Origin of the sequence: Sporosarcina sp. D27 (assembly GCF_000586555.1) — a bacterium.
Classification (GTDB): domain Bacteria; phylum Bacillota; class Bacilli; order Bacillales_A; family Planococcaceae; genus Sporosarcina.
In genome coordinates this window covers 1-57,671 of record NZ_AZUC01000052.1, presented here as the reverse complement: position 1 = coordinate 57,671, position 57,671 = coordinate 1, and the positions used below count along the sequence as shown (strand labels likewise).

Sequence of the window (57,671 nt, the reverse complement as noted above, 5' to 3'; positions counted from 1 at the left end):
AAACAGAACAAAAATTGTGACCAACAAGAAATTCAAATACGCGATGGAGACACTACTGATAGACAGGCCTTTATCCAAAACTAACAACAGATCCGTTACTAGGAGTGATCCTAAAAATAAGGCAATCCAACTTTTCCGATCCGCAATATAGGCGAGTATCATCAGGATTTCCCCTGTAGAGTAACCGCCATATAGCCCATCCCTTTTTTGGTCACAATCGCTTCTTCCAATCCTAAATCACTTAACTTTTGGCGTAAACGCGTCACGTTAACAGTCAGCGTATTGTCGTTGACAAAGCGTTCATCGTCCCATAACTTTCGGATCAGTTCATCCCGAGAGACAATTTTATCGTTTGACTCAACGAGAATAGAGAGGATGAAAAACTCATTTTTTGTGAGCTCGATTTCTTGGTGATTCCCTTTGATTACACACCGTTTTAAATCGATGGTCATCCCATTCCAATTCAATTCATCGCTAGTTTCATCAGTCTCTGTATACGAGTAGGCTCGTCGTAACGTCGCCTGTATTTTAGCAAGTAAGACATCCGTGTGAAACGGTTTTTGTATGTAATCATCTCCACCCATATTCATCGCCATGACTATGTCCATCGGATGATCTCTTGAAGAAAGAAAGATGATGGGTACATTGGACACTGCCCTGATTTCCCGACACCAGTGGAAGCCATCATACGCGGGGAGTTGAATGTCCATAATGACGAGTTGCGGATTTTCTTTTATGAATGGAGTCATGATGTCTTGAAAGTTTTCTGGCCCAACTACGTGAAATGACCACTGTTCCAAATGCTCTTTCAAGGAAGAAAAGATTGCTCCATCGTCTTCTACGATAAAAATAGTTTGGTCCATGTCTTCATCCCCTCCTCAGTGTTGCATACGACTCAACACATGCAACGTATCCAAAACATGCTCTAAAAAGAGCGAGAGTTCAGTCATATGGTCCTCTGTAAGCCTTGGTTTAAATGCAGCTTCAATGGAGTTCGTCAACTTGGGATTTTCTTTACCATACACGTAACGAATCGTTTGCGTGAGTTCAACATCTTGCTCCCAAATCGACGCCATTATTTGTTCAATCCCTGCACACTCTGCGTCAGGATTGACAACACTTTTTTGAAAACAAAGAGACAACGAGCAAGCGGGATTCGCGTTGGGGTCTTCCAAGATTTCACCCGCTAGATCACGTACACCCGCGCGTAATATGACTTCTGCTTCGATTTCAGGGTGGTTGCGAAGGACGAACCGCAAAGCAAAATCGCGAGAAAATACAGCAAAGTCCATCACGTCCCGGCGATTTCTTATTTCGATTTGTTCTTCTATTGTATCCAGGTCATATAAGTGATTTTCTAGAGCAACTTTCAAGTTATCAAATATCGTCGGATCGTACATGTACAATATGCCTCCAGTGATTAACAAGTGTTATTTGAAGTAGTCTATCGATGAATCCAAAATCGTCTTACGACGGTACCATCGTCCTCGGTAAAGCTTTCATCTTCTACTCCGCCATTATTTTGAATCGTTTTTGCAGATCCAATATTCTCTTCGTTGCATGTAATGAGCACGGAATTTATCCCCAACGTATCCGTCACTTTCAATGCTTCCGCTAGCATCCATGTTGCATACCCTGTACGTCGCTCTGATGGACGAATGCCATAGCCGATGTGTCCACCTACTTGGTGCAAATACTCGTTTAAGTCATGACGGATATCAATCATTCCGACGACACGTTCGGTATCGTCTACGAGAAAGTAGTTTGTGCATGGCAGCCATTTATCATGACCAGCTTCTCGCTTTGCTAATTCTTTTAAATAGTCTTCATAAGGGATGCCTTCTTTTAAATGAAAACTACTCGGAGTCATCCGTTCCTCATCCCATTCCTTCATATATGCTTCGTGTTCCTCTTTCCACTCAAGAGACGGTCTTACAAGTCGCATTACACCTCCTCCATTTCCTTTGTTTTAATGTCGGTGATCAACAATTCAAATGTTGGCTCTTCTTGCTGTGTATCCTCAAACCATTGCACACCTTTAAAACGAAATCCAAGCTTTTCTAAAATGCGAATAGATGCAGCGTTACGGGAATCCGCAGATGAGGTAATTCGTACAAGCGAAGAATGGTTTTTCGCAACATCTAAACAAAGTAGGGCGGCTTCGAATGCAAATCCAAGTCCCCATGATTTCTTTCGGTAGTGGTAGATGAGCTCAGTTTCCGCAGTGTCCCCGTACCAGTTAAATCCAGAAACCCCTACTAACTCCTCGACTTTCTTATCAATTACGCCATATACAGATAATCCGTAATTCATCTGTTGGTCACTATAAGCACGGATAATTTTGTGGAACTTCGAAAAATCTGTAGCGCCTCCGCACAGATTCATGACAGATTCATCACCCCAAATCTGTTTCAATGATTCTACATGACATTCCTCAAGACTTACCAAACGGATTCGTGTAGTTTCTGCAATTACTGTGAGTTCGTTTGATTTCTTACACATATCTTAAATCTCCTTCTCATCCAGCAAAAAAGCGACCTGATTGTAAAAATTGTGCCGTTAATACAGCTGTTTCTCGTTGATAGTGAATGTCCTTATGCCCATAAGGAAGTGTTGCAAAGTCTGTAAGGTCAGCGTAATGTACAGAGGAAACTTCTACGCGGCCGTCATTTTGTCCTTTAATCAGTTGTCCTAACCATAAATTACTGTTTGTACCGGCAATTGCACCAACTTCCGCTCCAACTACATTCCTAAGATCTAGCTGTCGAATATAGGAAGCATGTAGTGATTTTACTGTACGAAAGAAAGAGTTATATCCTTTTAAAGCCCCTGCAAGTGCTGCAAGTTGACTTCCTTGGTTTGGAGTCGCAATTTGTACACAGCGCCCGATTCGTTCAGGAGTATCAGAATGACTGAGAACCTTACGAATGAGCAACCCACCTGTACTATGACCTACAAGGTGGATTCTGTCGGGACGACTTTTCTCAATATCCTTTAATTTGTCCAGTACAAAATGGACCGAATAATCGAACTCGTGGCGAGTCAACGGCAATGTAATGGAATGACAATGAAATCCTATCTTCTCTAAATGATTAGCTAGTACCTTCATGTCTTTGGCAGTCTTATTGAATCCATGTATCAGTAAAACCTCATCCATTTCGTTCCCTCACATTCACCGTCTTATTACTTCGGACGATTATTTCCCTAGTTGGTTCTCCAGTCTTCAAGATACCATTTTCTTAACACGCCCCTTCACAAACAGACAGCCGCTAATATCTTTTGAATGTCGTAAATGCTGGCATCTTTTTTAAATTGCTTGTTTACAAGTGGTTCTGTCGCACTCGATATCCAAATTTTTAGTTCGGCATCCATATCAAACGTTCCAGCGGTTTCGATACTGAAATGGGATATGCTTTTATAAGGAATGGAATGATACTCTGTCTTCTTCCCAGTCATGCCTTGTTTATCAACCAATATCAAACGCTTTTCCGTAAATACCATCATGTCCCGAAATAACTTGAACGCTGCTTCCACAGTCTCTTCTGCAACTAAAATAGGTGCTAAGTCTTTTTCAACATCAGCTGTGTCCACTGTTGATGCATTGCCTAAAAACGAATCTAAAAACCCCATTATAATTCCTCCTATTTTTCTCTATTTTCATTAACTAATTTTTCACTTACTTATATTATATCATGTCATTAAATAACCACTCTGAAAAATATCCAAACAAATTTAGCTTACTTTTTCCAGCCAACTTTTCTTCAACACATGCTATACTCTAATTACTGATAGAGGAGGTGAAACAATGAGTGAGGTATTGCTGCAGCAGATTCTTTCTGAATTACAAGAAGTGAAAACAGAGCAACATAAAATGGAAAAACGCTTTGACAAAATCGATCAGAAGTTTGTCGCGATTGATGAACGCTTTGATAAGATGCAAAGTCAATTGGACGGTATACAAGGTCAAATGGATGGCATGCAAGGGCAAATCGGTGGTATGCAAGGGCAAATGGATGGCATGCAAGGGCAAATGGATGGCATGCAAGGGCAAATCGGTGGTATGCAAGGGCAATTAGATCGTATTGAAAATCGACAAGATGCTATATTCGAACATACTGGACAGTTAACGGAATTTCGTCAAGAGACGCTAGCTAAATTTGATGAAGTCGTCAAAAAAGAGGACATACATTATTTTGAAGCCAAAGTCCTGGAACACGACCGTGAATTATTTAACTTAAAGAAGCGGGCATAGCTGACTCCCCTATCACAGCTTGGATAAGCCCGCCACACCTCTCCTTTATTTCTCAACGATGTATGAATTCCCTTTTTCCCAGGCATCTTACCTATAGGAGGTGAGCCTGCATGGGAAACAAAAACAACCCAAAAACGATGAACGAGCGGACGCATAATCCGCTTGATACGTATCAAAACAAAGACCGTGATGCGAGTAGCAGCAACAGCAATAATCCACTAGATAACGCGGATACGGAATTTGCTCCTGAATTTGATGCGAAAGTGAAAAACAAGAACAATAAGACCAATCACGACAAGAATCAGCAATCGAATAAGAAGAAGTAACTCTAAAAGCCGCAGATCTCTTCAAAGAGAAATGCGGCTTTTGCTTTTGCTTTTGCTTTTGCGTTCACTTTACTTCACCTCGACTTTCACATCTCCTTCGATGTAAGTCGGATATGCATGCAATTCAAGACGAATTGGATTTGTGTAGGATGTCGTTTCGAACGCAGGACCCCAGTGAGTCGCGTCTCCTTCCCCATATAGGCTGAATGAAGAAATTGTAATTTCTTTTCCTTTAGCATCAATAGCAGTAGTAAATGGATCATGGTGAAAATCTTTTACTGTAAGCAACAGATCGATTCCATTTCGGCTCGCATCTACTAGTTGTAATTGAGGACCATCAGGATACGAAAGCAACTCTTTTGTATCCGTATTCACTTCCAGAAATGCTTGTTCCTGTTTGACTGCTTGTGCTTTATTGATTTGCAGGTAGAGTTTTTTAGGTTTTGAGAAGTAGTTGCTCTGCAGAAAGAATGTGTGCGTCGTCTTTCCTCTTTCATTGCCAAAAGCCGAGACTCCGTTGGCAATTTCACTCCATACTTCTCCTTTTTCATCTACCAGTCGCATATCTTCAAATGACAAGATTTTTTTCGTATTGTTTGGATTAAATGTAATTTGCACCCCTACTCGTAAGAGAGAAATCACTACTTCATCGATGATGAAGTGCTGTCCGTCCATTTCCATTACTTTGTTCAATACATAGGGCTTACTTGGTTTCGTTTGTTCAGGTACTTCAAACGGAATTGAAAACACGACCTCACTGCTATCTATATCCATTTCCGCTTCAACTGTAAAATTCAGATCAGCAAATACATTTCGTTTAGAGAATGTGATTTCCATAACTTCCTGGTAGGTAAATACATCATTCGCACTCATACCACCATACGAAATCCCCGCCTCTGGCATAGGTCTTGAATTGGAGATTTCAATCGTATTGACACTCGCTGTTTTCATTTTTTTTGTCGATTCAATCGTATAGTAGACATTCATGCCGGTTTCATCCAAAATAACACCGTCAATTGTCATCGTGAAATCCCTAACAGTTTGTGAGGCTCCTATTTTCTGATAGTAATCCTCTTTAAAAATCGCCTGCAGTCCTTTGTCCTGCTGAATCATGGCAACAAAAGGTTCCATTCCCGGAATAGACGCGACTGTGTTAGCAAACGCTGTTGACACTCGAATTGAAGTTACGAAAGTCAGTACCAGTATCGCTGACAAAGCAGCTGACCACATGATTCGCTTTCTACGTCGGTTCTTTTTGCTTCGATCAGCTTTAGCTTTTGCAATCCCTGCACGTATCATTTGATCGGCTTCATCTAAGGGCAGAGACTGCTGTTCCAGCTGGCTTTTCAATTGACGCAGTTTCTCCTCTTCTCGTTCATACATGCTCCCGTCCTCCTTCGTCTTCAAAATAGACTCGAAGTGTCCGCAAGGTTTTGTGCAATCTGGACTTTACCGTGCCTTCCGGAATATTCTCGAGTTTTGCAATGTCTTTAATCTTTACATCCTGAAAGTATTTGAGGTAGATAAGTTGCTGTTCTTTTTCTGGTAGTGAAGCAAGGGCTTCTTTTAGTTCCAGCTGTGAGACGTCTTCCGTCCCCTGATGGTCAACCACAGTTTTCCAATGATGAATCCGTTTTTGACGTTTCAACTGATCCTGGCAATAATTTATCATGATTCGAATGAGCCACGTCTTCGCATACTCAGGCTCTTTCACAGTGTGGATTTTATTGTAGGCTCGCACCGTCACTTCTTGAAGTGCTTCCAATGCATCCTGGTCGTTTTTTAAAAATGCGAGGGCTGTTCTTAGCAAATCTTCTTTATACGTTTGCAACAATGCTAAAAATGCGGCTTCATCACCAGCATTCGCTTTTCGACTAAGTTCCATCTCATCCATGCCTTTACCACCTCGATCCTGCTCTTGTTATTCATTAGACTCTGCTGCACTGAAATAGTTCATGTTGAACATCAATTTTTCGAAACTCTCTTTACGCACATAAAAAAAGCACTGAACCCTACGACAAGTTCAGTGCCTTTCCCATTATTTCTTCCACGCTTTTTCATAATGAGCAATATAATCTTCAACTGTAATTTTTCTACATAACTCAGCTATCAACTCATAAGGGATGTTTTCCATCTTTTTTAATCGAATACAGCTTTTTCCCATATCCAGTTTTGTTTTCACGTGTTTTGGATATTCGGCAACGAACCAATCATGCACTTCAGGAAATGCGTATATTCCCATATGATAGAGACCAATGAAATTTTTTTGAGAGCCAATGCTTAGAAATGGCAGCGGTTCTTCCGGTTTGCAGTGGTACCCATCCGGATAAATACTATGCGGGATTACATATCCAATCATTCCATAGGAGAGCGTTTCTTCAAATCCACTCGGCAGATTTTCTTTTATCGTCAATCGCAGCTTTTCAATTGCTTGCTGTCGGTCTTCTGGTAGCTGCTGAACGTACTCTTCAATTGTACCCGCTTCAATTCTCATAGCGATCCTCATTTCTTTTTTCTAATTGTTTATAGCTACTGTACCATATCTTCATTAAGTTTTTCAGCCTTGCATTTTAGTTAAAATTACTAAAATGTGAATCTTTCTACAACCCTCTGTAGTACAGTAGAGAGTAGAGTTTTACAGAGAGGAGTTTTCCATTGAAACCGTTTTTATCCATTTGGGCTCGTCCTACAGAAACAATCCAGTACGTACTCGATCATAAGACATTGTCGTATAGCTATCTCATTCTCGTTATGGCTGCACTTGCGATTGCACCGCTCACCATCACGCAGATGCTTTTCATTGAAGAGATTCCACTTTTAGTAATCCTGCCTATCGCGTTTTTCGGTTTGTTTATCCTCACAACTGCTGGTTGGTTTTTAAATAGTGCTCTCTATACGTGGATTGGGAAGTGGCTAGGGGGAACAGGGACTTATAAAAAAATGCTCGCGGTTGTTCCCTTAGGTTCACTAACAGCGATCTACATTCTACCTTTCTCATGGGCCACGATGTTTGCTTTAATCATACTCAGATACGTAGAGTCAGATGCAGCTGCTACCGTGTTTGTAATCCTTTTCGCATTGTCACCGATTCTATTTTTAGGATTAATGGGCCTATCCGTATATGGGACTGTGATCATGTCAAAAGCAATTGGGATTGTCCACAACTTTTCTGCATGGAAAGGATTCGGAACGATTGGAATCCTGATGGGCATCGCTTTCGCACTGAGTTTCGTCGGATGGATCACCTTGTTTTTCATCATCTTTATGTTAGCGTCCATATAACGAAAGATACGCATCTGTTAGTCGTTCAACAGATGCATATCTTTATGTATTCAGTCCCCGAACCCACCCTCGCAAGCGCTGTAAATTAGTGCATGGTAGTTACATTGACAATCTATTTGTACAGGTGTCACAGTACTGGGCATTATTTGTAGACGGTTATCAACCGCAAAGCAGACCCCACTACTTATTTTTAAATCCAACTATCCCTGTTGGCAGGTTTGCACTCACCTTCACAACGGCTCGCTACCGACTGTTATGCGTTAGTCTAGTAAATCAATATTCCAGTTCATACCTTGAATCTTCGTATCCATTTCCCGATATGCTTTTGATAATTGATCTACTTGTTTTTGAATCGACTTCACATCTACTGTGCTGACGATACGGATTTCTGATTGGCTATATCGACCGACTTGTTGGGATGCTTCATCCACTACTTTCGTCAGTAGCGATCGCTGATCGAACAACTGATCACGCTCGGTTAACGCATCCGCGAGTGTACGTTCCTCATCGAACTTTATCTCACAGTTCGTCCGGTTAACTTTTTTAATTAACGATGTTAACACTTGACGGATATCAGCAAGTTCCGAAAGCATCTCATTTGGATCTTCCGAAGGCTCATCACCTTCTTGGATTTTCAAGTTCATATGAATTCGTTTTTTCAACTGTTCAATGCGCTTTTGGTAATCTGCCCGCGCTATCAAAGCTTCTGCTAATTTCACCAAAATCCCTCCCTGCTTTTTCCAACCATTTAATAATCTATTCTACAATAAATTCTAAAACCCTTTTTAGTGTCGAATACGGGATACCTGTATGTTTAACTCCATTCACATGTACGCTCTCTTGAATATTACCCCTTATTAAGTTAGCCTTTATGTAACCAGACTTTTCTAACAATATGAAGGAGGACAAAAGTAATGAAGCAATTGTGGCTTCTGGCAGCAGGCGCTATCTCAACATGGCTAGTATTAGGACTTATCACAGGTGAATTTGCTACAGAGGTATTATTAATTTTAGGTATTGGTGTTGTTCTCGGTTATGAAGTGGGGAAGCGGAATGGGATTCAGGAAGCGGAAGACACCATGGAAGAGCGCGTTCTATAGTTACATTTAAAAACTGATACTCCTTCTCTTGAAGTACCAGTTTTATTTGTACATCTTACCAGTAGGGCTCATCTTTCGGATTATCTGTTTGTAATTCCACCAAAAACGGAATGACATAAATGGATAGAATGATTAGAAACCCCAGGTACACCAACATACCCAAAACCACATTGTCAAACATATTAGCGATGATAATCATGAAAGGCGTAAGCATTTGGAAGGCTAATGTTTTTTTAAGTGACTTCCTAGTTTGATAATTCACTGCGCCACATTGTGCACAGGATGATCCCTTTTTCCTTGAATATATTTTCAGTGCTACAGCACGTGAGCAAGCAGTTCCACAATTTGCACACATGGGAAATTCAGTGTTCTTCACTTTAAAACAAACCTTCAGTAATGCGTATGCAATTAAAAAAGCAATACCTAATAAGATTGTCTTCACCCAGTCGTACACAAATATGTCTGAAAAGGCGAGTGTCCCTGCATTTACTATTTGTGTGGTACTAAGCTGCTTTATGACATTTCCATTTAATAATGCCAATCCACATCCTAACAAAATAACCAGCGTCAAGATCGTCCGATATCTCCATACAAGTGCATGCTCGTTCTTCAGGTGTACTTTCTTGACATTGTGAACTACTTCTATCTTGCTCTGTTCAGTAAAGGCAATCGTTTGCAACTCTCTTTTTAATGAATCTTTAATCGATTCCATGCAAAAATCCCTCCTGTTCTTCCAGCCGTTCTTTCAATTGAACTCGTGCACGTTGCAGCCGAGTCCGCACGGTTGCTTCTGGGCAATTTAAGATATTCGCAATTTCCACTGTCGAGGATTCTTCATAATAGTACAAAACCAGAACTTCACGGTATTTGAGTTTCAGAGACAACAGAGCGGTTAACACAGTTTGCGAAGTCTCCTGTTCAATCATGTGTCTTTCCGGTGTTTTTCTTGTTTTATTTCCTACAATCTTTTCTTTCAATAAAATGCGTTTGTGCGCCCAACTACTTAAGTAATCATGACTTCGGTTGACCGTCATCTTAACCAAATACGTCTTTAACGAACTCTCGTCTCTGAATTGGTCTGACCGTTGATAGTACCGAATGAGTACATCCTGCACAATATCTTCTGCGGTACTCTGGTTTTTGACGTAGACATAAGCAACTCGCAGTAAATAATCACCATAGTCATCCATCACTTGTTCGAGATTCACGTGCGTTCCCACCTACCTTCCACTCTATAGACGGACGCCACTTCATTTCCGATTCATTTTCTGCAAAATATAAAAGCCTGTAGCATCCCCCTTCAGGAGGATACTACAGGCTACACTATTAAGAACAAGAAGCGACTGCCATATTGTGTTCCCGCTCCTGAATTAGAATATTCTTTTGTGCATCCAGTTTAAACTCGATGCCTCTATCGTCCAGACAATTTATTAAATAGTCCCTAGACGTCTCACTCATGTTTTCATGGTTTCCATAGATGATAAATTCGCTTGACTCATCTGCACGCGCCCCTAAAGACATCAGTGTCACTAGAGTGACCAAAGGAATAAAAAATAACTCCTTCTTTTTCATATCGTTCTTCTCCTTTCACTAGTTTTCACTGACTCTTCTAGTATGATATTGCAGAGCACATTCTACTAATTTCAGTATACGAACAAACTAGATTTATAGCTATCTAATTTTGAGCATTTTTGACATATTTCGTGTTTATGAAGTATTTATTGGACATGTTCTATCAAGTTAATACAAATCGTTTAGTACTTCTAGAATGGTCACGATTTCAACCGACAAATTCAATACACACATTTCTGTTTCATAAGAACACTTACTTATAGCCAAAAGAAAAGCGCGAATGGATTCCATTCACGCTTTTCTTAAAGATTCTTCTATTATTTTTGCAAGACTTCTAAGCTCTCTCGCATTTTGTTTGTGGCCGCCACCATATTTTTGAGTGCTGCAACCGTTTCTTCTTGCTTTCTTGTTTTCAATCCGCAATCGGGATTGATCCAGAATTGAGAAGGTTCCAGAACGCTTAGTCCTTGTTCGATGACATCGACCATTTCTTGCACTTCTGGTACTCGCGGACTGTGGATATCATAGACGCCAAGACCAATCCCTTTGTCATATGAAAAGTCATTGAAAGCAGACACTAGATCTCCGTGAGACCGTGACGTTTCAATAGAGATCACGTCAGCATCCAATCCGCTGATGGAATCGATGAAGTCGTTAAACTCGCAATAACACATATGCGTATGGATTTGAGTCGTATCTTCTACTGAACCAGTTGCGACCCTAAACGCAGTGATTGCCCAATCTAAGTAGTCATTCCATGCAGATTTCTTCAGTGGCAACCCTTCACGGAGTGCGGGTTCGTCTACTTGAATGATTGGAATCCCAGCTGTTTCTAATGCTTCGATTTCTTCACGCAATGCGAGAGCAATCTGATACGAGACATCTTTACGAGAAATGTCATCCCGGACAAATGACCAATTCAGGATAGTCACTGGACCTGTCAGCATCCCTTTCATCGGCTTATTCGTAAGTGATGCCGCATAGACAGATGCTTCAACTGTTATTGGATTTAGGAATGTCACATCTCCATAGATAATTGGTGGTTTTACACAACGTGAACCATAGGAAACAACCCATGCTTTTTCAGTGAATACAAAACCGCCTAGCTTTTCTCCGAAGTATTCCACCATATCCGTCCGCTCGAATTCCCCGTGGACAAATACGTCCAAACCGATTTCTTCTTGAATGTCGATCCACTTCGCGATTTCACTGTGCACGAAATTTTCGTATTGTTCGTCCGCCGATTCTCCCTTCCGCCATTTGTTGCGCGTACTGCGAACTTCCGGAGTCTGTGGAAAACTACCAATTGTTGTTGTGGGTAACAGCGGTAATCCTAACGCTTGTTGCTGTTTCTCGCGTCGTTCTGGAGCTGAGGACTTCCGTTTGCTGTCTTGTACACTAATGTTCTCCACTGCTTGACGTAGTTCAGGATGATCGCGTGCTGGTAATGCTGCAAGCTTTTCACGGGTAGCTGCACTTTCAGCGATTGTTTCTGCAATAGCTAGCTTCCCTTCGCGGACACCTTTTACAAGAGTTGTCACTTCCGCTAATTTTTCATCTGCAAACGCTAATGCACCTTTTATCGTAGCCTCCAGTTTCACTTCCGATTCCAATGTCACAGGAACGTGGAGTAAACTACTGGAAGGCTGTAGCCATACACTATCTTCTGAAAAAACCTCTAAGATTTCATCCACAAGTTCAGTTTTTGCTTGTAAGTCAGTACGCCAAATGTTGCGACCATCGATTACACCTGCAGCGAGGACCTTATCTTCTGGGAAACCATGCGTTTTCAATTGTTCTAGGGTTTTGTCTTTTCCTGCCACAAAATCTAAGCCAATTCCTGCAACTGGTAACGCAACAACCTCTTCATAATGTTCCACAGCGTCAAAGTAAGTTTGTACCAGGACATTCAATTCTGGTACTTCAGAGTTTAGTTGTTTATAGATTTCCGTCACTGCTTGCATTTCATCTTTTGTAATCGATGTGGATAAAATCGGTTCTTCCATCTGCACCCACTTCGCTCCCGCTTCAGATAACTCACGCAGAACTTGCGCGTATAGTGGTATCAACTGAAGTAGGAATGCTGGGACGTCCCATTCCGTGTATCCTTTGGAAAGCTTCAAAAACGTATACGGTCCGATTATGACAGGTTTTCCGTCTATCCCTAACTTTTCTTTCGCTTCCAAGTAAGCCGTCAACGGTTTGTTCTCTGTCAATTTCAGTTTTTGAGTACCGTATTCCGGAACAATGTAATGGTAGTTCGCATTAAACCATTTCGTCATTTCTGATGCAACTGCACCATCATTGCCTCGTGCCATGGAAAAATAAGTCGATAGTTCAACATTCGCGCCATCCCAATTGTAACGCTCAGGGATCATCCCAAACATGACTGCTGTATCGAGCATTCTGTCATACAACGTAAAATCTCCAACTGGTATAAGGTGAATCCCTGCATCTTTTTGCTTTTGCAGACGCTCCAACCGAATCTTTTCTACTGTTTCAAGGAATTCTGGCTCTTCAATCTTTCCTCCCCAAAACGCTTCAAGTGCTCGTTTCCATTCGCGATTTTCTCCGATATACGGATACCCGATCGAACTGCTGATAATTGACAAATGATTTCCTCTCCTCTTCTCATATGGTAAGCCGTGTTTTTTTGTACAAAAAAACACTTCTAACGAGGGGCAGAAATGTGAACGCAACGAAAAAAGTTGCGCGTGCGCATTCTAACACTCCCTATCGACCGTAGGGGATAGCGTCATAAGAACCTAGGCAGTTGTCTGGCTTCAGCAAATGCTGTCACAGTGGCGGGACCGCGCCGGAATGTATTCACCGGCTTCACTTTTAAGATTTAGTCTAACTTTCTACTAAATCACCTATTTCTCTTGCTTTACTATTAGGTTGTCGATTGAACAAACCTATCATAGTTAAATTTTTCTGTCAAATAGATTATTCGGTTGATTAAGAAAATCTTAAAGATGTAGGCATTTCCCCAATATGAAACCGGTTAAAGTTTCAGTAAGATTAGATATGAGAACGATTATCAATTAAACCAATAGGAGGAATTCCATTGTCACAAATTACGCTTGACCAACACGTCTCTGATATTGTCACGGCTATTCCCCAAAGTGCAGATTTGTTCCGTAACTTACGCATCGATTATTGCTGTGGAGGTAAAATTTCATTGCAAGAAGCGGCTGTTCAACGAGAACTAAATCCTGCTGACGTCTTAACACGTGTTCAAGAAATCGAAGAGAAACGAGAATTACGAGAACAGCTGGAGCCTTCCTCCTTTGGAGAAAAAACACTCATTGCTCATATTCAAGAAAAATACCATACAGGTTTGCGCGAAGAACTTCCATTGCTTGCTCCATATGTCACAAAAGTCGCGCGTGTGCATGGAGAAAACCATCCGCATTTGTTGCGTGTTCAAGAAATCTTTAAATTGCTGCGGGCTGAACTAATCGATCATACAGACGATGAAGACCAAAACGTCTTCCCTCTCATCCTTGAGTTTTTCGCAAACCCAACACCTGAACTGAAAAAGCAGCTAAAACCACATGTCGCGGAACTGGAACAAGAGCACGATAATGCAGGACGACTTCTTCATGAACTACGAGAAAGTACTAACAATTTCACACCTCCCAAGGAAGCATGCGGTACGTATCGACTTGTATACGCACGTCTTGAACAGTTCGAAAAAGACACGTTCCAGCATGTACATTTAGAGAATAATGTTCTGTTTGACCGTGTTCGAAAAGCAATTTAATGAAAAAAAGCCGCGCACCGCGCAGTATATAGCGCGGTGTCCGGCTTCTCTATTCCTTACTTTTTCCGTCCGACAAATTGGATGACATGAGACAACCCACTATGCCCCGCGCCTTCTTCGCGAACCACTTCTTTCTTTTCAAAGTGTAATTGCTCCCAATCAGAGAACACTGCAAAGTCCTCCATGTCATACAAATACGTTACATCTTTCGGTCCACCTGTCCCGTAGTCAATTTGCTCTTTCGCATAGACTTCCGTTACAAACAGACCACCTGGTTTAACAGCTTCACGAATCCCTTTCAGTGTCTGCAACCGTAACTCCGGATTAAAATGACCAAACACACAAATGATTGCATCGTACTCATCAGTTGGCCAGTCCGCTTCCTGTAAATCTTGAACCTTGGTCTTCAGCTGAACACCCTTTTCTTCTGCAAGTGCCTGAGCTTTGTCTAATCCGGATTGGGCAAAATCCCAAATCGTGACGTCACAGCCTTGCTCCGCTAAATAGACTGCATTTCTTCCTTCACCTTCAGCAACCGCGAGAACATCAGGTCCGATTGTAAATCGCTCCGTTGCTTCTTGGATGAATGCATTCGCCTCTTTACCGAAAACATACTCCGTCTGATTAAAACGCTCTTGCCATTTATTCATCATGACTCTTCCTTTCTATCGTCCCGTTAATTCCTTCAATATACAAAAACAACTTCGCATAATATGCCTCAACCTTAGCCACTTCAATCCCCGACTGTTTAATTAAGTCTAGCGTATCTCGATTTAACTGGCACCCATCGCAAATCTTTTCCCATAACGGATTCAAGAGATCTTGTGTTTTACTGAGCAAAACTGGCTCCATCCGGACATGTTCAAAAAATAAAAGCCGTGCTCCTGGTTTACTCACGCGTCGAATTTCCGCAAGTGCTTTCATCGGCTCTGGGATTGTACAAAATACAAGCGTGGCGACGACAGTGTTGAACGTATCATCTGCAAACGGCAATGACTCTGCACCGGATTCATGTACCTGAATTGGGATTTTTGCGCTTCGCAGCCGTTCTTCCGCCCGCTTGCTCATTGAGGGATTGGGTTCAATCGCATCTACATGCGTCCCATTCTTATAGTAGGGGAAGTTAATCCCTGTACCTGATCCTATTTCTAATACCCGTCCTTCTGCCTTCTTAACGAGGTCCATTCTAATTTTTTTAAACGAGATCGCTTCCAACGGTTTCATAACTACATCGTATACTTTTGGAAACCAGGCTCCCATTGACTGAACCTCCTTCTTTTATTGAAAACATTTCACAGGTACCTTAGTCCGATTCTACACGTTTATGGAAGCAAGAACTCCTTTCCATGCTCATTTCCATCATTTCTTCAGCTCTAACTTGGCAACGTCAAATTGGGAATGATAGACTATTAAATAGAGCGATTGGAGGAGAAGACATGAATACACGTCAAACGATGTCCATTCACCGGGCACTATCTGAACTCAAAACATTGAACGATCGAATAGCTAAATCGATCCTAGAAGCAGACTTTATCGCAACGGATCGAAAATCCGCACAAAAAATAAATGGCCTTTCCATTGAGGTTTATGAGAAAACAATTCAAGCAGGTTTTGATAAATCCATATCACTTATTGAACGACGCAATCTGATTAAAGAGGCTGTAGTACAGTCCAATGCTGTGACACACGTAACCGTAGCTGGAGAAACGATGACAGTCGCTAAAGCAATCGAACGAAAAACGTCTATACAGCATGAAGAAAGTTTACTTGCTGCGATGGTATCTGCACGCAGGAAAGCCATTAATCGACTTTCTGTGGAGAATGACACATTGACGCAGCGATTAGAAGCGTACTTGACCGAAATCTTAGGTAAGAAAGAGAACGCTAAAAAAGAAGAAGTTGAACTCCACACAAAATCCTTCATGGAACGCAATGAGTTTGTCCTTATTGACCCACTGCACCTTAACAAACGAATTGACGAATTGGAAGAAAGCATCTCCAATTTTAAAACGGATGTAGATGCAGTCCTTTCTGAATCAAACGCAGTAACACAAATTTCAATTTAAATTTCTGGATTGCATGGATAATCGAAAACGAACTCCACAAGACCCTTCTTTTCCCTGGATTTCTTTGGGACAATAAGTAAAACCGGACAAACTACTTCAATTACTTTAATCACAAAATAGTAGTCGTACCCTAAAAGCTTAACGTTTAGCGCTCAAAGCTTTAAAACTTATACATTAAAGTTCTTACCATTTAAATCTTAAAAGTTAACAGTTAAGGCTCTTTAAAATCTTGGGTGTTCAGTTACGGGATTCTTGTGTGGCCCTTCGTTATCTGCCAAGCTGATTATGCTGTGCAATCCAGAAAAAAACGTTGAGGGAGGCCAAGGCCCCCTCAACGTTTTTCTTTTTTCCCTATCAGCTGAATATGGTCTCCGTAACTCTTTGCATAATGCATCCCTTCAATCAAAAGTGTATTCGGCATTTCATCGGTATTAAAGAGCAGAACTCGCTCGTTATATGTTTCTCCATTTTCACCATCTAGAAGGTCCGCCCTTAGTGTGGTGTGAAGAGGTGTCGATTTCCCTTTTGACTGGATGGAGACACCGTCTAATAAGATATCTGGTTCAGTTGCAATCGTTACTTGAATACCTTCCGTAGTTTTTTCGATTTTACGGATGATCAGCTCCTTACCATGAATCTCTTCAGATTGTTCGTTATCACCTTTTAGAGCAATCGCTTCGTTTAGTGTTTGATAGCCCACAAATTTGTCCACAACTAACTCTAATGTGTCGATTTCCTTCGGTAAACGGTCATAGTAAATTTCAATATCTGATCCAAAAATTGCTGACTTGGAGCTAGATCCGGTCAAGTCAATCGGTTCCCCATTCGCAAGCAATTGAACTCCTCCTGCCCCTAACTGAATACGGTCAAAGTTATCCACTTTCACTTTCCCTTTAATAGTTGTACGACTTGGTGTCGCAGTTATCGAGTCAAAGCGGATGGTCCCTTGGTCGACGTGTACCTTTTTACGTATCGATTGTTTTAGCTCAGTTTGCATTGCTTGCTTGGGATCATAAGGAAAAGTGATCTCTCCTTGCTCAGTGCCTTCGTTGGTCATATATTCTAACGTAAGTTTTTTCGCAAACGGACTAATCGATTCAAACCCTTGTATTCCCTTCATTTCTGTTCCTTCTTCATTCAATGAGTACGTACCGTGAGTCGGGTACGCTTTTGTCCATAGTCCTTGGATTACTGAAAACTGCGGCTCTGCTGCAACTCCTTTAGAATTCTTAATGGTGTAGTACAGAATGGATTGATTTTCATCTGTCAGCAATCCATCCAAGTAAAGCTCGGATCCATCTGAAAGTATGATCTTTTTCTCTATTGATTGGCCGTTGCCTTCTTCATTCAATTGAGCCAACGTATCTGTCATTAGTTCATCATACCCAAGCAATTTCTTTCCGTAGTAAGCGAACGCATTGTAGTTATAGCTAACAAAAGAAAGAAATAATATCGCTACTGCGACAGCTATCCATTTGGGAGTTTTGTTTACACGTCTTGAAGGCGTTCGCTCTAATGCTAGCCGTAAACGTTCGTTTAGTTCTTCAGGAGCCTTATTATTTTCTAACCGACTCTTTTCTCTTTCTAAATGCTGCTCCAGTTCATTCATTCCATTCACCTCCGAATTGATCACGCATTTTCTTTAACCCTTGGAAAACACGGGATTTCACGGTTCCAATTGATACGCCTGTCATGTTGGCAATTGTTTGAAGGTCCAAATCATGTAAATACTTCAATTCTATCGCTTCTTGCTGGTTCGCATTAAGCGTACTCAACATGTCTTTCAAATCCATACGCTGCTCGGTCTGTGTAAAAGAGTTAGTCGCATCAACAGTTATGATAGGTTTTTCTAAACTTTCATCACTGTTCTCCATCGGAACAATCTTATTTTTCTGCAGCAACAGTTTTTTACATCGATTTACAAGAATTGTTTTGCTCCAACTATAAAATGCTTCTTCCTTTTTAAGTTGAGGAATCGAATGATACAGACTCACAATCATATCTTCCATAGCATCCATGGCGTCATGAGAGTTCCCCATATACGTTAAGGCTAGTCGATAGTAAGCATCTTGTTGCTCACTAATGAGCTGCAGCAGAGCTTCCTTATTCCCCATTTTCGCCTTCTTGACCAACCTGACAATCCTCATTTCCTCACCTCTCCCTTATAAGAGTTTCCAGACAGATAAAAAGTTCATTTTATACTTATGTAGTTTCACTTTAGATTGAAGTTACCTTGCTCACGTGCTAATCGTTATTTTTTGGTTGTCAGACGTCTTACCCTTGCCACCGTTCAATTTTCATGATAAATTTATGAGAAGAAAAAATTTCATACTAAAAAAATCTGTATAACCTCGATAATATGGTTCGAGGGTCTCTACCAGGATCCGTTAAGTCCTGACTACAAAAGAATTTTTGTAGTCGGGACTTTTTTTATATTCAAATTCGATAAAGAATAATAGCAGGAGGAGATTAGTTGGACATTCGTGTATTTTTATTAGCCATTTCGGCAATTACAGTAGGCTTAGTCGAATTGGTTGTAGGCGGTATTTTGCCAGTAGTCGCTGAAGACTTGCAAGTTTCGATCGCAACGGCTGGGCAACTCATTACAATATTTGCATTGGTCTTTGCAATCGCTGGACCTGTGTTGCTGTCACTAACGGCTAAAATAGAACGGAAGAAGTTATATTTACTAACATTATCGGTATTTTTCTTAGGAAACGTATTCACATATTTCAGCACAACCTTTGCAATGATGATGACCGCTAGGGTTCTAACTGCAGCAAGTGCAGCGTTAGTCATCGTCCTATCCTTAACCATCACCGCCCGCATTTCAAAACCACATGTACGTGCGAAAGCATTAGGATATATCTATATGGGAATCAGTTCTTCACTTGTACTCGGCGTACCGATTGGAATCGTCATTACAAATGCATTCGGATGGCGCACAGTTTTCCTCGGAATCGCAATCTTAACAATTGGTAGTATTCTATTGATCAGTAAGTTTTTCGATGAAATTCCTACAGGTGACGTGCAGCCACTTCGTGAACAGTTGAAAGCATTAGCTAATAAAAAGATCGTCTTTGCCCATTTAGCAACGATGTTTATGCTCGCAGGTCATTATACTGTGTACGCGTATTTCACACCCTTTCTTGAAACTACGATGAATCTCAGCTCTTCATCGGTCAGTATCTTTTATTTCTTGTTCGGGATTGCAGCCGTTGTTGGTGGCGGTTTCGGTGGAGGACTTGCATCACGCATTGGCTCTCAAAAGAGTATTTTAATCATTTTAGGAACGTTTTCACTTAGTCTGTTCGTGCTGCCTTACTCTACGTTTTCTATGCCAGTTTTCATCATCGTTATGATGATTTGGGGTGCGCTCAGCTGGGCACTTGCACCAGCGCAGCAAGATTATATTATTCAAACAGACCCTGTATCATCAGATATCCACCAGAGCTTTAACAATTCTGCGCTTCAAGTCGGGATTGCTCTTGGTTCAGGTGTTGGTGGTATAGCGTTCAGTCATACAGGTAGCGTGACCAGCATGCCCGCTGTCGGTGGTTTCATCGTCATTATTGCCTTTGTTTGTGCAACGATATCTCTATCGATGGCTGTGAAGAAGAAAAAATCGCTCAGCAAAACGACTTCGCAGGTCTCTGAAAAAACACATTAAACCATAGAAAAGTAACTGTCCTCAAGAAAATGGACAGTTACTTTTTTAATATTCATTAAGAGCATTTAGTTTCCGATTCTAATCGAATGATGCTTATTTTTCAACGCGTCTAAAATACTCAGAGCAGCAAGATAGCTAGTCTTTGGATTCTTTGGCATAGGATTATTTTCGACTTGTAACTTCATATTCCCAAAATCACCTTCTGCCTCTATTACATGGGTATTCCGCTTGACTGCAGGATCTACTATGACTTGAACTCTCGTTTTCTCAATACCAATTCCTGCGAGGGCTAGCACCAAAGCCACATTCATATTCCGAGGAAACTTTAGAATTGCTTCCTTTGCAGATCCTTCGAAAAGCAGTTCTTCTCTATGATCCGCTTGAAGCCCAAGTGAAACAGGAGATTTCCTAGTTGTAATTTGCACATGTTTTAATCCGTTAACAGCATTCGCAGATTTCAACAAATCCAACCCACCAATTGCACCTGAAGGAAGTGACACTTGCACCCCTTTCGATTCTGCGAGTTCTTTCAGTTCATCGAGCAACTGGATGTTGTTAAACACACCAATACTACTTAAAATCATATTTTTCTTGCTAGTAACCACAGCTTTCATATAGCTATTCGCGGCTTCTATCGTTGCGGCTTCCACTACCATAGTAATAGGTGCATCTAGAAAATCTTGAAACTCAGTATGGAAATCGATTCCATAGCGCGTTGCAAGGTCCTCTCCTACTTCTCGATTGCGACCAAATAGCGCTATGACCTCCCCGTTTAACCAATTTTCTTCATTGATTTTCTCCAATAGATAAGTTGCGATATTTCCTGTACCAATGATTCCTATTTGCATGCAATTCCTCCTGTTCGTCTGTTTTACCCAGTAAAGATAGATACTCTCATCATACCTACTTTCACCAGTAATCCCAAAACTTTTCATCTACAAATTGAATTTTTACAAATAATCTATATAATAGAGGTCAAAAAGATATTGAGGTTTTAAAAATGAAAAACTATTTGTCGTTAACAGATCATGTCTACAATTACATCGTCGAGCAAATCAATAACGGAACGCTCACAGCTAGTAATAAAGTAAATGAGAACGCTATTTGTGATGCTTTGAAAGTAAGTCGAACGCCCGTGCGAGAAGCACTGATTCAACTATCGTCAGAAGGTTTGTTAGAAAATATCCCTCGAAAAGGATTTATCATCAAGAGCTTGACTACTGAGGAAGCTAAAGAAACGTATTTGATCATCGGCGCATTAGATGGTCTAGCTGCTTCCTTGACAACACATTTGTTAACAGACAAACACCTGAAGGAAATGGAGTTCTATATTGAAAGTATTGATTTGGCTATTAATACCGGAAATTTCTCCATGTATCACAAAATGCAGGAATCGTTTCATAATGTCTATTTGTCCATTTGCCCGAATAAGAGTCTTGTCACTTTGTTATTACAGTTAGAAAAGAAGTTTTTAAAGACGTTTGATTGGATGGAAGACCCGATATGGACAGCCAACAAGTTGAGAGAAACAAATCATGAACATCGTAAAATGCTTGAATTATTCAGAGAAGGCAAATCGACTGAATTAGAAAGTTACTTGAAGGAAGTTCATTGGAATGCTGAAAAAGCTGAGCTTATTCCCCTATAACTAAAAAACAGCCTGTTAAAAAAATCTGCATCTCTATGCGGATTTTTTTTATTGTAAAAAATAAAATATAATGTACAATATACAATATAATTAATTAACTAACAGTTCAGACTCACGAACCAATTGTTAGGAAATTGAAAACCGCTAGGAGGCACACAAATAATGAATAGTCATAATTTTGAATTAGCAAAGCAACTGCGTCATGATTTGCACCAACATCCTGAACTCTCGAACGAAGAAGTATGGACCAAACAATACTTAATGGATTTTTTGAAAACGCATACAACTCACTTTGAGATAGTAGATAAAGGGACTTGGTTCTACGCTATTTATCGTGCAGGAGTGGGTAAACCATCCATTGCCTTCCGAGCCGATTTTGATGCCCTACCAATGGACGAAGTCATCGATATCCCCTGGGCATCTCAATATCCTGGAAAAGCGCATAAGTGCGGACATGATGGACATTCAGCAACACTGGCAGCGTTTGCGCTCGAAGTTGATCAAAACGGGGCAGACCAAAATATTTTCTGTCTCTTCCAACCTGCTGAGGAAACTGGGGATGGAGCCAAACAATGTGTAGAATTCATCGACGAGCACCAGATTGATGAAATTTACGCCTATCACAATATGAGTGGTCTTCCATTTAAAACAGTTGCTGTTAAAGATGGCACGATGTTGTGTGCTTCTAAAGGAATGACGATTCAATTAACGGGTTCTCCCGCTCACGCAAGTCAACCCGAAAATGGTAAGAACCCTGCACTTGCAATCTCATATATCGTACAAGAGATTCCGAAATTCATTTCACCAGAACTTAATGAGGGACTAGTTCTTTGTACGGTTGTCCAAATCGATTTAGGCGAAAAAGCTTTTGGAATGTCCGCATCGAAAGGTACGATTCGCTTGACCATTCGCGCCCTACATGAAAAAGAGATGGACCGACTTCAAAAAAACCTAGAAAACTTTGCAACAGCGCAAGCAAAAGAATATGGTTTGCAAGTTGCATTCGAGTACCAAGATGAGTTCCCTGAAACAGCGAACGCTAAAGAGTGTTCCGATGAAATCCGTCGTAGCGCAAAAGATAATGAGATGGAAATCATCGAATTAGAAGATGCATTCCGTGGTTCTGAAGACTTCGGACATTTTACAAAGTTGACAAAAGGAGCCTATTGCTTCGTGGGAAATGGTGAAAATTATCCAAATCTTCATACGAGCGAGTATGATTTCAGGGATGAATTGATCGAAACTGGGGTTGCACTTTTTAAAGGAATCGCAAGAATCTAAAGTTCATCGATATGGGGAATTGGGGGAAATTGAATGTCACAGAAGGATAAGCGCAAGGGGTTTAACTTTCCACACGTATACATCATGTTTTTACTCGTTATGCTGCTAGTAGTAGCTTTGTCATGGATTGTACCTAGTGGACAATATGAACGCGTGGTCGACCCTGAAACGGGAATTGAGCAACTGAACACAGATGTTTTCAATTATGTCGAACAAGAAAATGCAATTGGATTTATGGATTTCTTTTCGGCTCTCCACAATGGGGTTGTGCAATCTGCCGACATCATTGTTATGTTGCTTTTTGCCAGTGGTGCTCTCTATCTTCTTGAAAAGTCTGGTGCGATTGCGGCTGGGATTCACAAACTACTGCGAGTTGCTGCTGGAAAAGAAAAACTAATTATTTTTGTTTTACTCACTGTATTCGCGATTATGGGAACAATCGGTTTCGGTGAAGGTGGAATTCCGTTCATCCCACTGGCAATGGCTGTTGTCATGGGAATGGGGTATGACCGAATCACGGCATTTGCTACATCCACAATGGGACTAGCGATCGGATTCACTGCAGGTGCGGTGAACTTCTATACGACAGGTGTCAGTCAATCGATAGTGGGCTTGCCTATCTATTCCGGTCTTACGTTCCGGATTTCCTCTCTTGTAATCTTCATTGCGATCACCATAGTGTACATTCTTCGATATGCGAACAAAACGAAGGCAGACCCAATGAAAAGTATTGTCGCAGACGAATATTTAGCACACTTGGAAGATGCAAAAACAGCTACTTATGAAGAAGAACCATTAACATGGCCTCGAAAAATTGCGTTACTTGGATTAGTTGCTGTGTTAGTTGGTAGTGCATATGGTGCGATTCAACTCGGTTGGGGAATGCCTCAATTGTCAGCAGTCTATGCGATTTATGCAGTATTTTTAGTCCTCATCTTGCGTTTGTCACCGAGTGAAGCAGCAGCGGATTTTGGTATTGGCGCTTCAAGACTTCTGCCAACAGCTCTCGCTATCGGATTTGCACGCTCTGTAATGATCCTGATGACACAAGCTGAAATTATAGATTCAGCAGTACACGCATTGGCTGGACTTTTAAACAACACCGGATCCGTTGTAACATTGTTTGTACTGTTCCTGGTTGTTATCTTCTTCAACTTCTTTGTTGTTTCTGGAAGTGGAAAGGCATTAATTTTGATGCCAATCATGGGACCTTTAGGAAAGATACTTGGCATTAACCAGCAAGTAATGGTTGTTGTCTACCAATTCGGTGATGGGTTCACGAATTACTTGTGGCCAACTTCGGGTGGATTAATGGCTGCACTCGGAATGTCGAATGTGAATTATGCGGATTGGGTGAAGTTCTCGTGGAAGTTATTCATGATTCTCCATTTCGTAGCGTTCATTTTAATAGTTATTGCTCAGTATATCGGACTTGGACCAAGCTAACATTGGAATCATTAGTACGTAAACAAAGGAGATGTTTTCATGACGAGTACTGTAGAAAATTCGATGACGTTAGAAGAACAGATAATCCAAGATCGTCGGTATTTGCATCAAAATCCGGAACTTGGATTTGACTTACCTAATACGCAGCGCTTCATACAACGGCGGTTGGACGAAATTGGGATTGACCACAGGCCATGTGGAAAAGTTCCCGATGAAGTTCGGAAAAAGTATGCACGTGCTGGTTTTGCTGAGCAAGCGAATTGTACAGGAGTGATTGCAACGATTGGTTCAGGATCGCCTTGTATTCTATTACGTGCAGACATGGATGCCCTACCTATTGAAGAAGAGGTAGAATCGGAGTTCAAGTCAACAAAACCAGGCCATATGCATGCATGTGGACACGATTCGCACGTTGCCATGCTGCTTGGCGCTGCTCAGATTTTGAAAGACCAGGAAGCTGAACTTCAAGGGACTGTGAAATTATTCTTCCAGCCTGGTGAAGAATGGGGATATGGTTCGAAGCTGATGATTGACGACGGCGCTCTTGAAAATCCGAAAGTGGATGCAGCGTTCGGGATTCACATCATGCCTGACCAGGAAGCTGGCACCCTCTCTGTTACGAAGGGGACCATCACCCAAGCCATGGATTCGTATATTGTCGATATTAAAGGGTACGGCGGTCATAGTTCTCAGCCGCATAAGACGATTGACGCCAATATGATTATGAACCAGCTGTATACAAGCCTGAATCTGCTCATGACACGCGAATCGGATCCGAAACAGAATGTGACGTTTTCCGTTGGTTCAATGAGTGGGGGTACCGTAACCAATGTCATTCCTGAAAGAGCTGTATTAAGTGGAAACATGCGTAGTTTCGACCAAGCAACACGTGATCATTTGTGCGAAAGGATTCCAGAGATGATTGACCACGTCGTGAAAGCATGGCGCGGAGAATATACAATCACAGAATTCCATACACCTACAACATATAACGATCCTACCTTTGTCGATCAAATCAGTGGTTCACTTGCAACCGTAATGGGATCTGAAAACATAGTGGACTTGGGAGCCATCAATGGTTCTGAAGACTTTTCATATATATCTCAAAGTGTTCCCTCTGCATTTGTCATTTTGGGTACAGGTAAAGAAGGAGAAGCACCCGTTCACAATCCACGAATGATCCAAGATGAAAGCATCTTCAAGTACGGAGCGGAACTGCATGCAAAAGTTGCAATGGATTGGTTGAAGAGTCAACATAAGTGAGTCCCATCTGATTGTAAAAAAGCAACCGCTACTGGATTCCAGGGGCAGTTGCTTTTTGTATATTTCCTTACAGAAATCTCTTTTGTTTTTGGGGAATTCTTAATGCGGGATGACGGGCAAGATGATATGAGTTGGATACTCTGCACCATGATGAATGACTTGATTAGCCTTCACCATTTCCACCGTATCTTTTGTCGTGTTTCCGGTATTCGGATTGACCTCATATCGCGGGAAATTACTCGATGCAATTTCGAGTCGGATAGAGTGTCCCGGTAAAAACACATTACTGGTAGCCCATAAATCAATCTCGTATTCTACTACTTCCCCTGAAAGTGGGGATGCTTCAATCCCCTTTTTTCTGTACTTCGCCCGAACAATTCCATCTGCCAGGTTATATGCAGTGCCGTCCGGCAAAACGTCTACTAATTTTGCAGTGAAATCTGTATCTACTGCATCTGATGACGCCCATAATACCACTTTAATCCACCCCGTCACTTCTAAAGGTTCTGATAATGGTTTGGTTGTGAAAACAGCTACATCACTTCGAGACTCAATCTCTTTCTGATCTCGCGGACCTGAATTTCTTCCTTTGTAGAATAACGTCCCCCCGCCGTGGCTTGATATAGGATTTTCCGGATCATGTACATACTGATTTTCACTTGCTTCTGCAGGTTTTGTCCACGTTAAACGCCCGGAAGAATTGTCCGTGTTCGCAAGCCTATCACTTTCTGTATACAATGGGGTATACTCCGTCCTCTTCAATGGCCATTCTTTTTCAGAGCGCCATTCGTTGATTCCCATAACAAATAGCTTAACAGGGTCTTCAGACTCAGGAATACTGACATGCTCTTCCTTCAACCAATAATTGAACCAATCAATGTGAAGCGAGGTAATATCATCTTTACCTTCAATCGAATGGCCAGAAGCGTATGTTCCAAAAGCACGTTCTCCAATATCTGAATCCACGTATCCATGAGACCACGGTCCAATGATTAGTTTTTGGTTGTGCTGTGGATTTTGCATATCTTCAAAGTTTTTTAAAGTTGGAGCTAAATGGCTGTCATACCAACCACCTAGATGATACGCAGGGAGTTGAACCGTACCGTTTTCCTCCAGTCGCTTCGCTGTTTCTAGTTGCATCTCTTGTTGGAATTCACCCAGGAAATACTTATTAAAGAACGGAACTAATTCAGGATGTTTTTGAATAGGTTCCCAATTATTATAAGGAACCGTTTTGTGATGCTCTTCGATATGCTCCAAATCATATGCAATTTCTTTCAACGACGCTTCGTAATTTTCAGTCCCTATTCGCTTCAAATAATCATAACTAATTGAATCCAACATCCATGTTTGAGCCGAAGCTAATTCAACGATTCCATTCCGTGAGAACATTTCACTTTCAGATACATTCCCCGTCATCGCAGGGAACAGTACTTTAAGAGAAGGAGGACGTTCCAGAGCTGCATACAGTTGTGTAAATCCATAATATGAAAGTCCGAACATGCCAACTTTCCCATTGGAATACGGTAATTTCGCAGCCCATTCCACTGTGTCATAACCATCCTCAAACTCTTGAATGAACGGTGCAAACTCGCCTTCTGATGCAAAGCGGCCCCTAACATCTTGAATGATAACGACGTATCCGGCTAGCGCAATCCGGATGGGGTCAATATATCGATGCGAAAAATCAGGCAAATTCTTATTGTACGGCAATCGAGTCAAAACTACTGGATATTCCCCATCATCTGCTGGACGATAAATATTCGCATATAACGTCACACCATCTCGCATTTTACTAGGCACTTCGCGGTCCAATATCACCTGTTCAGTTGTTACCATGTCAAAACATCCTTTCGTTTTTGATAAAGGAAAGTCCTGCATGAAGGTGATAACTCTCTCTTCACACAGGACCTAACCATTACTTACCTAACATTTCATCCACTTTGTCTTGGTTGTTGTCGATCCATTCTTGAGCCACGACTTCTGGGTCTGTTCCTTCATTTTCAATTGTTTCAATCATATTTTCCACATCATCAATTGAGATATTCCAATTGCTTAAGAAGTCATAGACGTCGGTGTTGTTCTTTTTCAACTCTTTGTTTGTAATCACTTTAACTGAGGCAGTCTCGAAGAAATTTTGTTCGTCGTCGAGCACTTTTAGGTCAAACTTATTGAACATAGTATGTGGACGCCATCCGAAGAACACGACAGGTTGTTTGCTCGACATATTGCGTTGTGCTTGTGCTAGCATGCCACCCTCAGATGAGTTCACTTGCTTTAAATCCAATTCATACCCTTTAATCATGTCGTTAATAATTCCTGTTGCGCTTGCCCCATCTTCAATTCCGTACATTTCGTTATTGAATTGTTTTTCTTTTCCCTTAATGTCACTCACGCTATTAATGTCTTTCATATAAGTCGGGACCACCATACCCGTTGGGACATCGTCATAACTTACAGCAGTTACATCAATATTATCTTTATACTTTTCAATATGCTGTTCGTGTGCTGGTAACCACGCATCCATGAATACGTCAATGTCACCACGTGAAAGTCCGATGTAGACGTTTCCAGCATCTGCTTTAATTTCTTTCACTTCATATCCCATATCCTCGATGATCAGCTTAGCAATCTTTGTTGGTGGAACTGTACTCGTCCAAGGTGTCACACCAAAGGTAATAGTTTTGTCTTCACTTGCATTAGCAGCAGAACCATCTTTACTATCGTCCGATCCACAGGCACCTAGTACTAACATCGACGCTGCTAATAAACTTCCTAACACTTTTTTCTTCAATACAATCTCTCCTCTTTAAATTTAAGATTTCGTTCCTATACTTTGTGTTATTCGGTCCAAGATAATCGCGAGTACAACGATTGCCAATCCACCTGTCAATCCAAGTCCAACGTTTACCGTTGAAATACCCGTCAATACCGTATCTCCGAGTCCAGGTGCACCGATCATAGACGCGATAACCGCCATGGAAAGGGATAACATCATTGTCTGGTTTACACCTGCCATGATCGTCGGAACTGCTAAAGGCAACTGCACTTTCAACAACAATTGCCATTTAGTAGAACCGAATGCTTTGGATGCTTCAATCACTTCTTCTGGTGCTTGTCTAATACCGAGACTTGTCATTCGAACTGCTGGTGGAGTAGCGAATACGAATGTTGCAATAATAGCTGGGACACTCCCAAGCCCGAATAATAAAATCGCCGGAATGAGGTAGACAAAACTTGGTAACGTTTGCATGAAATCCAATATTGGGCGGACAATTCGATCCGCTGTCTTGTTCAATGCCGTCAAGATCCCGACTGGAATTCCAATCCCCACTGAAATAATTGTAGAGACGATGACAATAGACACCGTTTGTATAGACTCCGACCACAAATCTACGGCTCCGATGTAAAATCCGCCAATTAAAGCGAATAGGGCAAGCCCTTTTCCTGAAGCCTTCCAAGCGACGAGTACAATTAAAACGACGAGTACCTCAGCAGGGATAAAAAGTAAAAACGATGTGACAATTTCGATGAATGCGCGTAAAATGTCACTGATTTTGTCGAAGAAACCGGCAGTATTTGGGAGGAGCCAGTTGTCCACAAAATTATTTGTATAATCTTCTATAGGTAATTCGAAGTATTTCATCGTGACGTCACCTCACTCGTTTCAGTCTCCAGGTCATTCTCCACTTCCTTCCCAAGTACAAGACCTGACAGGATTGATACACGAGAAATGATTCCTAATAGCTTGTTGTCTTCCACAACAGTAATTGGATATTTGGAGTCTACAGCGATTTCAATGAGTTCACTCAGTGGAGTAGTAGGAGGTACGGATAGTACGTCTTGAATCAAGATGTCTTTTAGTGGAATATCTTCTTTATATGCTTTAATTGTGTCGTCAATCGTCAGCAATCCCTTGAACTCATCGTCTTTACCGACAACAAAAATACTGGATGCTCCAACCTCTTCCATCTTTCGAATCGCCATCCGATGTCCGTCTTTATGCGTCATGACAACCTCAGGACGCTTCATCACATGAGAGGCTTCTAAAATCTTTGAACGATCGACGTCTCTTACAAAATCTGCTACATAGTTATCTGCCGGGTTTTCTAGAATTTGCTCAGCAGATCCCATTTGAACAATAGCGCCATCTTTCATAATTGCAATTCGATCTCCTAGTTTCAGAGCTTCGTCCAAATCATGGGTAATAAACAAGATTGTCTTGCCAAGCTTACTTTGCAAACTGATCAGTTCGTTTTGCATTTCTTTTCGGATAATAGGATCGAGTGCACTGAAGGCTTCATCCATCAACAGAATATCTGCATCATTCGCCAATGCGCGAGCGATACCGACCCGTTGCTGCATACCACCACTTAGTTCTGTAGGATAACTAGCCTCATAGCCTTTCAAACCCACATCTTCTAGCGTTTTGCGTGCCTTTGCTTCTCGTTCTTCTTTTTTCATACCTTGGATTTCTAATCCATATGCAACATTACTCAGGATGGTACGGTGCGGCAGAAGTCCGAAATTCTGAAACACCATGCCTAGCTTCTTCCGTCGAGTATTCAATAAATCAGCCGTATTCATTTTCGTCAAATTTTCGCCATCAATCAGAATTTCTCCACTCGTCGGTTCGATTAACCGATTGACTAAACGAATCAGGGTGGATTTCCCACTTCCGGATAGTCCCATAATGACGAAAAACTCTCCTTCTTCAACGCTGAATGTCGCTTTATTAACTCCGACTGTCATTCCTGTTTTCTTCAGGATTTCAGACTTTTCACGACCCTCTTCTAATAACTTCATTCCTTGTAAAGGATGTGAACCAAATATTTTAGTTAAATCTTTCACTTCAATTTTACTCATTATATTTCCCCTTTAGCAGTAGCCAGCGAAAAGAAGAACTTGCGTTGAACGCGAAGTTGAATGAGTACTTAGCGTCTAATGCCAATTCTCCGACCTGCTTGTTTTGGAAGTTCCAACTGACTATCTGTACTTGCGATTTTTTCTACATTGTGTGCAATGGAATCTGGAAACGGACCTGGCTTTCCAGTATCCGTATTCACGCCCATCAACATTTGTTCACTCGTTGCAACAAGTTGTTGCTCACTGTTCCACATATTGAAAAAGATATGTACTCTCTTTTCATCTGTATCTAGTAGTTGCGTCGTAAGGGTTAACCGTTCTCCTTCATCTGCTTCTAATAGAAAACAAATATGTGTTTCTAAAGTAAAGAGCGTATAACTATGCGTGGTACGCGCTTGCTCATGTAAGCCAATATGCTCCATAAATGCATCCACAGCCAAACTGAATACCTTTGAATATGCAGCATCGTTCATATGACCGTTATAATCGACCCATTCTTCCTTCACGATGCTCGAATACGTAAAAGTTGTCTTCTCCATATGAGAAATCCCCTGTTCCAACTAATTATTTCACTGCTGCTGATGGCTCATGCCAATACTCTTCAACTAAATCGAGTAGTTTGACAAGGAACTCATTACGTTTGACTTCCAATTCATAGACTGAACGATCGCCCGCGTGAGTTTCACACCCCTCAATTACTTTTTCTTTCAACTCATCAGTTAATTCAGGTGCTTCGAGTTTCGTCCAAGGTAATTTCAACGCAGGACCAAACTGTTCAAGCATATGTCGCATCCCTTGCTCGCCACCCGCTAAATGGAAAGTTAAAAATGGTCCCATTTGTGCCCAACGTAAGCCTGCACCATAGATTATCGATGCATCAATTTCTTTCGTTGTCGCAATACCATCATTCACTAAATGGAGGGCTTCACGCCAAAGAGCTTCCATTAGACGGTCTGCTATATGCCCTTCAATTTCTTTCTGGACAATCAACGGTTTCATGTTAATGGATGTATAAAATTCGTTTGCACGCTCAATAACAGCAACATCTGTTTGTTGTCCCGCAACCAATTCTACTAGCGGTAAAATGTAAACTGGATTGAATGGATGTGCTACAATCATGCGACCAGGATTTTTTAAATCGGCTTGCAACTGACTTGGCATGATTCCAGATGTGCTAGAAGCGATGATTGCATCTGGTTCAGCGAATTGGTCGATTTCAGCAAGAACACTTTTCTTTAAGTCTTCCCGCTCCGGCACGTTTTCTTGGATTACCCCGGCATTCTTCACGGCTTCTTCAATTGTTTGTACAAAAGTGATTCGATCAGGTGACGCTCCTTCTGCTAATCCAATATGTTGTAAGGATGGCCACGCTTGTTGAATTGATGCTTGAGTACGTTGCTCGGCCCCTTCACTCGGGTCAAACGCGACGACATCTAGTCCTTGTGCTAAAAAACGGGAAATCCACCCATTACCAATGACACCTGTGCCAATTACGGCTACTTGTTTCGTTGTAGTCATTCTCATTTCTTCGTACCTCCTAGCGGGTCACGCAAGTTGTAAAATACTCTAGCTTCTTGTGGCGTCATCGGTTCAATTCCGTTACTTTGCAACATTGTAACCGCTTTATCGACAAGCTGTTCGTTACTCGCTAAAACTCCTTTTGAGAGATACAGATTATCTTCTAGCCCTACTCGTACATTTCCACCCAACATCGCACTTTGCATCGCCATTGGTAACTGCATACGTCCGATACCAAATGCTGACCAGTGCGCGTTTTCAGGCAATCGGTTTTTGAAGTACATGATTGTTTCAGCATCCGCTTCAGCACCCCAAGGAATTCCTAAACAAAATTGGAACATTGGATTTCCATCGATTAGGCCTTCGTTAATAAGCTGTTTCGCGAATCGTAAATGCCCTGTATCGAAACACTCCAGCTCTGGCTTTACACCACATTGTTGAATCAGTTTGGCTTGCTTTCGCAGCCACTCTGTCGGACTCATGTACACCATGTCTCCGAAATTCACACTCCCACAGTCGAGAGTACACATTTCCGGTAACAATTCTCCTACTGGATAATGTCGTTCATGAGGAGTTTGTATGAAGGTCCCGGTACCACCAGCAGCCGGAGCATCTAGGTTGGGAATGAAGTCTCCACCGCCGCCAGCCGTAATGTTAACGATTACATCTACTTCAGAATCACGAATCCTATCCATGATTTCGCGATAGTGCTCAACATCATGGCTGATTGCACCAGTCTTTGGATCACGAGCATGAATATGAGCAACCGTCGCTCCCGCTTTTGCGGACTCAATTGCAGATTCTGCAATTTCTTTCGGAGTCACTGGAACGAATTCATTAATTCCTGTCGTCTCACCTGCACCTGTTACAGCAGAGGTTAGAAGCACTTTGTTTTTCATATTTTATAGCACCCCTCTTAATTTCAACTCAAACACTATACCGTCCAGACGGTTTACGTATTCGAGATATTACTATACAGTTATGAGAATAATCTTTCAACCCCACTAGACAGCTAGCACTCTTTTCTGGCACACACAAAACAATCATGAAAGCTGACATTAAAGTATTTTCATTGTTTCGTCCATTCTTTTAATTTTTCATAAACCAGTTCTTTATACTCATCACTAATTGGGTTAATATCAAACAAATCTGCTAACCAAATACCATCAGAGGCTAATCGGATAATCGTTGCCATAATCGGATCAATCCCATCGGTTTCAATATCCCTTTGCCATTCAGAATACACTTCACGGATTGGACTCATTAGTTCAGGATTAATGGCCTTGGCAGCAAGTAAACCGGAATGCATATCTTTATTTGGATATCCTTTCTTAAAAGTCACGTCCACATATGCACGAGTCCATTTTCCAGCCTCTATCTCATCTTCTTCAGCATGTGTTGCGATTTTATTTCTATAATTATTAGCTAAATGTTCTACCATTTTTTCTACTAGGACTTCCTTGGATCGATAGTGATAGAGCAAGCCACCTTTACTAATTCCCGCTTCTTCTGCTACCGCCTCTATCGTTAAATGGAAAATCCCTCTTTCTGCAACAATGCGAGAAGCCGCATCCAAAATATCAATTTTCCGTGTATTCGCAGCCATTAGATTGCACCTCATTTCTTCAAGTACTTTTTACTGTACCATCCAGACGGTTTTCTTTCAACATGTGCTTCTACTCCACATCATTGTTTGTGATTAGTCACCCAATATAGTTTTTGATGAACGAAAAAGGACATTCAGATACTGAATGCCCTCTTTAATAATTTAACTGGCTGTATGTTCACATGAAAATTCAGTTCTTTTCAACCACGCTATATACCTTGTCGATTTCCTTCGCTTTTACAATTATAAATAAAAATGGTCAAGTCGTCACACAAATCGAGTCAATATGGTATTCAATCGTCTTCCTTATCAGCTCAGAATCCAATCGATCTGGATCCAATATCGCATGAATCGCAAGGCCATCAATCAGGCCATATAATCGCTCTGTTTCCATTTCCATCATACATTCTGGCCTCAATAACAGATTCTCTTCTAAAAAGTAAAGTAGGTTTTCTGTTATTTGCAAGTTCTGATCATCTGGCACCACTAGTGTATCGCTCCGATGTTTCACGTATGCGACAAATGCAAACCGTACTTCCATCTCAATTCTCGTAGTTGTATTGACAGGCACAATTTCTAAAATTATTGCAATTACTAACTCTCGTGGAGATAGGGACTTTTTCAGTACAGATTCTATCCGTTTCGTTGCTCGTTCTTGAACTAAATCCATAGCATATACTAGCAAGTCATCCTGGGTTTTGAAGTAATAACGAAGCGCTCCTAATGATAGTCCCGCTTCTTCCGCTATATTTCGTACTGTCGCTCCTTCCATCCCTTTATCCAAAATGACTCGCCACATAGCTTCTGCGATTGTATTTTTTCGTTCATCATGATTCACAATTTTAGGCATATCTTAGTTTAGAATAAGTTAATAAAACAGTTTTACTAAAAAGAATTTTTCTGTATACTCCGTTTTAATACAACTGCACTAAATTAGGAGGTTCTTCATGAATTTTGTTGCTTACATCATCATTGCATGTGAAATCAGCTTTTGGGCCGTCATCGCCATCGGCCTTACAGTCCGATATGTGTTCAAACAAAAACGGCTTGGTCTTTTTATTCTTGCTCTAATTCCTTTGATAGATGTCATTTTGTTATTGGTCACAGCAATTGACCTTTACCATGGAGCGACAGCGACCGTCGCACACTCCATCGCTCCACTTTACATCGGAATTTCCCTAGCATTCGGAAAAAGCATGATCCAATGGGCAGACGAACGATTTCAATATTACATTACCAAAAACGGGCCAAAACCAATTCGAAAAACAGGTTATCCGCATGCCACCCATTCTATGAAAGGTTCACTTCGCCATGTCTTTGCTTTCGCAATCGGGGCTCCCATGATCTTGTTTGTAAAATGGTACATCTATGCACCTGAGCGAACACAGGAGTTTGATAACACACTACGTCTTTGGGCGCTCATTTTAGTTATTGACCTTCTCATTTCAGCAAGCTATTTCATCTGGCCCCGTCCTAACCGTGCAACTAGTAAATATTAAAAGAAACAGGTCGTGCTTCCTTTCACATCCATTCAATCATCATGTCAACTATTCAGCTAAATATGACCTTACTCGATCGAAGCCAAAATGTTTTCTAGTAAAGCAAAACTTCCTTAAAGATATTAACTGTTTTTTCACACAATTATAAGCAAATAAGATATACTAGCAATAGGAGGTGCATTTACTTTGAAGAAATTCTTCCTTTCGTTAGTTAGTGGGAGTGTAATAGGAATCTTCCTATCCTTTCTATTCATGGATTATCAAAAAACAGGCTATGAAATTTATGATCAGGCAGGCATTGCCAAAAGAACGGTAAAAGACATGGATTTTGAATTCGTTTTCAATGCCTCTCTACTCATACTCGGGTTCACAGTAATTATCTACCTGATTTGGACGGTTATCGAAAAGAAAAAAGACGATACATTTTACAATGAATTCAATAAAAAATAAGGAGTGGTCCTAAAATGTCAAAAATGACTTTATTGGATCACTTCTTTTCTATTTGAAGACTTCGCTATACAAAGGTTGAAATTTAGCACACTAACTATATTTATGTATGGAGGGCACTTTATGATAGAAAGTGAATTCCGTATTCTATTACAAAACATTTCCATTCAAACTCGGAAGAATTATGCCCATGAGCTCCGTGAACTCGGTTTGCATATTGGTCAAGAGCTCGCATTATTTCACTTATGGGAGCAAGACGGGATCCCGCAAGCTAAATTAAGAAACAAAATCGGTTCAGTAGCCTCTACGATGAGCAATATGTTAAGAAAGCTTGAACAAGACGACATTGTAATTCGTAAACCTGATGAAGTCGATCATTGCATTTCGAATGTCTATCTTACAGAGAAAGGTAGATAGCTTGAAGAACCCATTAGAAAGATTTGGAGCGAACACGAAAAAACGTTGTTAAAAGGGATAGTGCCTGAAGAACTGTTACTTATTCGGAGAATCTAGGCTCAAATGTCGGAAAATTTAGTAGGAGATTGAAAAGAAGAAAGGATGCGTAACAAAACAGGCGTGTACAGAAATCCATTATGAAAGGTTTCTGCACATACCTCTACTAATATTGATATTCATTAATGCATGACTGATTTTCTTCGAGGCTTTCAGTTTTCAAATTTTCAATGGTTTTTCACACTCATTTTGCTCTTTGATTTTTTCACCTCACTTTCCCTCAGCAAACTTCAATGCGTCTTCTTCAGCCACCACATTACCAATGGTCTTATTTTCCCTACATGGAATAATCTTTTTCGCAGAAAAGTATTATTTTAGTACAATTCAAACTTTCAAGCATAAAAATTATAATATTGTTAAATATTGAACCTTCTGTATACTAGGATGAAAGACATCGTAATATCTTCATACATCTTTAAGAACGTCCTACAAAACATAATCCCCAAGATTGAGCTAGAAAGAGAGGTGATCCAATGTCAACCGTTCTTTTGCCTACAAAAACAGAAATCCCTAGTGGCTTACTTGATAACGTGGAGCGAACAAGATTATATGAATCGTTTAGAAATAACTCACAAAAAAAGGTAACGATTCTACGGGCTCCTGCCGGATATGGGAAAACAACATTATTGCTTCAGTGGCTCAAAATATCTCAAGAAAATGCTGCTTGGATTTCAATCGATAATACCGACAATGACCCTACTCGATTTTGGACTTATGTGTTGCATGCAGTTGCTAAAACGTGCCAAACAGATGTGGATCAAGTGCTTATCCACCTTTTGAAATCTTCTGATGAAATGACGTATGACTTTTTCATCGACTCCTTTATACAAGAAATTAGTATGTCTGGGATTCCCTTTTCCCTTGTCATGGATGATTACCACTTAATTGAAAATCGTTTTATTCATCGTATGATGACCAAGTTTATAGAATTGGCTCCTAGCAACGTCCACGTCTATCTGACATCTCGGACTGACTTGCCCCTGCCAATTGCACGATGGCGTGTCCACCAGTGGGTTACAGAATTCAACGAACCCCAGTTACGATTTACATTGGAAGAGGCTAAGGAATTTTGCGTCATTAAAAACTTGTCGATTCCAAGTAAAGAGACGCTTGAACGACTTATGGAACAAACTGAAGGGTGGATAGCTGGCCTACAACTTGCAAATTTAGCGAATCCTCTTGCCCCCACAGAACAGCTAAATCAAGATTCACGATCTCTTATTGATGAATTTTTAATACAGGAAATCCTGGCTCCACTTCCATTACTAACACAAGTTTTTCTTATACGTACTTCTCTACTCAACGTTCTTGAACCAGAACTTTGTAATCAGCTCACCGAAAGAACTGATAGTTATAAGTTGCTTGAAACGTTGGAAAGTATGGGTTTTTTTATCATCCGCCTTCAATCATCTAATCCCGTTTTTCGGTATCACCATCTATTTGCGGAAGCCTTGCAAGCTGAACTTAGAAAACGTTTCACATCAAAACAAGTCATAACAATTGTAGAAGAAACTGCTTCCCTTTTACATGACAAAGGCGATGTCATCTCTGCAATTGAACTCGCGCTAAAATATGAATGTTATGAGCTTGCGAGCGATTGGATCGTTCAACACCTTGTCCACCTTTTCTCATCCGGTCAGACAACCACCTTCATGCGCTGGATGCATCATTTGCGCAGCAACAACTTTAGCGTCCCACATGAAATGTTGGTGATGGGTGTCATAACTTCCATGTCGACCGGTGAAATCGCTGTTACTCAATCACTTATGATGGAACTCGAAATCCGTGAAAAGACCGAACAATGGATGGTACAAGAAGAGCATGCCGCCATAGCGTCTATTTATGAGTTTGTTCGGGCATTCGTAATTATTTCAACAGGGGGCGATTTGCAAGTTGCAAAGGAAATCATTCAGCGGCAAATGAACAATGATGCTATCCCTTCTCGTTGGGATGATGTACACATGAAATATAATGTTTTTGAATATAAACTTTTAAGAACTGCCATCGGTTCCAAAGGCAAAATGCCTTCTATGGAAGAAGGTGGCGAACTGGCAGAGCTATTTCGGAATACATCCTATCAAACGAGTAGCGTTACAGCATTTATATATGGTAACTCTGCAGAATCGTTATATGAGCGCAATTTAATTGAGTATGCCAAGAAAGAGTTAGAAGTGGCACTACAACAAGGCCATCAGCTCAATGATCCAGGCCTATTCATCCCTATGTATTTATTAAAAGCAAAGATTTACTTATCTGAAGGGAAGCTAACTTCAGCTCAATCCATGCTGACACAAGTCAAAGATATGGTCACCGAAAAACATTGGCTAACCTGTATTCGAATTATGCTAGCCTATTGTTCAATTATCGCTGGTGATAGTAGAAATGCCGAATTCGAATTACACGCTACGAAAACAAAACAACCTTTTTGGGAGCTTGTGTACACACGGTTATTGCTCATGAAACAACAACCTGAAAAGGCTCTTACGCTTCTCATCCAAACGAAAACAAAGGCACTGCAGGAAACTCAAATTGCGACACTTGTAGAAGCAACTGTACTTGAAGCGATTTGTCACAATCGACTGGGTAATTCAGAGACAGCACTTGAAGTTTTGCATGAAGCAATACAGTATGGCGCACCCTATTACTACATTCGAACATTTTTAGATGAAACTGAATTGCAGCCCCTTCTCAATCGTTATCTAACGCGTCTACAACAAAAAGGGCAGAGTGAGCAGTCCATTTCCTCTCATTATTTACAGCATCTACAACCTGCCAAACCTACAAGTGAATTGAAGCATCAAGCACTGACTCCACGGGAACAAGAGGTATTTTCCTTATTAGCAGACGGCATAACGAACCGAGAAATTGCTGAACAATTAAAGTTAACTGAAGGAACTGTAAGGGTCTATCTCTCATCTATTTATCAAAAACTCGAAGTCACATCGCGAGCAAAAGCCATACTCCTAAAATATAAGTAGTAGCTACGGGCTCTACAAAGACCTATTTGAGAAACTACTTCTACAGAAAAAGGGAGCCAATCTAGTAACTGATTGGTCCCCTTTTTTATTTTTGTAGTCCCCTAGATGATGTACAATGATTATCGCTTGAGTAACATTGAAAAGTTTACAAGGATTTTCGCTGATTCCCCACGTTTTGTTCCATCTGCAGGTAGGAATTTCCCATTCGATCCATGCACAATACCGAATTCGTGCAACATCGCAATCGAATTTTGCGCTTCTGTACCGTATCCGGAAATGTCTTTGTATGGTGCTGGTGATTTTGCAACGTATGGCTTCCCATTTACGAGCTCAAACGTTCTATTCAACATTGCTGCGAGTTGTACACGTGAGACAGGATCATTTGGTTTCAACTCTCCATTGACACCGTACACAATCCCATATTGAGATGCTGCTGCAATTTCAGATTGAATCTGTTCTGAGAAAAGACTAATATCTTTAAATGGTGCAGGCTGTGTTGGTTTAAGACCCAGTGTCCGAACAATAATTGAAGTGGCTTGGACGCGTGTCAACGTCTGTTCTGGTTTGAAGGTACCATCCGAATACCCCGAAACGATTCCCGCTTCCACTGCTTTTTCGATATAGGATTTTGCCCAGTGTTTTTGAATATCTTTAAAAAGAATCGGTGTTGGTGTTTCTGTTGCTTTCGTTGTCACCTTTGCCGTTGGATTTTCAGTAGATGCAACCTTGTCTTCGTTAACAGCTACCACTTTAAACTGATAATCTGTGTTCGCTTTAAGATTGGTTACATCATATGTGAGAACATCCGCGCCAACTTGACCTATGAGTTCGTCATTCATATAAATGCCATAGCCCATGATTTTTTTTGTATCCACTGCAGGCTTCCATGTAAGAGTTGCAGCGTCATCCCCTTTTAGTTGTGCAATTAACGCATCCTTAGGGATCCAAGAATAAGTAGCTTTCAGTTGCTTGCTAAACTCATCCGCAACCACTTTGTATCCTGCTTCGCTTAAGTGGATATTCGCTGAATTCGGTAAGTACGTCTTGTAATCCGTAGCAATTTGCTCACTTGTTGAAACGAATTCAGCAGGGGTTCCTTGCATGCCTGCTTGGATTGAGCCATTCAAACCTGCTAACAACTGTGCAAGTTGTGGCTGATAGTCAGCTGCAAGCGCTGGGAATGGATTATAGTACCCCATGACATACACTTGAACGTTTGGGTTAATTTCATAAATGACTTTTAAAATTTCATTATAATTCGTTCCGACTTGTTGAATTGCAGCTGTAAGCTCTGCCATATCGAATTGCGGAACACCTGTAGCAGGATCGATTTTGAAATGCTTTAGCATATCGTTCGCACCGACACTAATTGTAATCAGGTTGGCTTCTTGAATAGCTTGATGCAATTCCAACGTCTTACCTTCTTGCCCAATCCCTACAACTGGTTTAGTAACATTGTCTTTCAAGTCTTTTAATACATCTGGAGCTGTATAGCCTGGGTAAGCAAATCCTTTATTCGAAGTTGCGAGCATCTTCATTTCTTGCAAAGAATCAGCTAAATAATCGGGATATCCTTTTCCAGGTAACCCATCTGAACTAATACCAAATGCCAACGAATCCCCTAATGCCAAATAATTGACAGGCTTCACCCATGTAGGACCATTCGCATCAGTTTCCGCCGCGTGGGACTGCAACGGCAATGCGACGAATTGAAGAATTAACACGAGAACAAAAACAAAACGAAATTTCTTCATAGATTGAATCATTAACAAACCTCCTAGTCTAATTGGTTCCAATGCGCACAATAATGGTACACTTACAAGTATATGTATAAGTAAATCAGCTAACTACTGAGGAATGTTAATAGTTTGTAATAAAGTTTTGAGCTTCTAGTAGCGTCTTGCTGAGACCACAAACCTGCTATTCAGTTATTAATGAATCCATATTTAAAAAAGCAAGTTTCTGAAACTCAGCACCATACCCATCATTCATCCTTCGCTATTAAAATCGCTTTCGGTTCTATTATTTGCATCTCCGTTCTTAAGTAAGTTCAATGCTCATACTCGGTTTCACAGTAATTATCTACCTGATTTAGACGGTTATTTAAAAGAAAAAAAGATAATACATTTTACAATGAATTCAATAAAAAATAAGGAGTGGTCCTAAAAGGTCATAAAATGACTTTACGGGATCACTCCTTTTCTAGTTGAATACTTCGTTATACATATGTGGCAATTGCATCTAACACAACTGATTGCTTAATTTGGTAACGGGTTGCCTGCCAAATGGCTTTTTTGCCTTTGATAATGAGCAGTTGTGGTGTTTCATGTTTAACGCCTGTATCTAATTCCACCGCATTCGATACTTTCTTATCCAGCTGTGAAATGACCACATATCTCGGAATATCCGTCACGAGCGATTCCATTTCCTTTTTGGCGGTTACACTGCTTAAACTCGTCATGCTTAATTTAAATAAAAGTAGCGGCTGTTCATCAGAATGCTCTAGTAGCATCTGCCACTCTTCTATTGTTTTTAGTCGCTTCACTTTGAAGACTCCTCACTTTCAATTCAACTATTCAAACGCTGGCAGTTTGAGTTGGCTAAACAGACTTTTGATAAAAGAACTAACTTGAAACAATAATAGAAATTATTACGCCAACTCTCTTATTTCCATTGATCATGTACCCACGCTGAATTATACCTATACAGTTTAGAAGGTCTGTATGCACCTGTTTTGATTTCTTTTCCTGTATCTAACACCATACCTTCCACATGTCGTCGGAACTGCACTTTGTTTAAAGCCCTGCCCAAAATCACTTCATAAACTTGCTGCAAATCCGGCAATGTGAACTCTTCGCCAACCAAATTGAATGCGATATTCGTGTAATTCACTTTCCCGCGTAACCGCTCCAACGAATACAAAATGATTTCTGCATGATCAAAGGCAATCCCATCCTGCTTTTTCATCCACACTGTCGTTTTAGTGTTTGTCCCTTCTGTCACTGTGACTCTTTCTATAGTTGCCGATACTGTAATTTCCCCAGAAGTCATCTCTAGTTCAATTTCTTCCGTCCTCCTAATTGTACTGCTGATCTGTTCCTCATGGGATTCTACTACCGTATCTTTTACAGTGAACCACCTTGCATCGTCAGCATCGTCCCCTGCTTGCAGCGGTGGTAACTTTCCTTGGTCAACCAACGCCAAATAACTGACACTCACAATCCTCATACGAGGGTCCCGATCCACCGCACTCCACGTGTACAGCTGCTCTGCGTAAATGCCATCAACCCCTGTTTCCTCTTTCAATTCCCGTTGGACTGCGGTATCGACATCTTCGTCAATTCCCATGAATCCGCCCGCTAGTGCCCAGTCCCCTTTATAAGGATGTCCTCCACGCTGGATGAGTAATAACTGAAGTTCCTTCTCCGCTTTTTTTCTCTTGTCCGAAACCTTTTCAGTATCCATTGTGAAGATAACCATATCCGTCGTTATGGATGGTTTTTCATACTTATCCTTTTCCGTCTTTTGATACTGTTCGATAAATTCCGTTTCACTGAGGTTCTGCAAGAACTGCTCTTCCATTGCCTTCTTCCCCTTTCAAACACATGACTTAGTTGCATTCTAATACTATCCGTTTCATATGACAAGTCCAGCCTCTCAGTATTCGAGTCTTCTTCATACACACAGAAAAAGAAGGGTCACACAGCACCCTTCTTTTATTAGTTCGTCATGAGTTTCGTAATCTGTTCGATGGATTTGTCAAGCCGCTCCTCGTAGTTACCGCTAATCGATGCGTATTGTATTCCCCGCTCATCAAACATTTCCTTCAAAACTCTATTTGTCTTTGCCCGCACCACAGGATCATTGAACGTTCGGAATCCGTCAGCCACCCACTTTACATCGGGTTCAAGGAATAGGTACAAATCATAATCCTGAGACTGGATGACCCCCTCTATAAAGTCCAGCTCCTGACCAAGATACATTTTAGCGTAATACTGGGACACTACCGCCTCGCTATCTATGAACAATAACTTGTTTGCTTTCTTGATCTTTTGAAACTCCATATGCTTATGACCAAACACGATTTCCTTATAGTGCTCTTCAGTCAGCAACGAACTTCCGTCCCCGATTTCCTCGCTGACCGTACGCCCGTATTCTTCTACATATTCAGTGCCAAATAGTTGAGCTAAGTTCCGTGTTAACGTGGATTTCCCGCATGATTCAACTCCGACTATCGCAATTTTTTTAGTGTAGTATGGCTTCGCTACATCGGGAATCATATCCCAATTTGCAAATACCCCTTCGTTTCGTATTTTCGTTGCACTGATTGGGAAAATCCTGCGAGCCTCATCAATAACTACATGTTGAATATCTTCTCCATAAATAAGTCTAAACCAATGATCGTATGCGCTTTCTGAACTGAAGATATGAGTGATTTGTTCCGGGATTGCTTCAATCATTCTCCGTCCTCCTTCCAGCCACATATGCTCTTCGCTCTCCCATGGTGGGTCTTCCACCACCAATACTTTCACATTCGGCATTCCTTTAGTTGAAGTCATAATCCACTGCTGCCGCTGTTTGAAGTCAATATAATCCAATCCCGCGTCCTTACACAATTTCCTGTCCCGATTCTCATCATAACTAACCACTACAAACAACTGATCCACTTGAGCCGCTGCTTTCGTAATTGCATACAAATGACCTTTATGAAAGGGAATGAATTTCCCTCCGTAGTGTCCAACTGTCAACTCTTCCATTCTAGGTTCTCCCATTTTAATCTTCTCCTTTCATGAACAAAACGCTCAGTCTTCTGCTTTTTGTACCTTCGATAATTTTACCCAGTTCACATAACCGTATATAGAATTCACTAAGAACGCCGTCCACATGATGACCATGTTCCAATCGTTCCCTCCTGTCTGCACTAACGTGATACCCCATAGCGTGATGGTCAGGATATTCACTAAAATCCAGATTATCCATTGTTCTGCATATCTCTGTACCATTAGTATTTGTGCGATTACTGAAAGAACGACCGCCATACTATCGATTCGAACTTGCTGTGCGGATAACACCGTCAATAGTTCTGCGTATACCAATGCCCCTACCACAAAAGATCCAGCAACGAGAATCCAACCTTTTCGTGTCAGCCGCTTTACGTATACGTTTTCCCCATGCTCAGAATCCTCTTTTTTCTTGAAGTGATTCATCCACATCCAAATTCCGATAAATTGCGTTGGGAAGTAAAATAACCAGTTCAACATGGCTTCACCATATAAGCCGTATCCGAAAGCGATATAACCATAAGTGACTGTCTGCACGATACCGAATACATAATTTGAAACCTTTCCTTTCGCAACCAATACTACGCACAACATACCGGCTATCGAACTGATCAACCCTAGAAGCGTGTCTTGAAATGCAAAATAGAGGTACACCGTAATTGCTGTGAATAACGAAATCCACACCTTCTCGAAAACCGACCACTCTGCCAGATATCCTTTCAACTTTTCAATCATCTTCTTCACTCCTTTTACTTAGTTTGTTTTTGTTACTAACTATTAAACTTAGTATAACTATGTATCTATGTATTGTCAACAACTCTTTTCCACACAAAAACGCCCCCACCGTCGCGGTTTATCACCGCACTGTGAGGGCAACAGTAGATGAGGTTTCATTCTACTGAAGGTACTTTGAATAAATTCCAAATAATTTTGCTGTTTGAACACGAATTGTTCCATCTCCTAAAAGGAATTTACCATTAGAACCACTCAGAATTCCAAAGTGAGCGGTGCAGTCGTATCTCTTTTCAGATATGCACTCAATAAGTGTTTTGTAATCCAAGAATACTTAGCTTGCAATTGCTTGCAAAATTCCTCTACAACAACTTTGTATCCTGCCTCGCTTAAGTGACTTTTTACAAGACAACTCTGTTCTTTCTAATACATCAAATACTTCTTCCGTACTTTCTCAAATTCTTTTAAATCTTTCTGCCAACGCGATTCAATCTCTTCTACCGTCATTCCATCTTCAATAGCCGGTCGTATCCATCCATTTCCGATTAGATTGTCAAAGAAAGGCGTGAGTTGAACTTGTTCAGGATAAAGATCTTTTATCGTTTTCACAATATGAAGACCCGTTTCAACCGGCTCATACTTATTTCGATCCGTAATATGAATTTGAACACCATGAGAAAGTTTTCCGCTATGCTTTGAAAACGTAGGGGTAAACGATGCCGCTCGGAATGTCACTCCTGGAAGATCCAGTTGGTTTAACCTCGTGACCAATTCCGGACTGCTGATGAACGGAGCACCAATTAACTCAAATGGCTTTGTCGTTCCGCGTCCTTCTGAAACATTCGTCCCTTCGATAAGTGCTGCACCTGGATAAGCGAGTGCAGTTTCCAGTGTTGGCATGTTAGGAGATGGCATGACAAACTGAAGCCCTGTTTCATCGAAATAAGCGTTTCGTTTCCAGCCTTTCATTTTCACTACTGTTAAATCCGCACCTATGTCAAACTCCTTGTTAAACAGCTTCGCTAGTTCTCCTACGGTCATTCCGTGGCGTAGTGGAATCGCATACTGTCCAACAAATGACGCAAACTTTGGATCTAGGACTGGTCCTTCAACTTTTTTACCTCCTAAAGGATTCGGACGATCCAATACAATGAACGGAATTCCTTTTTCTTGCGCTGCTTCCATAGCTAGAGCCATCGTATAGATATACGTATAGAAGCGAGTCCCGACATCTTGAATATCAAATACTAGAACATCGATATTTTCAAGCATTTCAGGAGTCGGTTTTCTAGTTTTTCCATACAAACTATAAACCGGCAAGCCCGTGACTTCATCGATATAATAATCCACATATTGCCCAGCCTGTGCATCCCCACGAACACCATGTTCTGGACCGTAGAGTGCTTCTAGCTGAATATCCGGATCATTGTTCAAAAGATCGACCACACTGTTCAGGTTTTGGTCAACCCCCGTAGGATTGGTGATCAATCCTACCCGTTTACCTTTCAGCAATTTCTTCTCATCTTTCATAAGCATCTCTGCACCTAGTGCAAATTTGTGCTTACCTTTATCATATCCTTTGGATTTCTTATTCCCGTTGGTGTACGTGTTATCGGCAAATGCCGCAGTGAATGTCGTCATGACTAATAATGCTGTGACGACTACCATTAGCCACTTTTTCATCATCTGACCCCTCCCTTATTCGTTGTAGGTTAGTCCGTGTCCAAATGGATACAAGGTTCCTCCAGCTGAATTTGGAATTGTCACAGGAAGTTTACCTGTAGGTTGGATGTCTCCAAATAGAACGGATGCAGTTGCTTTAAAGCTAGCTGTTCTAAATCCATATTGAGCCAAGTACCCATCTACATTCGGGTAAGCCATGATGTCATATGGATTTCTGACTCCTACCGCAATGACAGGAGCTTCCGTTTGTTTCTTTAACTCATTGACCATCTTCATTTGTGGGTTAGTCGTTTCTCTGCCAGCTACAGTGGAAGTAGTTGTACCGACAATGATTGCCGATGCATCTGAAATCTGCGAAACCTGTTCAGCAGAGAGAGGCTCTCCTGTTTTCACCAAGACTGTGTTTTCATGTTTACTTTTCACTGCTTGGTACAGTTCATCGATATATGAGCTACCAATGACTGCGATTTTCTCTGATGTATTTACCTTCAACGGCAGTACATTATTATTTTTCACTAAAGTCACTGACTTCTCGGCTACTTCACGCTCAATTTGTTTATGTGGTTCAGAGCCTACCGTTTCCTCAGCTTCTGAAATCACTTCATCGATTGCCCTAGGATTCTCTTCTTTCATAACGCCCCTCTTGAGCTTTAAGGACAATATTCTCTCGACTGAACTTTCGATTCGTGACTCCGAAATTTCTCCAGTACGTACCGCATCCAAAAGACCCGTTGCAACACTTTCCAATCCGACTGGCATTAAGACTATATCAGTCCCTGCCTGCACAGCTTTGATTACTGAATCCACCGGGCCGAAATGATCCGCAATTGCTTTCATGTTTAATGCATCTGTAGTAATTAATCCGTCGTATCCCATTTCCTCCCGCATCAGCTCCGTCAGTACTTTATAGGATAACGTAGCAGGCACATTGATTTCAGTTCCATCTTTTTTGGAGATTACAGTTGTCCCATCGATTTTCGGGAACGTGACATGTGCTGTCATGACCGCATCCACTCCCGCTTCCATCGCTTTCTGGAACGGATACAACTCCACTTGCTTTAACCTTTCCTTGTCATATGGAACTTCAGGAAGACCCAAATGTGAATCCACTGCTGTATCGCCATGACCAGGGAAGTGTTTTGCTGTTCCTGACGTTCCTGTTCCTTGAAGACCATTCGTATAAGCTACACCTAATTGAGCTGTTAGCTCTGGATCTTCACTAAATGATCGCACACCGATTACAGGATTGTCCGGGTTATTATTAATGTCAAAGGATGGTGCGAAGTTCATATTGATTCCTAACGAATGCAGTTCCTCGCCAATTGCTCCCCCGACTTTACCTGCAAGTTCTTCTGATCGTGTAGCACCTAATGCCATATTCCCTGGCATATCTGTTCCTGATTGGATTCTCGTTACAATTCCACCCTCTTGGTCGATTGACATAAGAAGACCATATTTTTCAGACGTTTTTTGATAATCTGATACTAAACGTGCCGTTTGTTCTGTAGTGACTACGTTTTCTCTAAACAAAATCACTCCGCCTAAATGATACTTTTTTACAAGTTCCTCAATTTCAGGAGTGAGTTCTGTGACATTTTTGCCATTCATAGTCCTGAAATCCGGCATTAGCATTTGTCCCACTTTTTCTTCAAGCGTCATGTGACTGATTGCTTTCTCAATGAGGTTGTATCGTTTCCCTTTCATCTTCTTCACCTCATAAGTGACTGACGGTTTCCCGTGCCATTTTCCTGATGATGGATCGGGTTTCCCTAATATTGCAACACGGTCGACTAGTTTCCCCTCGCTCACTTGAATGATTGCCATGCCGGGTTTACCAGTCGTAGTAACCAAACCGGCATTATCAACCGTAGCCACTTTTTTATTGGTCGACTTCCATTTCAGATTTTTGGATGTCTCCATAAAATGGCCTTCTTTATATACGTGAAGGGGGTTAAGCTGGATAGTTCCATCTTCAAATTGACTTTCCGATTCAGGTACATTTTGTAAAAGAACAAGGTCTTGAATAGACGATTTGTTTGAATTAGCCATGGCTGTCTGACTAGACATTCCAGTTGTTAGCACTAACAAACCAATCAGTAGTGGTACAAGAAAATAGGTACGAAGTTTCTTCATCGACAGATCTCCCCTTTAATAATTTCGATTCTCCCAATCCGTTGAATCTGAATTCGGATTGACAGGTTTTCCGTTCAGCTTGATATCCCCTACGTACCATCCCCGACCGTTAACAGACGTATCGGTCTCATAACGGAAACGGATATGATTTGTTCCATCTGGTATGGCTACCGTCAAATTACTCCATTTGCCGTTCGTTCCTGTTAGACGAACTCCTACCTCATTCCACTCAATACCATCATCAGATACTTCAATTACTCCAAAGTCAGAGTCCTTCTCTAGTTCATACCAAGTGTTAAATGATAGTTCGCTGACTTCTTTTTTTGCATCAACAAGTAAGTTCCGGTTCAGATTGTCCCCGTATCCAGAAAACCACGCATCTGTACTTCTAGGAATAGGTGCTGGGATTGCATCTGCCACATGTCGAACGAAGTCTCTTCGAACAGCGTTTAATGAAATGGTCTTTCTTGTAGGATGAACACGGTTAGTTAGTAGAATTGCGATCGTCTTATTTTTTGGGTTGATAACAATACTGGTTCCTGTAAACCCGGTATGCCCTGCTGATGAAGGGTCTGAGAGTGCATCCATATACCACCCTTGGTTCAATTCCCAACCAAGGCCGTGATCGTCACCGACAAACTCAGGTATCTGATTTTCACTTAACAGTTGAACCGTTTTAGGTTTTAGAATTCGTTTTCCTCCATATTTTCCTTCATTGAGAATCATATGCGCAAAAACCCCTAAGTCTTTTGCCGTGGAGAATACTCCAGCGTGACCTGCAACGCCGTCAAGTGACCAGGTGTTTTCGTCATGAACTTCGCCCCAAACTAGTCCTCTGCCTATCTCAGGTTGGAATTCTGTCGCAGCAATCCGATTCTTAAGCGATGCAGGTGGGTTGTACATCGTGTCTTTCATGCCAAGTGGTCCTGTAATTTCATCTTTCACAAACTGATCTAAGCGTTTCCCAGAAAGTTTTTCAACGACAGCTCCTAACGTAATCATGTTCAGATCGCTATAGGTATAGCTGCTCCCTGGTTGAGCTTTCAATGGTTGAGCATATACCAGCTGCAATCTATCTTCCCGTGTTTCCCCTTGGGAATGGAGTGGAATCCACGCGGTGAATCCGGATGTATGAGTCATTAACTGTCGTATCGTCACTGTTTCTTTTCCATTTGCAGCGAATTCAGGAATGTATTTTGCTACAGGAGCGTCTAGTTGAATAGCTCCCTTTTCATACAATTTCATAGCGGCCACTGTTGTAAAAATCTTACTGATTGAAGCAACATCAAAAATAGTATTAGTCTGCATTTCGACAGGGTATTCCATTTCTGTGAATGAGTCGTCCACATAGCGTGCAGCATCTCCGTAAGCTTGCTGTTTCACAATATGTCCACTGCGAGCCACAAGGACAACAGCCCCGGGGGTCGTATTTTCTTCAATCGCATTGTTAAGGACTTCGTCGATTTCCTTTAACGGCTCCTGTCTCATTCCCGCTCCTCTCACTGAACCTGGATGTAGAATGGGTGCTCCGTTACCTGGATGATTCCATGACTTATTAGGAATCGAATGCCCGTGAGCCCCAGCTGTTGCAGTAAAAACAAGTCCACTTGCTAACGTACAAACGAGAAATGCAGTTAAGAACTTCTTTTTCGTTTTCACCATCTACTTCATCCTCTCCTTATTCTTGTAAGCCCTTTCACTTTATCGAAATTATTAGTAAATTACCATACTTCCTAAGGGCTTTCATTTATAAAAATACTGGTAATTTAGTGCATAAATGATTTGGTATAATTGACTGACTAATAAGAAAAAATAAGAGCGTTAGTTTGCTAAATGTTGCTACAAAACGACAAAAACACACCTTCCATAGAGTTGGAAAGCGCGTTTTTGATGCTTGTGTCCTATAAAGAATATTCTTACAGATGGCCTATCCTGTTCCTGTTTTTACATGATCACGAAGTAAAGTTTTTACGAGATTGTTCTTACTGTCTGTAGGAGTAAATTAAAATGACTTCCTGAATCCATAGAACGAGCGATATCCTTCTTTTTGGTAAAACGAACGCGATGCTTCAGATGCTAGCATTTCAATCCGTGTACTTGGATACAGTGTGTGTACATAATTCAGTATTTCTTTACCTATTCCGTGCCCACGAAATTTCTTCTCTACGAGCATTTCACAAATAAAAGTGGTCACTACAGTATCCGTAAAACCTCTCATACACGCTACCACGTCATCATCTTTCGTAACTGCTATGAAGGCAATGGTTGAATTTTCCCATGCTAGCTGTGTTTGTGTATAATTTTCAGCAAGATTCATCCAGCCTTCTTCAAGATACATCTCACGGATTGCAGTGTAATAGGTTTCATCATAAGGGATAAATCTTATTTCACTAGTTGCTCCATTGTTAAAACCCATTCATCTCACCGCCATTCTCTTCTATTTTTTCGTATACTTGCGAGGTATAACATAGTCCTATACGGTCAAAAATCATTCATCCATCTCTACCTTGCAAACTGTCTTTCAAAAGAGCAACTTCATTCCTTCATGACTTGCCCTAAATCCAAGCCTTTCATAAAAACGATGAGCATCTGCGCGCTGTTTGTCGGTCGTCAATTGGACAAGACCAGCCCCCTCAGACTTTGCGATTGAAATTGCTTGCTCAAACAAAGCTTGACCAACCCCATGACTGCGATAATGCCTATCAACTCGCACCCCTTCGATTTGTGCCCGTTTCATCCCTCTTCTAGCTAAACCAGGAATGAGGGTTATCTGAAGACAGCCAACCACTTTTTGATCATCAATCGCTAAAATGAGTTGGTTTCCAGATTGCGCTTCCATTTCGGTAAATGCTTCAACATAATCGTTCACCACGTAATCTTCTGTACTCTCACGCGCAGATCCTAATTCATCATCCGCTAGCAATCGGATAATAGTTGGGATATCAGTTGCTGTCGCTTTTCTGAAATGCATCTACTTCGTCTCCTTTTTATGAAAAATATAACCTTGCTGCTCCATGCAACACCATCTAATCATCAAATCTATTAACATGACTTCTTCCCCTCTGCCAAGTAGTATACGTGTCAATTCCCATTAAGTATAATCTGAAATGTCTATCATTTAAGATAAGGAAATGTTATACAGAGTTAGCTAGCCGCAGAAATTGGTGCTAGTCGGTAAATGCATTCAGAAACATATCTGAAATATCCGTTTTCCCAAATCTAAAGCCAAAAACAAAAAAGTCCCTTGGGGTTGCAAAAACTGCACTCCCAAGGGCCACTTATCATCTTATGCTCTTTTCGTATATCGTAAAATAGGAAGTCCTTCATTGACTGAGTACTCCTCAAGCTGTAATGGAATCATTCGGTCATTTTCCTCAAATAGACGAACTCCTGTGCCAAGAATCATTGGTACGATTCCGATGATAAATTCATCTACAATTCCCGCTTTCAAAAAGGCATTCGTCAACTGACTACCACCGAAGAGCCAAATATCTTTCCCTTCTTCCTTTTGAAGAGCTTGGACGTGCGATACAATGTCCCCTTTGACAAATTGTACATTTCCTTCGTCCGCTTTATCTAAAGAAGTCACAACGATAATCTTGTGCTGTGCCACCATATCGAGTGTAGAATCCTCGAACGATTTTCGTCCCATCACAACCGTATCGACTTGTTCTAAAAAGTCTGGGAAACTGAACTGATCCGATGTATCCAGCTCACTATGGCCGTCCCCACCAATCCAGTCGAATCCCCCATTGTCATCCGCAATATATCCATCAAGGCTCATCGCCAAATTCATGATGATTTTTCTCGTCACCCTTGCCCACTCCGTTCTGAAGACATATTTAACGTTCAGAAGTATACCACGAAATCGGTCATAGACCACTGATTGTAGACTGCAAAAAAGAAGCAAAGTAGTTCAAGAGTATTCACCGACAAGACAGCCATTATCTTGAATATATAACGTTTAGACGTTTCGCTGTAAACATTTCATGCGAAAACTCTTACTTCAAGTAAGTTTTTTGCACTTTTCAATACTCCAGCGAAGAAAAACCAATTACTAAAAAGTAATTGGCTGAATGATTATATTTATTTTGAAAATCTACTTTCCGAATCTGCAAACACAGAGTCTATCTGATTACGATCCTCTTCACGAATCCAATCATTGTATCTCTCATACAAAAATTGAATTTCTTCTTTCTTCAACGCTAAAATGTCACAGCCCGGCCCATCATATAAGTGATAAATAATACCGCGTGTCAAATTTATAAAATAAAACTCAATACTACTTTGAGGCTTCTGCTCTAACTGTATCATGACCTCCCCAAAGTCTTTAAAGCAAATTTCTCGCAATATGATTTCATATCGAATATCTTTTTTTGTGCAACCTAAAGTGAATCGATGGACTACCAACTGTTCCCCTTCTTCGTTGCAAACATCCGGTATCAGTTCATGCCTCAATTTATCTAAGACTTCCTGTTGTTTAATATAACTTCGGTATACTTTTAACGGTTCTTCAAGAAACAAGTGATCCTCAGTTGTACGAACATCCGCTATAACAAGTAGTTCATCTTCATCCCGAAATACCTCATCATACAATGTAATGGAACGTTGAAAAGCGTGTTCTAGATTATTGGAATCCTTGATGGACAATAAAGGATTTAAGATGTCAAATCGAATAGCAATATCCCATGAATTGAATAACGGGGGTTGCAATGTTACTCCGTTAAACTTCTGGTCAAAAAAAGATTCTAGATTTTGCATTGTCTTTTCCTCCCTAGACAATTAACAACTGATTTTTTCATTTTGTCTGCTAACCAAACAATCACTAGTGTTTTAGCCAAAAGTAGAGTTTCCCCACACAGACACGATTCAGAGCCTATATTTCGACTTAGTTACCAGGAAGTACTCCAGGGGCAAGTACCTTACAATTTGGATCTGCACGAAGAACCATTTCAGGACCATGAGGGCTGTATATGGCCATTAGTTTTAGTGGTTCCCAACCCGTATTAATTGTAGAATGGAATGCTCCCGTCGGTATGTGTACACACATTCCTGCAGTGATTTTCGTCGGTGCACCGTCATTCACAGTTTGCTCACCTTCACCAGAGATCACGTAAAGAACCTCTTCTTCTTCAGGATGATTATGGCGGTCATGGCCTTTACCCGGATGTAAAATAACGATACCCATACTAAATTTCTCTGCATTCGTCACACGTGGTTCACTCATCCATTTAAGTGTTCCCCACTCAAATTCTTGAGTTTCAACATCCTCTGGATTTATATATCTCAACCCTGCTTGCTCTTTTACTTCAGTCATTTTAATTCCTCCAAAACATGTTTTTAAATTCATAAAACAAACAGAAATAACTTATTGAAGAAGCATTGTCAAAAATCCTTTAAATCGATAAATCCTTAAACTTGCGGGCTTGTTTTTCAATAGCTACCTCAGTTGGTAGTCGCTCTATACTACTTGCTCCGAAGAAACCTGCAATTCCTTCTGTATGCTCAAAAATGTACTGTGCGTCTTCCGGTTCTGCGATTGGTCCACCATGACACAATACGATAATATCCGGATTAATCGCGACAGCAGCATCACGCATTTCCTGTACTTTTTTAGCTGACTCCTCAAGAGTCAGATTACTTTGCGCACCGATGCTTCCCTTAGTTGTAAGACCCATGTGCGGAACTAGGACATCTGCACCAGCTTTCGTCATCGCGACAGCTTGTTCAGGTGTAAATACATAAGGGCACGTTAGCATTCCTAATTCATGTGCTTCTCGAATCATTTCTACTTCTAGATCATAGCCCATTCCCGTTTCTTCGAGATTCGTCCGGAACGTCCCGTCAATTAAACCGACAGTTGGGAAGTTTTGAACTCCATGGAATCCCATATCTTTTAACTGGCGAAGAAAATTAGGCATAATTCTGAATGGATCTGTTCCACAAACACCCGCAAGTACCGGCGTATCTTTTACGATTGGAAGTACTTCAGAGCCCATGTCCATCACAATCGCATTGGCATCTCCATAAGGCATTAGACCCGCTAAACTACCGCGGCCAGCCATACGGTATCTACCTGAGTTGTAGATGATGATTAAATCCGTACCACCTTTTTCTGCGAACTTTGCAGTGATTCCTGTCCCCGCTCCTGAACCGATAATCGGATTCCCTTGTGCAATTTGTTTGCGAATTTTTTCTAATGCTACTTCCCGTATTGTTTGTGTCATTTGCAAGCCCTCATTTCTCAATGTTATTTATTCAATTTGCTTAATAAATGTGAAGCCATAGCTGCTGCAAATTCTGGATCATTAATGTGTCGATCCAGCTCAATGAGTTCTACAACATTTTGATTTAGATGTTTTCTGATCGATGTGAACAATGCTTCCGTGGCTTCAGGAGAATCGAACAATTGACCTTCTCCATCTATCGCACTGACACCTTTTAACGGCAAGAACAAAGTAGTCGGCCCAGTCGTTTCGTTTAACTTTTCACTTAGTATTTTTCCTAGTTCAGCACACTCTTCAGGGGTCGTTCTCATCAGTGTGACGTTAGCGTTATGCTCATATAAAGTACGATCTGCAAACTGGGAAGGAACGGTATTCATCGCCCCAAAGTTCACCATATCTAGCGCGCCACAAGAAACTACTTGAGGAATGCCTTCACGGGCCGCCGCTTCTAGTCGGTGAGGGCCTGCAGAAAGTACACCACCTACTAACTCATCACATAGTTCAGTGGTCGTCACATCCGCTACAGCTTTGATGAACCCATCACTAATGAGAGACTCCATTCCTTGTCCACCACTACCTGTTGCGTGGAATACTAACAGTTCATATCCGTTTTCTTCAATATGTGTCTTGAGATTTTCTATACAAGTTGTCGTAACTCCAAACATACTTGCAGCGATGATTGGCTTGTCTTCAACCTCCGGAATCTCTTGTTCAACCATACCAATTAGTGCCCCAGCAGCATTCCCTAGAATTCGTCGAGAAATTTTGTTCAATCCAGCAACATCTACAACGGAATACATCATTGTAATGTCTTTCGTTCCAACGTAAGGGTGCACGTCACCTGAAGCAACTGTTGAAACCATCAATTTCGGCATCCCGATCGGCAGTTGTCTCATAGTATGTGTAATCAGCGCTGTACCACCAGAGCCGCCCATTCCCATGACACCAACTACATCACGCTCCATACATAACCGGTTAACTAATTTCGCAATACCTTTTGACATAACTTTCATAGCTAAACCACGATCATGTTGGTCCCGTAAAGCCGTTAAACTACTCCCCCCTAACACAGCAACCTCTTCTGCACTAAATGTAGGTGTAACCGTAGGCACACCTACTACACCTCCATCAATTAACACTACTTCAAATCCTTTTAAAGCTATCAAATCACGAACATACTCATATTCATCCCCTTTAGTATCAAGGGTTCCTATCAACAAAACAGTTTTCTTCAAAACAATCTCCCCCGTAGAAAAAGTAATTGTTCAATCTGAAAAAAAATACGAGTCGCGGTTAATAATCCATTATTCAGAATTCAAAAACTCCCCACTTTTAGCTAGCGCTTAAAGTTGCGACTCATAACCAGCACGTCTAATTATGAATAACGGTTCGAAAACAAAATTGTCCTCGACAGTAAAATAATCTGAATATTATACATCCTACTGTTAGGATACACCCGATTCCAACAAGCGTATATGTTAAATGGTACTCATTTCATGTGTTATTGTAATCTTTCTACATATTCTCGGGGAGATTGTCCTGCATATTTTTTAAAAGCCTTACTAAAATGTGCGTAATCACTAAACCCTGTCATGTTTGCAATTTCAGCTAGCTGAAAACAGTTCTGGCTCATAAATTCAATGGATTTATGCATTCTATACTCAGTCAAATAATTACTATACGAACAACCGACTTCCTGTTTAAACACTTTACTTAAATAGGGTCTTGAAATGTGTAAGAGCTGCGCCAAATCCTCTAGAGAGATTTTCAACATATAGTTTATTGCGATATATTCCTTTACAAATTCTGCATACTCATAGTGTTTTTCTGCCCCTTCTAACATCTTTACTAAAAATTCATCCGCCTCTTTTTGTCCTACGTTCTTAAACTTTCTAATTGTCGAGGACAAAGCTTGTTCTGTAGGAATCCTCTCAAAAGAAGATCCCCCGATATATCCCATTGTTTCTGTGTTGTCTTGCATATATTTCACATCTGTGGGGGTAGAAACTGGTCCTCCATAAATCATTTTAATGACCTGACGATATTCGTGATTGCAGACGCTGAAGATTTCATTGACTACTTTTGCTCCTTCTACTAAGCTAAGTGCTTTCTTTGCGCCTAGCATACCGCCCTTTGTAAAACCTAGATGAGCACAAATAACATCAGCTCCAACATCAATCATCTTCCTCGCTTGCTCTTTATTAAACACAAATGCAATTGTAAACAGCCCTTGCTCATGGGCGATTTTTATCGCATTCACCTCCGTTTCATACGAAACTCCTTGGTCCTCCAATGCCTCTCTAAACATCCCATCTATCATTCCTACAGAAGGATAATTGTTAATCCCTGTAAACCCCTTTGTTTTGATTTCTTGAATGTACTGTTCTAAATTGATTAACGGATCGGTTGCACACAGTCCAAAAACAACAGGAAACCCCTTAGCGATAGGGAGTATTTCCCTTGAACCAAACTCCATTACTAGTTTGTTGCAATTTAAAAAAGGAAGATAGCCCGCTAGTGAACTGACTCCCATTTGCCTAAAACGACCGGAGTTTAATGCTAATATCATGTCTCCCCCGCCAGCCACAGTAGATTTTGCTGACTTGCCTGAACCTGAAGCCACTCCTATTATAAATTCTTTCTGGTTTACCTTATTCAATAATCTTTGCTTAAGCTGTATAGTCATAATTTGTTCCACCTCAGCTTTTTTCTATTTCCCTCGTATCCAACGATTAGGAATTCATTTCCTTTAGCTATTAAAATATAGTTAACCATATTGTAGCCTTTGGAGGAATTGCTTTCTATAGTGAAAAACTCCAATCATCAAATTATCCAAAGACAAAAAGAGCTCATCATATGCTGCCCCCCCCAGACTGTATACAAAAGGGAGGTGAATCGATTAGATTTCCATCCCTTTTGTCTTTTTTGCATCGTTTACTGTGGAAATGAAGGATGACTAGCCGTTGATCTCCGTTCCGGACGGTCGCTTTCCGGGGGCTTGCCCTCAGCCTCCTCG

General features: G+C 41.1%; 60 protein-coding genes and 2 riboswitches (1 of these 62 running past the window's edge). Of the genes, 15 read left to right on the top strand and 45 right to left on the bottom strand.

Translation table 11 applies throughout. The features are described from left to right. The 7 genes from N693_RS0113980 to N693_RS0113950 all read right to left on the bottom strand — a co-directional run. Window positions 1–162 carry the beginning of a HAMP domain-containing sensor histidine kinase gene (locus tag N693_RS0113980; protein ID WP_025785451.1) on the bottom strand. It extends 861 nt beyond the left edge of the window, so 162 of the gene's 1,023 nt are visible here — the first part of the coding sequence; its start codon is at window positions 160–162; its stop codon lies off the left edge, out of view. Beyond that, on the bottom strand, window positions 162–863 hold the full coding sequence (locus N693_RS0113975; protein ID WP_025785450.1) for a response regulator transcription factor: 702 nt from the start codon (window positions 861–863) through the stop codon (window positions 162–164). The genes N693_RS0113980 and N693_RS0113975 overlap by 1 nt, the downstream gene beginning before the upstream one ends. Before the next feature lie 15 nt (window positions 864–878). Next, a complete protein-coding gene (locus N693_RS0113970; protein ID WP_025785449.1) occupies window positions 879–1,400 on the bottom strand; it encodes a hypothetical protein in 522 nt (173 codons plus the stop codon). 44 nt (window positions 1,401–1,444) lie between these two features. Further along, window positions 1,445–1,945 carry a GNAT family N-acetyltransferase gene (locus N693_RS0113965; protein WP_025785448.1) on the bottom strand — a complete coding sequence of 167 codons (501 nt, stop codon included), beginning with the start codon at window positions 1,943–1,945 and terminating at the stop codon, window positions 1,445–1,447. Next, window positions 1,945–2,502, bottom strand: coding sequence for a GNAT family N-acetyltransferase (locus tag N693_RS0113960; RefSeq protein ID WP_025785447.1), 558 nt, complete (start codon window positions 2,500–2,502; stop codon window positions 1,945–1,947). The genes N693_RS0113965 and N693_RS0113960 overlap by 1 nt, the downstream gene beginning before the upstream one ends. A gap of 16 nt (window positions 2,503–2,518) precedes the next feature. Then, a complete protein-coding gene (locus N693_RS0113955) occupies window positions 2,519–3,157 on the bottom strand; it encodes a triacylglycerol lipase (RefSeq protein ID WP_025785446.1) in 639 nt (212 codons plus the stop codon). Between the two features lie 95 nt (window positions 3,158–3,252). Next, window positions 3,253–3,630, bottom strand: a complete 378-nt coding sequence (locus tag N693_RS0113950; RefSeq protein ID WP_025785445.1) for a PH domain-containing protein — start codon at window positions 3,628–3,630, stop codon at window positions 3,253–3,255. A 175-nt stretch (window positions 3,631–3,805) separates the two neighbouring features. Between N693_RS0113950 and N693_RS0113945 the strand changes: the two genes are divergently transcribed. Next, window positions 3,806–4,252, top strand: coding sequence for a hypothetical protein (locus N693_RS0113945; protein ID WP_025785444.1), 447 nt, complete (start codon window positions 3,806–3,808; stop codon window positions 4,250–4,252). 110 nt (window positions 4,253–4,362) lie between these two features. Continuing rightward, a complete protein-coding gene (locus N693_RS0113940) occupies window positions 4,363–4,578 on the top strand; it encodes a hypothetical protein (RefSeq protein ID WP_025785443.1) in 216 nt (71 codons plus the stop codon). Window positions 4,579–4,647: 69 nt separating this feature from the next. Here N693_RS0113940 and N693_RS0113935 read toward each other — a convergent pair whose 3' ends face one another. From N693_RS0113935 to N693_RS0113925, 3 genes are all read right to left on the bottom strand, one after another. Next, on the bottom strand, window positions 4,648–5,961 hold the full coding sequence (locus tag N693_RS0113935; protein ID WP_025785442.1) for a DUF4179 domain-containing protein: 1,314 nt from the start codon (window positions 5,959–5,961) through the stop codon (window positions 4,648–4,650). Beyond that, entirely contained in the window at window positions 5,954–6,472 is a 519-nt protein-coding gene (locus tag N693_RS0113930) for a sigma-70 family RNA polymerase sigma factor (protein WP_025785441.1), read from the bottom strand. Before N693_RS0113930 ends, N693_RS0113935 begins: the two co-directional genes overlap by 8 nt. Window positions 6,473–6,616: 144 nt before the next feature. Then, window positions 6,617–7,072 carry a DUF1801 domain-containing protein gene (locus N693_RS0113925; protein WP_025785440.1) on the bottom strand — a complete coding sequence of 152 codons (456 nt, stop codon included), beginning with the start codon at window positions 7,070–7,072 and terminating at the stop codon, window positions 6,617–6,619. 161 nt (window positions 7,073–7,233) lie between these two features. Here N693_RS0113925 and N693_RS0113920 point away from each other — a divergent pair, with 161 nt between their 5' ends. Continuing rightward, entirely contained in the window at window positions 7,234–7,860 is a 627-nt protein-coding gene (locus tag N693_RS0113920) for a YIP1 family protein (RefSeq protein ID WP_025785439.1), read from the top strand. 260 nt (window positions 7,861–8,120) lie between these two features. Here N693_RS0113920 and N693_RS0113915 read toward each other — a convergent pair whose 3' ends face one another. After that, on the bottom strand, window positions 8,121–8,579 hold the full coding sequence (locus N693_RS0113915; RefSeq protein ID WP_025785438.1) for a DIP1984 family protein: 459 nt from the start codon (window positions 8,577–8,579) through the stop codon (window positions 8,121–8,123). A gap of 195 nt (window positions 8,580–8,774) precedes the next feature. On the opposite strand from N693_RS0113915, the gene N693_RS0113910 reads away from it, so the two are divergent. Beyond that, window positions 8,775–8,960, top strand: a complete 186-nt coding sequence (locus N693_RS0113910) for a hypothetical protein (protein ID WP_025785437.1) — start codon at window positions 8,775–8,777, stop codon at window positions 8,958–8,960. Window positions 8,961–9,015: 55 nt separating this feature from the next. Here the strand turns inward: N693_RS0113910 and N693_RS0113905 are convergent, their stop codons facing one another. From N693_RS0113905 to metE, 4 genes are all read right to left on the bottom strand, one after another. Then, a complete protein-coding gene (locus N693_RS0113905; RefSeq protein ID WP_025785436.1) occupies window positions 9,016–9,672 on the bottom strand; it encodes a TIGR04104 family putative zinc finger protein in 657 nt (218 codons plus the stop codon). Then, window positions 9,659–10,168, bottom strand: a complete 510-nt coding sequence (locus tag N693_RS0113900; protein ID WP_025785435.1) for a sigma-70 family RNA polymerase sigma factor — start codon at window positions 10,166–10,168, stop codon at window positions 9,659–9,661. The genes N693_RS0113905 and N693_RS0113900 overlap by 14 nt, the downstream gene beginning before the upstream one ends. A gap of 118 nt (window positions 10,169–10,286) precedes the next feature. Further along, window positions 10,287–10,532, bottom strand: a complete 246-nt coding sequence (locus N693_RS0113895) for a hypothetical protein (protein WP_025785434.1) — start codon at window positions 10,530–10,532, stop codon at window positions 10,287–10,289. 317 nt (window positions 10,533–10,849) lie between these two features. Beyond that, complete coding sequence (gene metE, locus N693_RS0113890) at window positions 10,850–13,138, bottom strand: 5-methyltetrahydropteroyltriglutamate--homocysteine S-methyltransferase (RefSeq protein WP_025785433.1); 2,289 nt, start codon at window positions 13,136–13,138, stop codon at window positions 10,850–10,852. 144 nt (window positions 13,139–13,282) lie between these two features. After that, window positions 13,283–13,424: riboswitch (cobalamin riboswitch) on the bottom strand. Between the two features lie 175 nt (window positions 13,425–13,599). Between metE and ric the strand changes: the two genes are divergently transcribed. Continuing rightward, window positions 13,600–14,298 (top strand): iron-sulfur cluster repair di-iron protein, encoded by a 699-nt coding sequence (ric, locus tag N693_RS0113885; RefSeq protein ID WP_025785432.1) that lies wholly within the window; start codon window positions 13,600–13,602, stop codon window positions 14,296–14,298. Between the two features lie 56 nt (window positions 14,299–14,354). On the opposite strand, the gene N693_RS0113880 is transcribed toward ric, so the two are convergent. Together N693_RS0113880 and N693_RS0113875 are read right to left on the bottom strand one after the other, a co-directional pair. Beyond that, a complete protein-coding gene (locus N693_RS0113880) occupies window positions 14,355–14,948 on the bottom strand; it encodes a bifunctional 2-polyprenyl-6-hydroxyphenol methylase/3-demethylubiquinol 3-O-methyltransferase UbiG (RefSeq protein WP_025785431.1) in 594 nt (197 codons plus the stop codon). After that, window positions 14,941–15,558: a class I SAM-dependent methyltransferase gene (locus tag N693_RS0113875; protein WP_025785430.1), complete on the bottom strand. Its 618-nt coding sequence runs from the start codon at window positions 15,556–15,558 to the stop codon at window positions 14,941–14,943. Before N693_RS0113875 ends, N693_RS0113880 begins: the two co-directional genes overlap by 8 nt. Before the next feature lie 176 nt (window positions 15,559–15,734). Between N693_RS0113875 and N693_RS0113870 the strand changes: the two genes are divergently transcribed. Continuing rightward, window positions 15,735–16,364: a hypothetical protein gene (locus tag N693_RS0113870; RefSeq protein WP_025785429.1), complete on the top strand. Its 630-nt coding sequence runs from the start codon at window positions 15,735–15,737 to the stop codon at window positions 16,362–16,364. 331 nt (window positions 16,365–16,695) lie between these two features. On the opposite strand, the gene N693_RS0113865 is transcribed toward N693_RS0113870, so the two are convergent. After that, complete coding sequence (locus N693_RS0113865; protein ID WP_025785428.1) at window positions 16,696–17,973, bottom strand: DUF4179 domain-containing protein; 1,278 nt, start codon at window positions 17,971–17,973, stop codon at window positions 16,696–16,698. Further along, window positions 17,966–18,511 carry an RNA polymerase sigma factor gene (locus N693_RS0113860; protein WP_025785427.1) on the bottom strand — a complete coding sequence of 182 codons (546 nt, stop codon included), beginning with the start codon at window positions 18,509–18,511 and terminating at the stop codon, window positions 17,966–17,968. The genes N693_RS0113865 and N693_RS0113860 overlap by 8 nt, the downstream gene beginning before the upstream one ends. Before the next feature lie 174 nt (window positions 18,512–18,685). Continuing rightward, window positions 18,686–18,785, top strand: a riboswitch (purine riboswitch). Between the two features lie 52 nt (window positions 18,786–18,837). Here N693_RS0113860 and N693_RS0113855 point away from each other — a divergent pair. Then, complete coding sequence (locus N693_RS0113855; RefSeq protein WP_025785426.1) at window positions 18,838–20,034, top strand: MFS transporter; 1,197 nt, start codon at window positions 18,838–18,840, stop codon at window positions 20,032–20,034. 65 nt (window positions 20,035–20,099) lie between these two features. On the opposite strand, the gene nadX is transcribed toward N693_RS0113855, so the two are convergent. Next, window positions 20,100–20,882 carry an aspartate dehydrogenase gene (gene nadX, locus N693_RS0113850; RefSeq protein ID WP_025785425.1) on the bottom strand — a complete coding sequence of 261 codons (783 nt, stop codon included), beginning with the start codon at window positions 20,880–20,882 and terminating at the stop codon, window positions 20,100–20,102. 152 nt (window positions 20,883–21,034) lie between these two features. Between nadX and N693_RS0113845 the strand changes: the two genes are divergently transcribed. From N693_RS0113845 to N693_RS0113830, 4 genes are all read left to right on the top strand, one after another. Beyond that, window positions 21,035–21,682 (top strand): GntR family transcriptional regulator, encoded by a 648-nt coding sequence (locus tag N693_RS0113845; RefSeq protein WP_025785424.1) that lies wholly within the window; start codon window positions 21,035–21,037, stop codon window positions 21,680–21,682. A 162-nt stretch (window positions 21,683–21,844) separates the two neighbouring features. Beyond that, window positions 21,845–22,963: a M20 family metallopeptidase gene (locus tag N693_RS0113840; RefSeq protein WP_025785423.1), complete on the top strand. Its 1,119-nt coding sequence runs from the start codon at window positions 21,845–21,847 to the stop codon at window positions 22,961–22,963. Window positions 22,964–22,996: 33 nt separating this feature from the next. Then, the gene (locus N693_RS0113835) at window positions 22,997–24,409 is read left to right on the top strand and encodes a YfcC family protein (protein ID WP_025785422.1); all 1,413 of its coding nucleotides are present in this window, start codon (window positions 22,997–22,999) and stop codon (window positions 24,407–24,409) included. A 39-nt stretch (window positions 24,410–24,448) separates the two neighbouring features. Beyond that, window positions 24,449–25,672: a M20 family metallopeptidase gene (locus N693_RS0113830; protein ID WP_025785421.1), complete on the top strand. Its 1,224-nt coding sequence runs from the start codon at window positions 24,449–24,451 to the stop codon at window positions 25,670–25,672. 99 nt (window positions 25,673–25,771) lie between these two features. Here N693_RS0113830 and N693_RS0113825 read toward each other — a convergent pair whose 3' ends face one another. The 9 genes from N693_RS0113825 to N693_RS0113785 all read right to left on the bottom strand — a co-directional run bounded on the left by N693_RS0113825 (window position 25,772) and on the right by N693_RS0113785 (window position 34,512). Next, window positions 25,772–27,511 carry a CocE/NonD family hydrolase gene (locus N693_RS0113825; protein WP_025785420.1) on the bottom strand — a complete coding sequence of 580 codons (1,740 nt, stop codon included), beginning with the start codon at window positions 27,509–27,511 and terminating at the stop codon, window positions 25,772–25,774. A gap of 79 nt (window positions 27,512–27,590) precedes the next feature. Beyond that, entirely contained in the window at window positions 27,591–28,466 is an 876-nt protein-coding gene (locus N693_RS0113820) for a glycine betaine ABC transporter substrate-binding protein (protein WP_025785419.1), read from the bottom strand. Window positions 28,467–28,487: 21 nt separating this feature from the next. Then, complete coding sequence (locus N693_RS0113815) at window positions 28,488–29,318, bottom strand: proline/glycine betaine ABC transporter permease (protein ID WP_025785418.1); 831 nt, start codon at window positions 29,316–29,318, stop codon at window positions 28,488–28,490. Beyond that, a complete protein-coding gene (locus N693_RS0113810; protein WP_025785417.1) occupies window positions 29,315–30,538 on the bottom strand; it encodes a glycine betaine/L-proline ABC transporter ATP-binding protein in 1,224 nt (407 codons plus the stop codon). The genes N693_RS0113815 and N693_RS0113810 overlap by 4 nt, the downstream gene beginning before the upstream one ends. A gap of 68 nt (window positions 30,539–30,606) precedes the next feature. After that, a complete protein-coding gene (locus N693_RS0113805) occupies window positions 30,607–31,077 on the bottom strand; it encodes a thioesterase family protein (RefSeq protein WP_025785416.1) in 471 nt (156 codons plus the stop codon). Window positions 31,078–31,102: 25 nt separating this feature from the next. Further along, window positions 31,103–32,062, bottom strand: a complete 960-nt coding sequence (locus N693_RS0113800) for an L-carnitine dehydrogenase (RefSeq protein WP_037593374.1) — start codon at window positions 32,060–32,062, stop codon at window positions 31,103–31,105. Further along, complete coding sequence (locus N693_RS0113795; RefSeq protein WP_025785414.1) at window positions 32,059–32,955, bottom strand: 3-keto-5-aminohexanoate cleavage protein; 897 nt, start codon at window positions 32,953–32,955, stop codon at window positions 32,059–32,061. Before N693_RS0113795 ends, N693_RS0113800 begins: the two co-directional genes overlap by 4 nt. Before the next feature lie 170 nt (window positions 32,956–33,125). Next, complete coding sequence (locus N693_RS0113790) at window positions 33,126–33,662, bottom strand: TetR/AcrR family transcriptional regulator (protein WP_025785413.1); 537 nt, start codon at window positions 33,660–33,662, stop codon at window positions 33,126–33,128. Between the two features lie 259 nt (window positions 33,663–33,921). Beyond that, entirely contained in the window at window positions 33,922–34,512 is a 591-nt protein-coding gene (locus tag N693_RS0113785) for a TetR/AcrR family transcriptional regulator (protein ID WP_025785412.1), read from the bottom strand. A gap of 97 nt (window positions 34,513–34,609) precedes the next feature. Here N693_RS0113785 and N693_RS0113780 point away from each other — a divergent pair, with 97 nt between their 5' ends. The 4 genes from N693_RS0113780 (at window position 34,610) to N693_RS0113765 (ending at window position 39,099) form a co-directional block, all read left to right on the top strand. After that, the gene (locus N693_RS0113780; protein ID WP_025785411.1) at window positions 34,610–35,161 is read left to right on the top strand and encodes a hypothetical protein; all 552 of its coding nucleotides are present in this window, start codon (window positions 34,610–34,612) and stop codon (window positions 35,159–35,161) included. Between the two features lie 186 nt (window positions 35,162–35,347). Then, the gene (locus N693_RS0113775; RefSeq protein WP_025785410.1) at window positions 35,348–35,611 is read left to right on the top strand and encodes a hypothetical protein; all 264 of its coding nucleotides are present in this window, start codon (window positions 35,348–35,350) and stop codon (window positions 35,609–35,611) included. A 120-nt stretch (window positions 35,612–35,731) separates the two neighbouring features. Next, window positions 35,732–36,025 (top strand): MarR family winged helix-turn-helix transcriptional regulator, encoded by a 294-nt coding sequence (locus N693_RS19325; protein WP_172643595.1) that lies wholly within the window; start codon window positions 35,732–35,734, stop codon window positions 36,023–36,025. Window positions 36,026–36,594: 569 nt separating this feature from the next. Continuing rightward, complete coding sequence (locus N693_RS0113765) at window positions 36,595–39,099, top strand: LuxR C-terminal-related transcriptional regulator (protein ID WP_025785409.1); 2,505 nt, start codon at window positions 36,595–36,597, stop codon at window positions 39,097–39,099. Between the two features lie 119 nt (window positions 39,100–39,218). Here N693_RS0113765 and N693_RS0113760 read toward each other — a convergent pair whose 3' ends face one another. From N693_RS0113760 to N693_RS0113685, 16 genes are all read right to left on the bottom strand, one after another. Continuing rightward, window positions 39,219–40,865: an S-layer homology domain-containing protein gene (locus N693_RS0113760; protein WP_051508748.1), complete on the bottom strand. Its 1,647-nt coding sequence runs from the start codon at window positions 40,863–40,865 to the stop codon at window positions 39,219–39,221. A 452-nt stretch (window positions 40,866–41,317) separates the two neighbouring features. Next, window positions 41,318–41,644, bottom strand: coding sequence for a monothiol bacilliredoxin BrxC family protein (locus N693_RS0113755; RefSeq protein WP_025785407.1), 327 nt, complete (start codon window positions 41,642–41,644; stop codon window positions 41,318–41,320). Window positions 41,645–41,763: 119 nt separating this feature from the next. Then, window positions 41,764–42,681, bottom strand: coding sequence for an NUDIX domain-containing protein (locus N693_RS0113750; protein ID WP_025785406.1), 918 nt, complete (start codon window positions 42,679–42,681; stop codon window positions 41,764–41,766). Between the two features lie 137 nt (window positions 42,682–42,818). After that, window positions 42,819–43,871, bottom strand: coding sequence for a multifunctional transcriptional regulator/nicotinamide-nucleotide adenylyltransferase/ribosylnicotinamide kinase NadR (gene nadR, locus N693_RS0113745; RefSeq protein ID WP_253271204.1), 1,053 nt, complete (start codon window positions 43,869–43,871; stop codon window positions 42,819–42,821). Window positions 43,872–43,901: 30 nt separating this feature from the next. Next, window positions 43,902–44,615 (bottom strand): nicotinamide riboside transporter PnuC, encoded by a 714-nt coding sequence (pnuC, locus tag N693_RS0113740; RefSeq protein WP_025785404.1) that lies wholly within the window; start codon window positions 44,613–44,615, stop codon window positions 43,902–43,904. Between the two features lie 420 nt (window positions 44,616–45,035). Then, entirely contained in the window at window positions 45,036–46,295 is a 1,260-nt protein-coding gene (locus tag N693_RS0113735; RefSeq protein WP_025785403.1) for an exo-beta-N-acetylmuramidase NamZ domain-containing protein, read from the bottom strand. 15 nt (window positions 46,296–46,310) lie between these two features. Then, window positions 46,311–48,428, bottom strand: a complete 2,118-nt coding sequence (locus tag N693_RS0113730) for a glycoside hydrolase family 3 protein (RefSeq protein ID WP_025785402.1) — start codon at window positions 48,426–48,428, stop codon at window positions 46,311–46,313. Between the two features lie 15 nt (window positions 48,429–48,443). After that, on the bottom strand, window positions 48,444–50,090 hold the full coding sequence (locus tag N693_RS0113725) for a serine hydrolase domain-containing protein (RefSeq protein WP_025785401.1): 1,647 nt from the start codon (window positions 50,088–50,090) through the stop codon (window positions 48,444–48,446). Between the two features lie 340 nt (window positions 50,091–50,430). Further along, window positions 50,431–50,844 carry a GNAT family N-acetyltransferase gene (locus N693_RS0113720; protein WP_025785400.1) on the bottom strand — a complete coding sequence of 138 codons (414 nt, stop codon included), beginning with the start codon at window positions 50,842–50,844 and terminating at the stop codon, window positions 50,431–50,433. Between the two features lie 105 nt (window positions 50,845–50,949). Then, entirely contained in the window at window positions 50,950–51,399 is a 450-nt protein-coding gene (locus N693_RS0113715; RefSeq protein ID WP_025785399.1) for a GNAT family N-acetyltransferase, read from the bottom strand. A gap of 315 nt (window positions 51,400–51,714) precedes the next feature. Beyond that, window positions 51,715–52,242: a dihydrofolate reductase family protein gene (locus N693_RS0113710; protein ID WP_025785398.1), complete on the bottom strand. Its 528-nt coding sequence runs from the start codon at window positions 52,240–52,242 to the stop codon at window positions 51,715–51,717. Window positions 52,243–52,514: 272 nt separating this feature from the next. Then, the gene (locus N693_RS0113705; RefSeq protein WP_025785397.1) at window positions 52,515–53,189 is read right to left on the bottom strand and encodes a DUF3885 domain-containing protein; all 675 of its coding nucleotides are present in this window, start codon (window positions 53,187–53,189) and stop codon (window positions 52,515–52,517) included. 127 nt (window positions 53,190–53,316) lie between these two features. After that, a complete protein-coding gene (locus N693_RS0113700; protein WP_025785396.1) occupies window positions 53,317–53,745 on the bottom strand; it encodes a cupin domain-containing protein in 429 nt (142 codons plus the stop codon). A 79-nt stretch (window positions 53,746–53,824) separates the two neighbouring features. Beyond that, the gene (locus tag N693_RS0113695; RefSeq protein ID WP_025785395.1) at window positions 53,825–54,655 is read right to left on the bottom strand and encodes a phosphoenolpyruvate hydrolase family protein; all 831 of its coding nucleotides are present in this window, start codon (window positions 54,653–54,655) and stop codon (window positions 53,825–53,827) included. Between the two features lie 23 nt (window positions 54,656–54,678). Next, window positions 54,679–55,890 (bottom strand): Tm-1-like ATP-binding domain-containing protein, encoded by a 1,212-nt coding sequence (locus tag N693_RS0113690; RefSeq protein ID WP_025785394.1) that lies wholly within the window; start codon window positions 55,888–55,890, stop codon window positions 54,679–54,681. Between the two features lie 266 nt (window positions 55,891–56,156). Further along, complete coding sequence (locus N693_RS0113685; protein ID WP_025785393.1) at window positions 56,157–57,341, bottom strand: phosphoenolpyruvate hydrolase family protein; 1,185 nt, start codon at window positions 57,339–57,341, stop codon at window positions 56,157–56,159. Between the last annotated feature and the right edge of the window lie 330 nt (window positions 57,342–57,671).

Coding starts and splice junctions, on each gene's coding strand:
- N693_RS0113975 (WP_025785450.1), bottom strand. CDS start 863: ATGGACCAAACTATTTTTATCGTAGAAGACGATGGAGCAATCTTTTCT.
- N693_RS0113970 (WP_025785449.1), bottom strand. CDS start 1,400: ATGTACGATCCGACGATATTTGATAACTTGAAAGTTGCTCTAGAAAAT.
- N693_RS0113965 (WP_025785448.1), bottom strand. CDS start 1,945: ATGCGACTTGTAAGACCGTCTCTTGAGTGGAAAGAGGAACACGAAGCA.
- N693_RS0113960 (WP_025785447.1), bottom strand. CDS start 2,502: ATGTGTAAGAAATCAAACGAACTCACAGTAATTGCAGAAACTACACGA.
- N693_RS0113955 (WP_025785446.1), bottom strand. CDS start 3,157: ATGGATGAGGTTTTACTGATACATGGATTCAATAAGACTGCCAAAGAC.
- N693_RS0113950 (WP_025785445.1), bottom strand. CDS start 3,630: ATGGGGTTTTTAGATTCGTTTTTAGGCAATGCATCAACAGTGGACACA.
- N693_RS0113945 (WP_025785444.1), top strand. CDS start 3,806: ATGAGTGAGGTATTGCTGCAGCAGATTCTTTCTGAATTACAAGAAGTG.
- N693_RS0113940 (WP_025785443.1), top strand. CDS start 4,363: ATGGGAAACAAAAACAACCCAAAAACGATGAACGAGCGGACGCATAAT.
- N693_RS0113935 (WP_025785442.1), bottom strand. CDS start 5,961: ATGTATGAACGAGAAGAGGAGAAACTGCGTCAATTGAAAAGCCAGCTG.
- N693_RS0113930 (WP_025785441.1), bottom strand. CDS start 6,472: ATGGATGAGATGGAACTTAGTCGAAAAGCGAATGCTGGTGATGAAGCC.
- N693_RS0113925 (WP_025785440.1), bottom strand. CDS start 7,072: ATGAGAATTGAAGCGGGTACAATTGAAGAGTACGTTCAGCAGCTACCA.
- N693_RS0113910 (WP_025785437.1), top strand. CDS start 8,775: ATGAAGCAATTGTGGCTTCTGGCAGCAGGCGCTATCTCAACATGGCTA.
- N693_RS0113905 (WP_025785436.1), bottom strand. CDS start 9,672: ATGGAATCGATTAAAGATTCATTAAAAAGAGAGTTGCAAACGATTGCC.
- N693_RS0113895 (WP_025785434.1), bottom strand. CDS start 10,532: ATGAAAAAGAAGGAGTTATTTTTTATTCCTTTGGTCACTCTAGTGACA.
- N693_RS0113880 (WP_025785431.1), bottom strand. CDS start 14,948: ATGAATAAATGGCAAGAGCGTTTTAATCAGACGGAGTATGTTTTCGGT.
- N693_RS0113875 (WP_025785430.1), bottom strand. CDS start 15,558: ATGGGAGCCTGGTTTCCAAAAGTATACGATGTAGTTATGAAACCGTTG.
- N693_RS0113870 (WP_025785429.1), top strand. CDS start 15,735: ATGAATACACGTCAAACGATGTCCATTCACCGGGCACTATCTGAACTC.
- N693_RS0113865 (WP_025785428.1), bottom strand. CDS start 17,973: ATGAATGAACTGGAGCAGCATTTAGAAAGAGAAAAGAGTCGGTTAGAA.
- N693_RS0113860 (WP_025785427.1), bottom strand. CDS start 18,511: ATGAGGATTGTCAGGTTGGTCAAGAAGGCGAAAATGGGGAATAAGGAA.
- nadX (WP_025785425.1), bottom strand. CDS start 20,882: ATGCAAATAGGAATCATTGGTACAGGAAATATCGCAACTTATCTATTG.
- N693_RS0113845 (WP_025785424.1), top strand. CDS start 21,035: ATGAAAAACTATTTGTCGTTAACAGATCATGTCTACAATTACATCGTC.
- N693_RS0113840 (WP_025785423.1), top strand. CDS start 21,845: ATGAATAGTCATAATTTTGAATTAGCAAAGCAACTGCGTCATGATTTG.
- N693_RS0113835 (WP_025785422.1), top strand. CDS start 22,997: ATGTCACAGAAGGATAAGCGCAAGGGGTTTAACTTTCCACACGTATAC.
- N693_RS0113830 (WP_025785421.1), top strand. CDS start 24,449: ATGACGAGTACTGTAGAAAATTCGATGACGTTAGAAGAACAGATAATC.
- N693_RS0113825 (WP_025785420.1), bottom strand. CDS start 27,511: ATGGTAACAACTGAACAGGTGATATTGGACCGCGAAGTGCCTAGTAAA.
- N693_RS0113815 (WP_025785418.1), bottom strand. CDS start 29,318: ATGAAATACTTCGAATTACCTATAGAAGATTATACAAATAATTTTGTG.
- N693_RS0113810 (WP_025785417.1), bottom strand. CDS start 30,538: ATGAGTAAAATTGAAGTGAAAGATTTAACTAAAATATTTGGTTCACAT.
- N693_RS0113805 (WP_025785416.1), bottom strand. CDS start 31,077: ATGGAGAAGACAACTTTTACGTATTCGAGCATCGTGAAGGAAGAATGG.
- N693_RS0113800 (WP_037593374.1), bottom strand. CDS start 32,062: ATGAGAATGACTACAACGAAACAAGTAGCCGTAATTGGCACAGGTGTC.
- N693_RS0113795 (WP_025785414.1), bottom strand. CDS start 32,955: ATGAAAAACAAAGTGCTTCTAACCTCTGCTGTAACAGGTGCAGGTGAG.
- N693_RS0113790 (WP_025785413.1), bottom strand. CDS start 33,662: ATGGCTGCGAATACACGGAAAATTGATATTTTGGATGCGGCTTCTCGC.
- N693_RS0113785 (WP_025785412.1), bottom strand. CDS start 34,512: ATGCCTAAAATTGTGAATCATGATGAACGAAAAAATACAATCGCAGAA.
- N693_RS0113780 (WP_025785411.1), top strand. CDS start 34,610: ATGAATTTTGTTGCTTACATCATCATTGCATGTGAAATCAGCTTTTGG.
- N693_RS19325 (WP_172643595.1), top strand. CDS start 35,732: ATGATAGAAAGTGAATTCCGTATTCTATTACAAAACATTTCCATTCAA.
- N693_RS0113765 (WP_025785409.1), top strand. CDS start 36,595: ATGTCAACCGTTCTTTTGCCTACAAAAACAGAAATCCCTAGTGGCTTA.
- N693_RS0113760 (WP_051508748.1), bottom strand. CDS start 40,865: ATGATTCAATCTATGAAGAAATTTCGTTTTGTTTTTGTTCTCGTGTTA.
- N693_RS0113750 (WP_025785406.1), bottom strand. CDS start 42,681: ATGGAAGAGCAGTTCTTGCAGAACCTCAGTGAAACGGAATTTATCGAA.
- nadR (WP_253271204.1), bottom strand. CDS start 43,871: ATGGGAGAACCTAGAATGGAAGAGTTGACAGTTGGACACTACGGAGGG.
- pnuC (WP_025785404.1), bottom strand. CDS start 44,615: ATGATTGAAAAGTTGAAAGGATATCTGGCAGAGTGGTCGGTTTTCGAG.
- N693_RS0113735 (WP_025785403.1), bottom strand. CDS start 46,295: ATGAAAAAGTGGCTAATGGTAGTCGTCACAGCATTATTAGTCATGACG.
- N693_RS0113730 (WP_025785402.1), bottom strand. CDS start 48,428: ATGAAGAAACTTCGTACCTATTTTCTTGTACCACTACTGATTGGTTTG.
- N693_RS0113725 (WP_025785401.1), bottom strand. CDS start 50,090: ATGGTGAAAACGAAAAAGAAGTTCTTAACTGCATTTCTCGTTTGTACG.
- N693_RS0113720 (WP_025785400.1), bottom strand. CDS start 50,844: ATGGGTTTTAACAATGGAGCAACTAGTGAAATAAGATTTATCCCTTAT.
- N693_RS0113715 (WP_025785399.1), bottom strand. CDS start 51,399: ATGCATTTCAGAAAAGCGACAGCAACTGATATCCCAACTATTATCCGA.
- N693_RS0113705 (WP_025785397.1), bottom strand. CDS start 53,189: ATGCAAAATCTAGAATCTTTTTTTGACCAGAAGTTTAACGGAGTAACA.
- N693_RS0113700 (WP_025785396.1), bottom strand. CDS start 53,745: ATGACTGAAGTAAAAGAGCAAGCAGGGTTGAGATATATAAATCCAGAG.
- N693_RS0113695 (WP_025785395.1), bottom strand. CDS start 54,655: ATGACACAAACAATACGGGAAGTAGCATTAGAAAAAATTCGCAAACAA.
- N693_RS0113685 (WP_025785393.1), bottom strand. CDS start 57,341: ATGACTATACAGCTTAAGCAAAGATTATTGAATAAGGTAAACCAGAAA.